The 57,671-nt window shown below is 43.2% G+C and carries 51 protein-coding genes and 1 pseudogene (1 of these 52 running past the window's edge); 23 read left to right on the top strand and 29 right to left on the bottom strand.

Annotated features, from left to right (window positions below):
- The 4 genes from ACKTT2_RS24705 to ACKTT2_RS24690 form a co-directional block, all read left to right on the top strand.
- Positions 1-685: the 3' portion of an RNA-guided endonuclease InsQ/TnpB family protein gene (locus ACKTT2_RS24705; RefSeq protein WP_407891480.1), read on the top strand. 167 nt of this gene lie to the left of the window's left edge; the window shows 685 of its 852 coding nt (coding positions 168-852); its start codon lies beyond the left edge, outside the window; the stop codon is at positions 683-685.
- Positions 642-851, top strand: a complete 210-nt coding sequence (locus ACKTT2_RS24700) for an IS200/IS605 family accessory protein TnpB-related protein (RefSeq protein WP_407891478.1) — start codon at positions 642-644, stop codon at positions 849-851. The genes ACKTT2_RS24705 and ACKTT2_RS24700 overlap by 44 nt, the downstream gene beginning before the upstream one ends.
- Positions 852-874: 23 nt before the next feature.
- Positions 875-1,147: a hypothetical protein gene (locus ACKTT2_RS24695; protein WP_407891476.1), complete on the top strand. Its 273-nt coding sequence runs from the start codon at positions 875-877 to the stop codon at positions 1,145-1,147.
- Positions 1,148-1,324: 177 nt separating this feature from the next.
- On the top strand, positions 1,325-3,481 hold the full coding sequence (locus ACKTT2_RS24690) for a TPM domain-containing protein (RefSeq protein ID WP_407891474.1): 2,157 nt from the start codon (positions 1,325-1,327) through the stop codon (positions 3,479-3,481).
- Between the two features lie 11 nt (positions 3,482-3,492).
- On the opposite strand, the gene ACKTT2_RS24685 is transcribed toward ACKTT2_RS24690, so the two are convergent.
- On the bottom strand, positions 3,493-3,864 hold the full coding sequence (locus tag ACKTT2_RS24685) for a hypothetical protein (protein WP_407891472.1): 372 nt from the start codon (positions 3,862-3,864) through the stop codon (positions 3,493-3,495).
- A gap of 336 nt (positions 3,865-4,200) precedes the next feature.
- Between ACKTT2_RS24685 and ACKTT2_RS24680 the strand changes: the two genes are divergently transcribed.
- Positions 4,201-4,446 carry a hypothetical protein gene (locus ACKTT2_RS24680; RefSeq protein ID WP_407891470.1) on the top strand — a complete coding sequence of 82 codons (246 nt, stop codon included), beginning with the start codon at positions 4,201-4,203 and terminating at the stop codon, positions 4,444-4,446.
- A gap of 11 nt (positions 4,447-4,457) precedes the next feature.
- Here the strand turns inward: ACKTT2_RS24680 and ACKTT2_RS24675 are convergent, their stop codons facing one another.
- The 3 genes from ACKTT2_RS24675 to ACKTT2_RS24665 form a co-directional block, all read right to left on the bottom strand.
- Complete coding sequence (locus ACKTT2_RS24675) at positions 4,458-5,207, bottom strand: pentapeptide repeat-containing protein (protein WP_407891468.1); 750 nt, start codon at positions 5,205-5,207, stop codon at positions 4,458-4,460.
- Between the two features lie 4 nt (positions 5,208-5,211).
- Positions 5,212-5,853 carry a beta-carboxysome protein CcmP gene (ccmP, locus tag ACKTT2_RS24670; RefSeq protein WP_407891466.1) on the bottom strand — a complete coding sequence of 214 codons (642 nt, stop codon included), beginning with the start codon at positions 5,851-5,853 and terminating at the stop codon, positions 5,212-5,214.
- 80 nt (positions 5,854-5,933) lie between these two features.
- Positions 5,934-6,497, bottom strand: coding sequence for a hypothetical protein (locus tag ACKTT2_RS24665; RefSeq protein ID WP_407891464.1), 564 nt, complete (start codon positions 6,495-6,497; stop codon positions 5,934-5,936).
- A gap of 57 nt (positions 6,498-6,554) precedes the next feature.
- Here ACKTT2_RS24665 and ACKTT2_RS24660 point away from each other — a divergent pair, with 57 nt between their 5' ends.
- Positions 6,555-6,758, top strand: coding sequence for a GDP-mannose 4,6-dehydratase (locus ACKTT2_RS24660; protein WP_500691399.1), 204 nt, complete (start codon positions 6,555-6,557; stop codon positions 6,756-6,758).
- A gap of 160 nt (positions 6,759-6,918) precedes the next feature.
- Here ACKTT2_RS24660 and galK read toward each other — a convergent pair whose 3' ends face one another.
- Positions 6,919-7,980, bottom strand: a complete 1,062-nt coding sequence (galK, locus tag ACKTT2_RS24655; RefSeq protein ID WP_407891460.1) for a galactokinase — start codon at positions 7,978-7,980, stop codon at positions 6,919-6,921.
- Between the two features lie 91 nt (positions 7,981-8,071).
- Positions 8,072-9,172 carry a M24 family metallopeptidase gene (locus ACKTT2_RS24650; protein ID WP_407891458.1) on the bottom strand — a complete coding sequence of 367 codons (1,101 nt, stop codon included), beginning with the start codon at positions 9,170-9,172 and terminating at the stop codon, positions 8,072-8,074.
- 302 nt (positions 9,173-9,474) lie between these two features.
- Between ACKTT2_RS24650 and ACKTT2_RS24645 the strand changes: the two genes are divergently transcribed.
- Positions 9,475-10,116, top strand: coding sequence for a Uma2 family endonuclease (locus tag ACKTT2_RS24645; protein WP_407891456.1), 642 nt, complete (start codon positions 9,475-9,477; stop codon positions 10,114-10,116).
- A 72-nt stretch (positions 10,117-10,188) separates the two neighbouring features.
- Here ACKTT2_RS24645 and galT read toward each other — a convergent pair whose 3' ends face one another.
- The 5 genes from galT to ACKTT2_RS24620 form a co-directional block, all read right to left on the bottom strand.
- The gene (gene galT, locus ACKTT2_RS24640; protein WP_407891454.1) at positions 10,189-11,289 is read right to left on the bottom strand and encodes a galactose-1-phosphate uridylyltransferase; all 1,101 of its coding nucleotides are present in this window, start codon (positions 11,287-11,289) and stop codon (positions 10,189-10,191) included.
- Positions 11,268-13,154: a glycoside hydrolase family 2 protein gene (locus ACKTT2_RS24635; RefSeq protein WP_407891452.1), complete on the bottom strand. Its 1,887-nt coding sequence runs from the start codon at positions 13,152-13,154 to the stop codon at positions 11,268-11,270. The genes galT and ACKTT2_RS24635 overlap by 22 nt, the downstream gene beginning before the upstream one ends.
- Positions 13,155-13,702: 548 nt before the next feature.
- Positions 13,703-16,303: a U32 family peptidase gene (locus ACKTT2_RS24630; RefSeq protein ID WP_407891450.1), complete on the bottom strand. Its 2,601-nt coding sequence runs from the start codon at positions 16,301-16,303 to the stop codon at positions 13,703-13,705.
- Positions 16,304-16,353: 50 nt separating this feature from the next.
- Positions 16,354-16,848 (bottom strand): hypothetical protein, encoded by a 495-nt coding sequence (locus tag ACKTT2_RS24625; RefSeq protein ID WP_407891448.1) that lies wholly within the window; start codon positions 16,846-16,848, stop codon positions 16,354-16,356.
- Entirely contained in the window at positions 16,849-17,235 is a 387-nt protein-coding gene (locus tag ACKTT2_RS24620) for a hypothetical protein (protein WP_407891446.1), read from the bottom strand.
- Positions 17,236-17,953: 718 nt separating this feature from the next.
- Between ACKTT2_RS24620 and glf the strand changes: the two genes are divergently transcribed.
- From glf to ACKTT2_RS24600, 4 genes and pseudogenes are all read left to right on the top strand, one after another.
- Positions 17,954-20,398 carry a UDP-galactopyranose mutase gene (glf, locus tag ACKTT2_RS24615; RefSeq protein WP_407891444.1) on the top strand — a complete coding sequence of 815 codons (2,445 nt, stop codon included), beginning with the start codon at positions 17,954-17,956 and terminating at the stop codon, positions 20,396-20,398.
- A 199-nt stretch (positions 20,399-20,597) separates the two neighbouring features.
- Positions 20,598-22,799 (top strand): family 1 glycosylhydrolase, encoded by a 2,202-nt coding sequence (locus tag ACKTT2_RS24610; protein WP_407891442.1) that lies wholly within the window; start codon positions 20,598-20,600, stop codon positions 22,797-22,799.
- Between the two features lie 13 nt (positions 22,800-22,812).
- A complete protein-coding gene (gene galE / locus ACKTT2_RS24605) occupies positions 22,813-23,808 on the top strand; it encodes a UDP-glucose 4-epimerase GalE (protein WP_407891440.1) in 996 nt (331 codons plus the stop codon).
- Between the two features lie 526 nt (positions 23,809-24,334).
- Positions 24,335-25,783, top strand: a pseudogene (locus ACKTT2_RS24600) (catalase); the annotation flags it as partial.
- Positions 25,784-25,974: 191 nt separating this feature from the next.
- Here ACKTT2_RS24600 and ACKTT2_RS24595 read toward each other — a convergent pair.
- Complete coding sequence (locus ACKTT2_RS24595) at positions 25,975-27,579, bottom strand: DHA2 family efflux MFS transporter permease subunit (protein WP_407891438.1); 1,605 nt, start codon at positions 27,577-27,579, stop codon at positions 25,975-25,977.
- A gap of 40 nt (positions 27,580-27,619) precedes the next feature.
- A complete protein-coding gene (locus ACKTT2_RS24590) occupies positions 27,620-29,044 on the bottom strand; it encodes an HlyD family secretion protein (protein WP_407891436.1) in 1,425 nt (474 codons plus the stop codon).
- 937 nt (positions 29,045-29,981) lie between these two features.
- On the opposite strand from ACKTT2_RS24590, the gene ACKTT2_RS24585 reads away from it, so the two are divergent.
- Positions 29,982-30,413, top strand: a complete 432-nt coding sequence (locus ACKTT2_RS24585; protein WP_407891434.1) for a nucleotidyltransferase family protein — start codon at positions 29,982-29,984, stop codon at positions 30,411-30,413.
- Positions 30,414-30,533: 120 nt separating this feature from the next.
- On the opposite strand, the gene ACKTT2_RS24580 is transcribed toward ACKTT2_RS24585, so the two are convergent.
- On the bottom strand, positions 30,534-31,529 hold the full coding sequence (locus ACKTT2_RS24580; RefSeq protein WP_407891432.1) for an NAD(P)H-quinone oxidoreductase: 996 nt from the start codon (positions 31,527-31,529) through the stop codon (positions 30,534-30,536).
- Positions 31,530-32,968: 1,439 nt separating this feature from the next.
- Here ACKTT2_RS24580 and ACKTT2_RS24575 point away from each other — a divergent pair.
- Positions 32,969-33,487 (top strand): beta propeller repeat protein, encoded by a 519-nt coding sequence (locus ACKTT2_RS24575; protein ID WP_407891430.1) that lies wholly within the window; start codon positions 32,969-32,971, stop codon positions 33,485-33,487.
- A gap of 179 nt (positions 33,488-33,666) precedes the next feature.
- Here ACKTT2_RS24575 and ACKTT2_RS24570 read toward each other — a convergent pair whose 3' ends face one another.
- Positions 33,667-35,430 (bottom strand): thiamine pyrophosphate-dependent enzyme, encoded by a 1,764-nt coding sequence (locus ACKTT2_RS24570; protein ID WP_407891428.1) that lies wholly within the window; start codon positions 35,428-35,430, stop codon positions 33,667-33,669.
- 85 nt (positions 35,431-35,515) lie between these two features.
- Positions 35,516-36,733, bottom strand: a complete 1,218-nt coding sequence (locus ACKTT2_RS24565; RefSeq protein WP_407891425.1) for a zinc-dependent alcohol dehydrogenase — start codon at positions 36,731-36,733, stop codon at positions 35,516-35,518.
- A 717-nt stretch (positions 36,734-37,450) separates the two neighbouring features.
- Here ACKTT2_RS24565 and ACKTT2_RS24560 point away from each other — a divergent pair.
- A complete protein-coding gene (locus tag ACKTT2_RS24560) occupies positions 37,451-38,212 on the top strand; it encodes a Crp/Fnr family transcriptional regulator (RefSeq protein WP_407891423.1) in 762 nt (253 codons plus the stop codon).
- Positions 38,213-38,460: 248 nt separating this feature from the next.
- Positions 38,461-39,117 carry a chemotaxis protein CheB gene (locus ACKTT2_RS24555; protein WP_407891421.1) on the top strand — a complete coding sequence of 219 codons (657 nt, stop codon included), beginning with the start codon at positions 38,461-38,463 and terminating at the stop codon, positions 39,115-39,117.
- 11 nt (positions 39,118-39,128) lie between these two features.
- Here ACKTT2_RS24555 and ACKTT2_RS24550 read toward each other — a convergent pair whose 3' ends face one another.
- The 3 genes from ACKTT2_RS24550 to ACKTT2_RS24540 form a co-directional block, all read right to left on the bottom strand.
- Positions 39,129-40,361, bottom strand: a complete 1,233-nt coding sequence (locus ACKTT2_RS24550) for an HhoA/HhoB/HtrA family serine endopeptidase (protein ID WP_407891419.1) — start codon at positions 40,359-40,361, stop codon at positions 39,129-39,131.
- An 83-nt stretch (positions 40,362-40,444) separates the two neighbouring features.
- Positions 40,445-41,089, bottom strand: coding sequence for a DUF2721 domain-containing protein (locus ACKTT2_RS24545; protein ID WP_407891417.1), 645 nt, complete (start codon positions 41,087-41,089; stop codon positions 40,445-40,447).
- Positions 41,061-42,179: a Gfo/Idh/MocA family protein gene (locus ACKTT2_RS24540; protein ID WP_407891415.1), complete on the bottom strand. Its 1,119-nt coding sequence runs from the start codon at positions 42,177-42,179 to the stop codon at positions 41,061-41,063. The genes ACKTT2_RS24545 and ACKTT2_RS24540 overlap by 29 nt, the downstream gene beginning before the upstream one ends.
- A 685-nt stretch (positions 42,180-42,864) precedes the next feature.
- Between ACKTT2_RS24540 and arfB the strand changes: the two genes are divergently transcribed.
- The 4 genes from arfB to ACKTT2_RS24520 all read left to right on the top strand — a co-directional run bounded on the left by arfB (position 42,865) and on the right by ACKTT2_RS24520 (position 46,815).
- Positions 42,865-43,281 carry an alternative ribosome rescue aminoacyl-tRNA hydrolase ArfB gene (gene arfB / locus ACKTT2_RS24535; protein WP_407891413.1) on the top strand — a complete coding sequence of 139 codons (417 nt, stop codon included), beginning with the start codon at positions 42,865-42,867 and terminating at the stop codon, positions 43,279-43,281.
- A gap of 289 nt (positions 43,282-43,570) precedes the next feature.
- On the top strand, positions 43,571-44,932 hold the full coding sequence (locus ACKTT2_RS24530) for a dihydrolipoyl dehydrogenase family protein (RefSeq protein WP_407891411.1): 1,362 nt from the start codon (positions 43,571-43,573) through the stop codon (positions 44,930-44,932).
- 423 nt (positions 44,933-45,355) lie between these two features.
- Entirely contained in the window at positions 45,356-45,868 is a 513-nt protein-coding gene (locus tag ACKTT2_RS24525) for a hypothetical protein (RefSeq protein ID WP_407891409.1), read from the top strand.
- Positions 45,862-46,815 (top strand): amidohydrolase family protein, encoded by a 954-nt coding sequence (locus tag ACKTT2_RS24520; protein WP_407891407.1) that lies wholly within the window; start codon positions 45,862-45,864, stop codon positions 46,813-46,815. The genes ACKTT2_RS24525 and ACKTT2_RS24520 overlap by 7 nt, the downstream gene beginning before the upstream one ends.
- A 151-nt stretch (positions 46,816-46,966) precedes the next feature.
- Here ACKTT2_RS24520 and ACKTT2_RS24515 read toward each other — a convergent pair whose 3' ends face one another.
- Positions 46,967-47,386 (bottom strand): cupin domain-containing protein, encoded by a 420-nt coding sequence (locus ACKTT2_RS24515; RefSeq protein ID WP_407891405.1) that lies wholly within the window; start codon positions 47,384-47,386, stop codon positions 46,967-46,969.
- A gap of 93 nt (positions 47,387-47,479) precedes the next feature.
- Between ACKTT2_RS24515 and ACKTT2_RS24510 the strand changes: the two genes are divergently transcribed.
- Both ACKTT2_RS24510 and ACKTT2_RS24505 read left to right on the top strand, forming a co-directional pair.
- On the top strand, positions 47,480-47,653 hold the full coding sequence (locus ACKTT2_RS24510; RefSeq protein ID WP_407891403.1) for a hypothetical protein: 174 nt from the start codon (positions 47,480-47,482) through the stop codon (positions 47,651-47,653).
- A 36-nt stretch (positions 47,654-47,689) separates the two neighbouring features.
- Entirely contained in the window at positions 47,690-48,061 is a 372-nt protein-coding gene (locus ACKTT2_RS24505; RefSeq protein WP_500691398.1) for an alpha-amylase family glycosyl hydrolase, read from the top strand.
- A gap of 20 nt (positions 48,062-48,081) precedes the next feature.
- On the opposite strand, the gene ACKTT2_RS24500 is transcribed toward ACKTT2_RS24505, so the two are convergent.
- From ACKTT2_RS24500 to ACKTT2_RS24470, 7 genes are all read right to left on the bottom strand, one after another.
- A complete protein-coding gene (locus ACKTT2_RS24500) occupies positions 48,082-48,399 on the bottom strand; it encodes a hypothetical protein (RefSeq protein WP_407891401.1) in 318 nt (105 codons plus the stop codon).
- A gap of 364 nt (positions 48,400-48,763) precedes the next feature.
- Positions 48,764-48,964 (bottom strand): chlorophyll a/b-binding protein, encoded by a 201-nt coding sequence (locus ACKTT2_RS24495; RefSeq protein WP_407891520.1) that lies wholly within the window; start codon positions 48,962-48,964, stop codon positions 48,764-48,766.
- A 1,067-nt stretch (positions 48,965-50,031) separates the two neighbouring features.
- A complete protein-coding gene (locus ACKTT2_RS24490; RefSeq protein WP_407891400.1) occupies positions 50,032-50,229 on the bottom strand; it encodes a hypothetical protein in 198 nt (65 codons plus the stop codon).
- Positions 50,230-50,507: 278 nt separating this feature from the next.
- Positions 50,508-50,654 carry a hypothetical protein gene (locus ACKTT2_RS24485; RefSeq protein WP_407891398.1) on the bottom strand — a complete coding sequence of 49 codons (147 nt, stop codon included), beginning with the start codon at positions 50,652-50,654 and terminating at the stop codon, positions 50,508-50,510.
- Positions 50,655-50,874: 220 nt separating this feature from the next.
- The gene (gene argC / locus ACKTT2_RS24480) at positions 50,875-51,846 is read right to left on the bottom strand and encodes an N-acetyl-gamma-glutamyl-phosphate reductase (RefSeq protein ID WP_407891396.1); all 972 of its coding nucleotides are present in this window, start codon (positions 51,844-51,846) and stop codon (positions 50,875-50,877) included.
- Entirely contained in the window at positions 51,836-52,486 is a 651-nt protein-coding gene (locus tag ACKTT2_RS24475) for a DUF3226 domain-containing protein (protein ID WP_407891394.1), read from the bottom strand. The genes argC and ACKTT2_RS24475 overlap by 11 nt, the downstream gene beginning before the upstream one ends.
- 2 nt (positions 52,487-52,488) lie before the next feature.
- A complete protein-coding gene (locus tag ACKTT2_RS24470; protein WP_407891392.1) occupies positions 52,489-53,589 on the bottom strand; it encodes an AAA family ATPase in 1,101 nt (366 codons plus the stop codon).
- A gap of 347 nt (positions 53,590-53,936) precedes the next feature.
- On the opposite strand from ACKTT2_RS24470, the gene ACKTT2_RS24465 reads away from it, so the two are divergent.
- A complete protein-coding gene (locus tag ACKTT2_RS24465; protein ID WP_407891390.1) occupies positions 53,937-54,998 on the top strand; it encodes a J domain-containing protein in 1,062 nt (353 codons plus the stop codon).
- Positions 54,999-55,016: 18 nt separating this feature from the next.
- Here ACKTT2_RS24465 and ACKTT2_RS24460 read toward each other — a convergent pair whose 3' ends face one another.
- The gene (locus tag ACKTT2_RS24460; protein ID WP_407891388.1) at positions 55,017-56,381 is read right to left on the bottom strand and encodes a deoxyguanosinetriphosphate triphosphohydrolase; all 1,365 of its coding nucleotides are present in this window, start codon (positions 56,379-56,381) and stop codon (positions 55,017-55,019) included.
- A gap of 388 nt (positions 56,382-56,769) precedes the next feature.
- Here ACKTT2_RS24460 and ACKTT2_RS24455 point away from each other — a divergent pair, with 388 nt between their 5' ends.
- Positions 56,770-57,021: a UPF0175 family protein gene (locus tag ACKTT2_RS24455; RefSeq protein ID WP_407891386.1), complete on the top strand. Its 252-nt coding sequence runs from the start codon at positions 56,770-56,772 to the stop codon at positions 57,019-57,021.
- A gap of 35 nt (positions 57,022-57,056) precedes the next feature.
- On the opposite strand, the gene ACKTT2_RS24450 is transcribed toward ACKTT2_RS24455, so the two are convergent.
- On the bottom strand, positions 57,057-57,419 hold the full coding sequence (locus ACKTT2_RS24450; protein ID WP_407891384.1) for a helix-turn-helix domain-containing transcriptional regulator: 363 nt from the start codon (positions 57,417-57,419) through the stop codon (positions 57,057-57,059).
- Positions 57,420-57,671: the final 252 nt, after the last annotated feature.

Below are 57,671 nucleotides of genomic sequence, written 5' to 3'. Positions count from 1 at the left end.
CATGCAGCCAAAAGAACAATATAAATCGTTGCCAGCCAAAGTTGCACAACAAGTACTTAAATTATTGGATAAATCGTGGAAATCCTATTTTGAGGCGTTAGCAGTATTTCGTCTGGAGCCATCGAAATTTACGGGAAAACCTCAAATCCCTGGTTATAAGAAAAAAGATGGTAGAGCTTTATTGGTATTTACAGAGCAATCTACCTCAAAAAAGGTTTTTAAAAAAACGGGACAAATTAAGCTGACAGACATCGATTACAATTTTGATCCGAAAATTCAAGAAATCAAACAATCGAAATACTGTCAATCGCGCATAGTCCCGAAACTAGATCATTATGTGCTGGAAATAGTATATTATGTGCCTGATGTTGAATTAAAGCAGTCAGAGAGAATAGCTGCGATTGATATGGGTATAGACAACTTAATGGCTGTAGCAACGAATGTGCCTGGGTTTCAACCAGTTCTCATTAATGGCAGACCATTAAAGAGTATAAACCAATTTTTCAACAAAAAACGTGCTCAACTTCGTTCCCGAAGTGGATTAAAAACATCAAAACGATTGAAAGCGTTTACCACAGAGCGCAATCTGAAAGTAAAGAATTACCTGCACCTTTGCAAGTGCTTGTGTTATCGATTTGTTGGTGGCTCACAAGATCACAAAATTAGTGATAGGTCAAAATCCTGATTGGAAGCGCAATTGCAATATTGGAAGGGCTAATAACCAAGCTTTTCTCCAAATTCCTCACGCTCAATTAATTGATATGCTCACCTACAAAGGAGCAAGAGTAGGGATTGAAGTAATTGTTCGTGAGGAATCGTACACCAGCCGCGCATCGTTGTACTTGGTTTGATTCTAGCTTTTATCCCATCAGCGATGGCACAAGCACCATGGAGTAGACAACGTTTTAACGATCTAATTAATGCTTTTCAAACAGAATTAAAGAACTATAGCAAACAAGTCATACTCATTCATGGAGATAGCCATTACTTCCGAATTGACAAACCTCTAAATAACTCGGAAGGTACAGTTATCACCAACTTTACGAGGATAGAGACATTTGGTTCCCCTAACGTTCATTGGTTGCGGTTAACAGTTAACCCACGCAATCCAAACTTGTTTGAAGTTAACCAAGAAATACTTCCATAGACCCTTCCCTAGCTCTCGTTCCCCTCGTTCCCAGGCTGAGCCTGGGAATGCATTACTAGAGGCTCCGCCTCGCTTTGTAGATTTCGCTCTTTATTTCTCAGTAATTTCAGTAAATCTTCGATTGAAACTTGTATTCTTTAGTAGCTACAGTAGTTACTAGAGATGAGTTAAAAAAAATTGTTAGTTAAATTATTTAAGCAAATTCTTTGGCTCGGCACATTGTGCTTGTTCCTGATTCTATACACCCCGTTCAGTTACGCATTACAAATCCAAGACATTCCCAATCCCCGACAGCAGTATGGAGGTTGGGTAACGGATATGGCAAATATCCTCAGCCCTGAAACCGAAGCACAACTGAACAAAATGATTGCCAACTTAGAGGCGAAAAATGGAACTGAAATAGCAGTAGTGACTGTTTTGGAAACTCAACCTGCTATCTCACCGAAAGCTTTTGCAACTGAGTTATTCAATACTTGGGGAATTGGCAAAAAATCCAAGAATAATGGTGTACTATTTTTAGTATCTACAGGCGATCGCCGTGTGGAAATTGAAAGAGGTTCTGGCTTGCGAACAAGCTTGAGCGATCGCAAAATTCGACAGATTATTGACAGTGATATTATTCCCCGTTTTCGACAAGGGTATTTAGAAGCTGGAATTTTAAAGGGAACGGAAAATGCGATCGCAATTCTAGAATCTCCTACGACTTTATCCGATTCACATCAAAACAACATAACCGATTTTCCAGGATACATTTGGATTATTGGGAATTTGAGTTGGCTTGGATTTATAGGATTTAGTGCTAGATTGTTGCTATTTTACTGTAAGCCTCAGATTTTAGGAGTTAAACAACCAGATGCGCGAGAACGTTTTAGTGCGCTTGAACTAGAACTATCTCAACCGCCATCAAAACTATCTAAAGAACAATCTTTTTATCAACGGTTAGTAGCAATTAGTTTTATTGGTTTAATCTTTACTCTCTTTTATGGCTTGGGATGGGAGATAGTAAAAGAGCATCAAGCCGAGAAGCTAAATTCGCCAATATTAATTGGAGAAGTTATATGGCTTTTGATGTTATACTTTTTACCATACATTACAGCCAGGATAACTAGTCTAATTATCGCGACTGTAACTGCTATTGTATTATTCCCCTTTCCATCAACTTGTGTAGCGATCGCATTGTCATCAATATTGAGTGCGATTTGTCTAAACATCCCTAATGGTAAAAAAGAAAGAATGAGCGAATCTCTTGGTTTTATACTAGGGATGACAGTGTTAGGGAGCGCAATATTTGTCTTTGTAGGAACAATTTATACTAGTAGGGAAAAGACTCTCACAGTATTAACTGTAACATCTTTACTGTTTGCCCTGCAAAATGCGCCTGCTGCCTGGGAAATAATACCAATTCTTCAAAAATTATGTAAAAAATTTAGTTCTCGCCCTACCTATCAGTGCAGTCACTGTCACCAAATCATGCAATCGATTCCACAGAACAACTTGTCAGCTTATCTCAGTCCTGCGGAACAAATGGCAACAAAATTGGGTAGTGTCAGTTTTGAAGGTTGGTTGTGCGCGAAATGTCAGCAGGATTTATCACCACCTGGAATTTACTTGAGGTCTTATCTTCAAGACCTATATTCCTCTGTTGCCTTTAGAAATTCTTTTAGTAACTGTCCCACTTGTCAAGAGTTAACAGTTGTTCGGGGTTCTTCAAAGGTATTACAAGAGCCGACTTGGAAGCAAGCAGGTATACGTGGAGTCAGACAAGAGTGCCATTGTTGCGGATATACTAATGATATTCAGGAAACTATTCCTTCACTAGAACTTCCTAAGAATGCACTCCTTATTTTACCTCAAGGGCGATCGCACGGTGTAGCAGAAGAAAAGCATTATCCCGTTCACTGTGCTAACTGTCGCAATCCGATGACAGCAATTAGGGGTGAAAAACTAAGACCTTTTCTAATATTAAACGATCTAGTGCGTTCGCGAAGCGGCGGCAAAGCAGCATCGCAAGACAAAATAGAACGAATTGGCTGGTACTGTGCTACCTGTTATCCCGAACTAAATGAAAAAACAATACATATCCGTACATACACGAGCAGAGTAGTTTCTAAAAGACGATCGTCTCATTCAAAAGTAGAACCTGATAATTCTACTACTTATTCCGAAACAAGTTGGAGTGCCGAATCTAGTAGCAGTTGGAGTAGCGATTCTGGTGGAAATTATGGTAGTGAGTCTAGTAGCAGTTGGAGTAGTGACTCTGGTGGAAGTTACAGTAGCGGTAGCGATTTTGGGGGTGGAATGAGTGATGGTGGAGGCGCAGGTGGTAGTTGGTAAAGGACTTAACCTTAATGAAACACTAGCCGCTCTGTATTCTTATATCTTTGCTGCTCGGCAAGGCGATTGATATTTTGCTGTGTAGATTTTGTTATGTTAGCATTTTCACCGCTTTCCAAACATTCGGGTGTGGTTGAATTTCCTTTACCTGAAGTTTTTTCATTTTCCAACTTAGAGCGATCGCTACTCAAGCTGCTGCGATTCTTATCTTCTATATAATATGCTTCTTGTGGCGGTACAGATATAACTTCCACCTCTGACTCTGATTCAGCATTGGCTCGATTATAAGCTCCAAAAGAAAGTAATATTGCGAGTGTTAACAAGCTTAACTTGAGGAAGTTAAAAGTGTTTAATTTCAATTGGATTTGCAAAAATTTATTCATAATGTTTTTTGTGAATTGTTAAAAGTAAATTAATCTAAATTGAATTGATATTAATCTGACTCAGTACATACATAAGGTGTAATTTACTGAGACTTTAGTTACAACCTAGTAATCTGTCTAGTACTAGAGTGCAACATAGAAATACGATTGGTAGTGCTACTAGCACAACTATTTAGCGATCCTCGTCACTGAATAGTTGTGACCGCGATCGCAATCCTTGTCACTGAATAGTTGTGACCGCGATCGCGGTCTTCGTAGTAAAACTCTAGAGGTATGTAGATCGAGTCTAAACTTGCGAAAATAGACCTGTTAAAGCAAAACAAAAAGAGGTACGTAATGGCGCGAGAGGTTACAGATGCGGATGGAATCACTTGGAGTTGCCTTCAAGCATATGCAGGTCTTTCCGATAGCGAAGAGAACCAAGCTGCTGCTCGAGTAAACGAAGCACGTAACACATTGTGGATTGTTTGCACTCCAAGTGGAGGTGCTAAATCAGTACGGCTCGAACTCCCAAGCGAATGGGAAACCTCTTATTCAGATGAAGCTTTGCTTGGTGAAATTACGGTACATCAACACAAGTAGTACTGAAATGTTTACAACTCAGGCATAATTGCTTCCTGAAAATTGGCTCCACTCAAGTTAGCACCTCTGAGATTAGCGCTTTTGAGATTAGCTCTAGTCAGATTTGCTCCTTTGAGGTTAGCCCATCTCAAATCAGCTCGGTCTAAGTCAGCCTCGCTCAAATTAGCTCTGACTAAATATGCACCACTTAAGTGAGCGTTGCTGAGGTTACTTTTGTAAAAGTCAGTTTTATAAAGGTAAGCCCCCATGACTTCCGCTTCGTACAAGCTGGCATTGCTGAGGTCTGCACCAGTTAAGTTGGCGGCGACTAAGTTGGCAAAACTGAGGTTGGTTCGGATGAGTTTTGCACTACCCAAATCCGCACCTCTCAAGTTAGCACCTCTCAAGTCAGTACCAATGAGGTTAGCATCTGCGATCGCTGCATCTTTGAGATTTGCCTCACTTAGATCGGAGCCAATCAGATTGGCATCACTGAGATCTGCTTGTATTAATTGAGCACATCTCAAATTAGCAATACTGAATTTAGACTCTCTTAACGTAGCTTCCCTGAGATTTGCTCGATAAAAAATAGCACCACTCAGGTCAGAACCACTCAAGTTTACTTGTACGAGAGAAGCATGACTAAAATTGACTCTACTTAAGTCCATTCCTTGGAGGTCAGCACCACTCAGATCTGGTTCTACTTGAGGGTATTTCTCTCGCCATTCCATCCATATCTGTGCACCTGCTTTCAGGAAATTCAGATGCCTGTCATTTGCCATTTTTCTACTCCTGACGCCCACCTTTAGGATTTGTCCGACCTGATACATTTTCTATTGCCGTCAACGCCCCCGCCGCACCAGCCAGAATATCCCGTTCTTGTCCGCCCAAGTACAACCGTCCAAAGCTTCCCACTGCTTGAACCTCTAGGATGTTAATCGACGCGGCTTTCTCTGCTTCATTTGCAGCTAAAGCCGCATAAGCAGCAGGCTCAACTTCTAATACATACAACGTGTGTCCTGCAAGTAAAAGCTGTCCTTTTCGGGTGCGATTAATCAGTTGTGTTTGATAAGCATCAATATTGCGAATAATTTGGCTAGAAACAACACGTGGTTTGAGACATTCATCTTTTCGGACTCCTAACGCTGCCAAAATCGCCTGACCTGCAGCTCGCGTTTCGCCTTGAGAGCCAGAATGAATTTCTAGCAGACCGTACAATCGCTCGACCACCTGTACTCCAGGACGGACAGAAGCAGCTTTGAGTGCTACATCCGTAATCCGATTAATTTCAATCCCCGGAGATATTTCAATCCACAGGGATGTATCTCCCGGTAATGGCAAGAAACCTTGAGCGACTGCTCCCATATACGCCGCATGTTGAGGCTGCAGGCTGTCGAGAAATACGAAACTCCGTAGTTCTATTCCCAAGGTTGTTCTCTCCAGTCATAAAGGTTAAAGTTAGATGTTGCAAAATATGAAGTTAACTTTAAACTACCACAAGAGGGGATCTATGGCTCATACCGCACAGTAGCTTCTTGTGACAAGAAAAAGTTGGCACAATTGGCATCACCTGTCAACCTCTGACATATATCTCGCACTTCAGAACTACCAATGATGATACGAATACGTAAACCGTAATCAGTTGGGTAAGCTTCATAGACAAACGGTTTCCTAGTTGCGGCAGTTATTGCAGCAGCCAAAGCCGGAGATACACAAATAATGGCATCTTTATTTGGAGGTACATAATAATCTATAAAAAAATCACTATCTCGCTTGTCTCTAGTCCAACCACTGAGTACTTTCTCTGTAGTCCAAGTTAAACATTTCAAATCAAATCCTTTCTCATATTCATGACCTCTTTGAATGACAACTTGAGGTACAAAATTTGGCTCGTACAATTTTTGTGCTCTTTGAGCTTCAAAAGCTTTAATTAAACTATTACTATCTATAATTCTGGCTCTAATAATACTGGTAATAAAAATAATATATAATGATAATAAACTTATTCCTAGAGCTATTATTATGGCTAATAAATATCCTGGTCTCTTACGTTGTGGATTTCGTTTTCTCATAAATAGATTTTTATAAAAAATTACATATTCGTTAATACTAAATGACCCATACTTTAAATAGTATTAAGTTTTTGTAAATTTTTAAAATATTTGCGCGATCGCGCACTTTTAGATAACATATTTACAACCCACAATATAGCTGCTATCATGCATTTTGCTGCCTATATTGCCGTTAGTGAATCTATCATTGACCCAGCCAAATATTACCAGAATAATGTTACGGGTACATACATTAAAGAAATTATTACCTACGCATGGTAGTGGCATCAAAAACGCCACGCGAGCGCAACTTAGTAATGTACTATTTCCAGGATATAAACTATTCATCTTGTGGTGCGGGCTTCTAGCCCGCAACTAATACAGGACGGGCGAGGACGCCCGTACCACAAGAGATTTTGAAAGATTTTTTATTTGTAAGTCTCTAAGCAGGAACCAAAATTCGTCCCTTGTTACCTGTTTGGTTGTATTGTTCGAGAACCTGATTTGCAATATCTTTTGCCTTCTCCGTAACAACTAAAGCAACACAAGCTCCTCCAAAACCAGCACCTGTCAGCCTTGCACCAAAGACTGCTTCCGTTTTCTGCAATATCTCCACTAAAGCATCCAACGCGGGTACAGATACTTCATAATCGTCTCGCAAACTAGCATGAGATGCGTTCATCAATTCACCAAAGCGATGGGATGAAACTCCTTGCAAAGCTTCCAAAACCCGATTATTTTCTGTAATTACATGACGGGCGCGGCGTTGCAACACTTCAGGTAAATCTTTGGTTAGATCGGGGTCAGTAATATCTCTCAGAGCCTTCACTCCTAACAACCTCGCTGCTTCCTCGCACTCAGCACGTCTCTGGTTATACCCGCTACTTGCTAGAGTTCGAGGAACTCCGCTATCAATCGCGACTATCTCTGCTCCACTTGGAAAAGAAATGACGCGGCGTTCTAGAGTACGGGTATCTAAGAACAGCATATGCTCGGTGTCAGCGAGACTCGAAGCCATTTGATCCATAATCCCGCATTGAACGCCAGCATACTTAATTTCGGCTTGTTGTGCGATTTGGGCAATTTCAACATCATTGATAGGGAGGTTAAGGAGTTGGCGTATTGCTCTTAGAGTGCTGACTTCTAAAGCGGCGCTGCTAGATAAACCCGAACCGATAGGAACTGTCGATTTGAGGTACACATTGAGCTTCGGAATCTCGTATCCCTCTTTTGCCAAAAGTTGAATACAGCCATAGATATAACTTGCAAATCCAGATGGTGTACGATCGATTTCTAAAATGTTAACTTGTTCGTCTAAATCTTCTGAATAAAAGTGGTGTTCTTCGTCAGTACTAAAACTTAGTTGTACCTTTGTACATTGAGGAATTGCAGTTGGGAGAACAAAGCCATCATTATAATCAGTATGTTCGCCAAGTAAGTTAACTCTTCCCGGTGCAGTGGCTTCTGTTTTAGGTGTTTGACCAAATATTTTTTGAAAGTTCATAATGCTGTTGCGATCGCTTGACTTGAAGACGCAAAAGTGCTAGTAAAAGCATAAAACTTTTACGTAATTTTCGTTCATTGTGTAAATTTTTTTATCCTATCTCCAACGGTACGGGACGCAATCTTCCCTCTATCTCAACATTGGGAAAATTTGCATCAAAAGTCAGATTTTCTAACTTGCCATCCTGGAGGAGCGCAAAAGTATCTTCAACTTTTGCTCCTCGTAAACTTGGATTCCACGCAACAGCTATACCTTCTGCTAAAGTGTCAGTAGTAGTCGGATTTGCTACAATTTCTCTCGCTAAATATCCCGTAGTTCCACCTTGATGATGTTCCTGGATTGCGCGATCGTATCCGTGCTGTTGATAGGCTTTAGCTAAAGTGTCATAAATAGAATTTAATGGAGTTCCAGGTAGACACAGATTCAAGGCTTGGGCTTCTATTTCGCAGACTTGATAATGTAGTTTAGTTTGTTCATCCGTAAGCGTACCAAAACAGACAAATCGCGTTAGATTCGCATACAATCCATATCCCCTGGCACAGAATACCAGCATTGCTTGCCGTCCAATTTGTTCCCCAGTTGGTGTAGCATGGCGGTATAGGGGTAAACGCCTTTCACCAGCTACCAATGTGAGTGCTGGATGCAGCCCCCTTGCCCACAGTGCCTCTGCACCTGCACCTGCTAACTGATATTCTGTCCAAGTCGGCTTGGCAGCTTTTAATACCTCTGTTATTGCCTCACTGGCTTTACGCCCCACTTGACGATATCGCTCTAGTTCGCTTGACATCATGATTCTTTTCCGACGTTGTAAAGAGGCGGGTAATTCCTTCTCTAGATCGATGGTAGAGCGATCGCTCAAAACTTTCCCACCTCCAGTAACATCTCGGACAAAAGTTTCACGGACAGCAGCATCAGCCCAAGGATTGGCGTAAACTTGAAAATTTGCTGGTAGTTCTTCATCTTGTAAGCGCTGTGCTTCAATTTCATCTGTCAAAATCCAAGCATCTTGTGTTGTTATCAGCACTTCCGCAACTCCAGTTTCAGCAGCAAGTAGCACCGTGTTAGAAGCACCAGCCGTCGCCCAAGCAAACCAGTCTGTTCCGCGTAGGCGTAAACCCTGTGACTCGGTTTCTGTTAGAGTTTGACGTATGAATTCCACTTTGGTGGAGACTTCTTGATTTAAATCATTCATAGAGCACCTGTGTTGAAATGTCTTAACGCGATCGCCCGGTATATGTTGGGATTCTCCTATACGTAATTATGAGGTTTACCTTATATAAAATTTCTAGATTTCGCTCGTAGTTGTGCTAAGCACACTAAAGCAGAACTACCAACGATTGACAATTATTTACACTAATTTTTTGATGACGTTTCAACCAAAGTTGGAATATAATTTACTCTACCTTACTTCAACTCTAACTCAAACGTACAAGATAAGCTTTAACAACACTATTTAGGTGTTTATCATGAAAGTACACTAGTCCCATTAAAACTATGTACGCCGTAATTTCAAGCGAAAAAATTCAGCTACCCTCCGGAACATTAGTGAGAATGCCCGGTTCCTGGCAACTCTATCTTACCCTTTGCGATAGCCGAGGTGATTCCTCCATTCCAAGAATTAAGTACCGATCTGGAGAAATTTTACTCATGTCACCACTGCCCAAACATGGACGTGAAGCTAATATTTTGGCAGATGTTGTGAAAGTTTTACTTGATGCCCAAAACCGTAACTACGAAGCATTTACCCCTATCACAATGGAATTGCCTTCTGAAAGCGGCATTGAACCAGATTATTGCTTTTATATCGATAATTGGCAAGCAGTGGTCGGACGAGACCGATTGGATTGGGACACTGACCCATCACCGGATTTGGCAATTGAAATTGATGTCACTTCATACACTGATGTTAATGATTATACCCCCTACCGGATCGCAGAAGTTTGGATATTCAAACGCGATCGATTGGCAATTTATGGTCTACAGGAAAATAAATATCAACTGCAACCAACCAGCCGCTACTTCCCTAATATGGATTTAGGAACTCTTATCGTTCAATGCTTGAAAGTTGCAAGCGATCGCGGTACAGGTGTAGCTATTCGCGAATTACGCAGTTCTTTGGCATTAGATAAAGAATAAAGGGCGGGCAAGATGCCCGCACCACAAGAAATTTTGGGATATTTTTATTAGGAAATCCCTAAACCGGTATTGTCACAACAGTACTGGGGTTTCGATATTTACTACCACAGCCTGTAACTCGCGAGCCTTTTCCTCTGGCAAAGCATCATTGGCAAACATCCCTGCAGCTAGTTCTGTTCCAGCTAAATACTTTAGCCTCTCGCTTGTCCGATAGGGTGGGTAAAACTGTGCGTGTAAATGGGCTTCGGGATGAGCCTCACCGTCAGTTGGAGCGCTAAACCAAGCCATCAGGTAAGGAAACGGGCGATTCCACAAACCGTCGTACTTAAGAGTGACGGTTTTTAATGCCTTGGCAAGTCCCTGACGTTGTTTTGCACTCAAGTCGTAAAAGTGACCCACGGGCTTAATAGGAGCAATCCAAACTTCATATGGGTATCGGGCGCATACTGGAACGAATGCGATCGCTTCTTCATCCCGATAAATAATTCGTTTGTTGTCAGCAATCTCCTTTTGAATCAAATCCTCCAGTAAAGAACGCCCTTGTTGTTTGTAAAACTGCCTCTGTTGTTCCAACATTCTTGCGGGAACAGGCGGTACAAAAGGATATGCGTAGATTTGCCCGTGGGGATGATGTAAAGTAACACCAACCTCTACGCCCTTATTTTCAAAGGGTAATACATACTGAATTTGTGGATTGGCTCCAAGTACGCGGGTGCGATCGCCCCACACTTGTAACAGCAAATCCAGGTGCTCTAGTGGCAGAGAACTGAGGGATGCGTGAGGGTCTTGAGTAAAAACCACAACCTCACACGCACCATTGGCGGGCATAGTATCTACGATACTGACAGGTGGGTTTTGTGCAGTCACAGCCATTGATGGAAAGCGGTTATCAAACACTGCCACGTCATACTCTCCTTGCGGGAGTTCTGTAGGAAACTGTGGGTCTTTGGTAGGTGCAAGCGGGTTATATTCTGGTGGTGGCATAAAAGTCCGCCCTTGACGGTGACTCGCATAAGCCACCCACTCGCCCCGTAAGGGATGCCAGCGTAAATGGGGATTGGCTTGCACTGGCTCGTTGCTAGGACTTGTGGGTTGTAGATTGCTTGCAATAGGAGATCGACTGTATAAGGTCAGTTGGCGACCATCCGGCTTTAACAGTGTGTGGGAGTACATAATGCTTGTCCTGAGAGGGTTGCAGCACGGATCGCCTCCAAAGGAATTTTAGGCGTGCGATCGATGTATAACAACCCATTAGCTTCTTGGAAGGTATCCGTTAACTGCGTATAACAAAATCCAGTGAATATCTCAATATTATTGATAGTTTCTAGTAGCGCGGCATATTTCATTTGTAGTTCTGAGATATTCCAGCAGCGCTCGTACCCCCAAGCTTTGTGAGCTTCAGGTTTATCGTCAGGAGCATAGGCGATACCGCCAAACTCAGTTAGCATGATAGGCTGCCCTTGGTGAGGGTAGTTATCGAGGGTGAGGATACGTCCTCCAGGACGCTTGTGTTCAAATAAATCTGATAGCTTGACATCAGGACCATAACGATGAGCCAAGTGCAACGGATTGGTATCGTAATCATGGATGGCAAGAATATCTGTATCTGTACTTTCCCAGCCATCGTTGCCAATCACTGGGCGAGTTGGGTCGAGGGTCTTGGTCAAGTGATACATTGCTAAAACGTAGTTCCGGTGAGCCTGTGTTTCAACCAGATTTGGAACTCCCCAAGATTCATTAAATGGTACCCACGCCACGATACAAGGGTGATTGACATCGCGCTTAATAACTTCAGTCCACTCGTGCGCCATGCGTTCTACCGCTTTATTTGTGAATCGGTAAGCGCTGGGCATCTCCTCCCATACTAACAACCCTAACACGTCTGCCCAATATAAAAATCGGGGGTCTTCAATTTTTTGGTGCTTGCGTACTCCGTTGAAACCCATTGCTTTGGTGAGTTCCACATCCCGCCGCAACGCTGCATCATCAGGTGGTGTCATCAAGCTATCTTGCCAGTAGCCTTGGTCTAAGACGAGCCGTAAATAGTAGGGACGACCATTAAGCATAAAGCGATTGCGCTGTATGCTGACAGTTCGCATTGCAGTATAAGTTTTGACTTTATCTAGAAGTTTACCTTGATACCATAGTTCAATATCAGCATTAATAAGCGTTGGTTTTTCTGGACTCCACAATAATTCATTACGGTAGTCATCGATACCAGGATCGGCAAGAGTGAGGCGGCGGCTAATTTCCCCATTGAACACTTCATAAATGTCGTTCACGAGAATGCGATCGCCAACATTAAGTTTCATCTTTATCTGTATGCCTGAAGCAGGTACATCACCCGCGAGTGCAGCAAAGCAACCAATTTCCCACCGCTCAAAATCAGGAGTCCACCGGATATGGTCTATGTAAGTCGTACCCACACGCTCAACCCAAACCGTTTGCCAAATACCAGTTGTGCGAGGATACCAAATACTGTGTGGTTCGAGCTGCCAATCCTGTTTCCCGCGAGGTTTGGCAAGATCTTGAGGATCGTCTTGCGCCCAGACAGTGACTTTTGTAATTCCACTGTCATTTAAAACATGGGTAATATCTAGAGTGAAAGGAGTATGCCCGCCTTCGTGCTCGGCTATATAGCGATCGTTCACCCAGACACGAGCGCGATAATCAACAGCCCCAAAGTGCAGCAGTAACCTACCCGAACCGGGAGGTGTTTCAAATTCCTTCTCGTACCAGCAGTTTGGATGAAACCCTGTGTCACCAATACCACTTTTGATAGATTCGGGAGCAAACGGAACTTCTATATTATGAGTCCACTGAGTCAAATCGCTAGGTTGAACGCATTTGCCTTCGTTATCAAATGCAAATTTCCAAAGACCATTGAGACTGTGCCAATAGGACAGAGCAGTTTCTCCAGAGGTAATACGTTGGAATTGTGGGCGGGGGTATGCTAATTTTTCAATACCAAAACCCGTTTCGTTCACGGTACGAGAAGTTACTTCAACTTCACTGTTATCTAACTCTAATGCCTTCATAGCAATTTCTTCCTACTTGTTTACAATATGTTCTTTTAACTTCAACTTGTTCCAAAAGTTTTTAGACAAGCACTTCTAAGATGACCTAAAGTTTATTATCTGTTTCAAATATCGTTATTTATAAAAGCAACCTCCTAAAAATAGGGTTTGGCATTAAGCAAAAGGCTTTCAGTCCCCTCAGCTATGAAGGGACTAATTAGGTATTGACTTCCGACTCGTGACATTATGGCACACTTAAAACAAATATGAACCCGAAGCAGAAAAAAAAATTTAATAAAATTTTTTATACTTACATATCAAAAACCGCTCCTATATCTACTATTTTAGAAGCGGATTTTCTAAATTTTTTAATTAAAATTTGTCATAAAAGCACGTAATAGCTGTCTTTCACGAGTAATGACAGCAACAAGAGCCAAAAAATATTTTTTAAGCGTTAAAATGGCAAAATTTAAAAATTTGCTTTTAGAGAATATTCTTTTCCATAACTTCAACCGCTTAGTGGGCATTGCCCACAAAATTACGATCGCGAAGCGCAAGCTGTACCCAGCTTATCGCATTGCATTTGCAGCCATAGGTCCGCGAGTAACGCCAAGCTGACTTTGCAACTTCAACTCTCGCCAAAGTTGAGAACCTGTAATCTCTCCTTGCAATAGTTGACGGTATAGACATATTGTTTGCGTTACCAACTCTTGTGTCTCGTTCGCAAATTCAATGCGGAAGTGACGCAATCCTAGCTCTAAAAGCCGATGTACGTATTCTGCTCCGGTTTGTGCTGTACCATTAAACACGGTGTTGCGACAACCTGCATCAGCTTGGAGGATATGTTCTGTTCCTACGCGATCGCGCAATTTGACTTCATGCTTTTCGCAGGGGCGTCCGCAGTTTGTGTAGTCTGTTCCTTTAGATAAGAAAGCGCAAAATACACAATGTTCCATATGGAACATAGGCATATGCTGATGAATTGTTACCTCAAACCAATCAGGCGGACAACTTTGGAGGAGACTCTCCAATTGAGTTACGTTTAAATCATAAGATGCTGTCACTCTCTCTAAACCAAATTTGTTTTTAAAATAATCTGCTGTAAGGAAATTGGCAACGTTGAGAGAAAAATCTCCCACACAACGATCTTGGGCAAAGTATTGAAGATGATCGTAATTTCTAATGAGATAACCATCCGCATTAGAAGAACGCACTTGTTGTAGAATCCAATTTTCTCCTGGCTTGGTAATTCTGGGTGGTGCAACCCAAATGGTAGTGAGTGGAGAGGAATGAACTATTTTTACTGCTTCTTTGTAAGCACGGGGATCTTCAAATTCACAATAAAGTGTTTCAATTCCTGCTTCGAGTGCTGCTTGCAGTTGCTTGAGGTTTCTTACTAGGACAATCAGGGAGGGGACAAGAGGAGGGGGGGATGGGGAGAGGGGAAGAGGGGGGGATGGGAGTAAATCTTTCAGGGAAACTTCAGAACTGAGTTGCCATTGTTTTGGTTGGGAACGTAACTCTTCTAATTGTGTTACGATGTCTCGGCGGAGTCGGTTCAATTCGCTAACGGGAATCATCACTGCACCGCTTAAATGATTTGTCAAAGTCCCCAAACAAAAGGGAGTATTGCCAAGACGACCAAATTGTTCTTGTAACTTTTTGGTGGTTAAAGGTTTGGTGCGTGCTTCTTCTAAAACGATCGCAGATTCTACTTGCACGATATGACCTTTTTGGTCGCGTGCGATCGCTCTTAGCGCAAGCTGTACCCAGCTTATCGCCTCTGGCGCAAGCGAAGCTATCGCAATCAGTGGTCGATCGACTTCTCCATAAATTTCGATATCGATTGGTCGCTGAAATTGTGGGTTTTCGCCTGCAAAACTTTGCCGCAGTTGTTTATCAAGTTCGGGGTCGCTAGTTTTCCAAACCTTATCTCCTACGTGTATCCGTCGCCAGTTCAAATCCCGCCGTCCAAATGTCAGGAAAGTATCTTGTCCTTTATGTTCTACTGCATAAATCCGACCGCCTTCTTCTTGTGCTTCGGGATGACCGCAATCAAAAACAACTCCATCTCCTGGTTTAACTGGGGCTTGCGATCGTATGACTACCTTCTCATTGCTAATACGGATGACTTCACCTAAGTAAACTCCACGCTTTTTACCAAAGTTCGCATGAACCAGTTCCTGATTGTTAATTCCGCGAAACCATCCCGTGTAAAGCCCGCGAGAAAATGCCATTTCTAAGTTGTAATGTTCTCGATCTGTTGCATCTAGAGACAAAGAGTCACCTGTCTCGACTTCTGCTATAAGTTTATCCAGTGCTTGACGATAAACGTTGGTAACATTGGCAACATATTCTGGGGTTTTCAACCGACCTTCTATTTTTAAACAAGCAACTCCTGCTTTGACTAAATCTGGCAAAACTTCTAAACCAGCCAAATCTTGAGGGCTGAGCAAATATTTGCGATTTCCCAAATTGACAACTTTACCATCAGAAATCAGATCGTAAGGCATTCGGCAAGCTTGAGCGCATTCACCACGGTTAGCAGAACGCCCTCCTAATGATTCGCTTGTCAAACACTGACCTGAATATGCTACGCACAACGCTCCATGAACAAAGACTTCTAATGGTAGGTGTGTTTGTGATGATTCTGCGTGCAGGTGGTGCTGAATTTTCTCAATTTCTTTGAGAGAGCATTCACGAGCAAGAACCACTAACTGACAACCAAGGGATTTTGCAAATTCGACCCCAGCCGCACTAGTAATAGTCATCTGCGTAGATGCGTGGATGGGAAAATCAGGAGAAAGGTGACGGATGAGACGGCAAATACCTACATCTTGGACAATAACTGCATCTACGCCCGCAGCGATAATTAAGCGGAGATATTGTTCTGCTTCTTCAAGTTCTTGTGGAAATATAAGTGTATTCAGGGTGACATAGCCCTTCACACCTCGAAGGTGAAGAAATTCCATTAATTTGGGCAAGTCGGCTTCTGTAAAGTTTTGCGCCCTCATTCGCGCATTAAATCGATCCAACCCAAAATATATAGCATCTGCCCCATTTTCAACAGCAGCTTTGGCACAATCCCAATTACCTACAGGAGCGAGTAGTTCGGGAAGTTGAAATTGGGGTGAAGTGTGTTTGGAGGTTGGTTTGCGATCGGCTTTCATTGGGTTTGAAATGGAAAAGAGAGCACCATTGTGATTCTATCGTTTGTACTTCAATCTTGTGATTGAATCAAAACTTTTTGTTGTTGGGTTGGGAACAAGACTCGCCAAAGCTGCACCAAGGGCACAGAGCGCTGTTCTCGAACAAAAACTAAAGGTAACAGCGCAAAAAGTCGCAGGATGCCTGAGAGAACAAACAGCAATAATAAACCACTAGCACTCCATCTCGTGGCAATTAAGCTACCTGTAGTGATTCCCATTGCTCCAGTCACACCTGCAATTGCTCCCGCGATCGCAAAATATTTAGACTGAGAAGCAAGTGGTGGCACGCCAATAAGATTCATCAAGCTGAGAATACTATTGCGAAAGCCAAAATACCTTCCCCGCAACCGTTGTGGTACTAGCACAGATGTCCAACCAAGCCAAGGGGCGCGACCTAGCGATTCGATGATATTGGCTAGTGTAATAATTGCCAATGTCAAGTACACCACTTGATACTCAGCAATGCGAGACGAATTGAGCAACCAAATCGCTGGTAGCAGAATCACCTATAAGAGCCGTGACGGAGTAAAAACGTATATGGCGTACCAACGGAAGCTAGTACTTCGGTCAATTAAATATGCACCTAATGGTTGAAGCAGATTCACTATTTGAGGAATAGAAGCAAGTAAACCTATTTCTACTGCACCTGCTCCTAGCTGTAGCAAGAAATTACTCAGCAATGCGCCGCTAATGATATTGTAGAAAATCGTAGCGAAAACACTTTCCAGAGTTAATGCTTTGAGGCTTTTCCGAATTTCTGGTTTAGAAATTTTAAAAAGCGGCTTTAGATTTAAAGGAAGTACTGTTTCTGTTATTGCCCTATCTTCTGGGATTTCTTGAATAGGGATAGGACTGGTTTCCATTAAAAAATGATCTTCTTGATGCCCTGACATATTGTGTAATCTATATTTAAATTCTCTACTTAGAAGTACGGAAATTAACCAGTCACTTGTTATTAGTTACTGTTAACAAATAACTGTTCCTATTACCTTCAACTTCTTCCACAGGGATGAATCCGCTATAGCAATCCGATTTGATTAGTCCTATAGTTGTGCTCTCGCATACTACTCCCTTCGGTGCTCTTATGATTACCATTACATGTAGGGTGGGCAGTGCCCACCGTTCGCTATTGTGCGGCATAGCCCTACCTACAAAATTCGGTAATTTTAGAGCCTAAAGGGAGTAAGTCCACATAGGTGGACTTTGTTTGTATAGCCTCATAATTCGCTTCTTGCAGGCTTTGCCAAAACGGGATGCTCCCATTTTCTCCTGTTCTATTTATTACATTAAATTTTTATCTTTGTATTTACGAATACTAAGAATTTTAATATAAAAAAGACTTTGAGAGAGATACAAATATATCGGTTGATAGAATGTTATATAAACAGTTAAGAGTATATATTTAATTAATAGGAGAAATTAATATTAAGGCAAATCACCTTAAGAGTTTCTCAATTTAAAAAAAAGCGCTATAAGCTTTTTTATTAAAAGAATAATAATTGTCCTTTTACTCAAACAATTTTTTTTAAAGTGTTTGGGCCATTTCTACTAGATTTAATAAAAAAGCATGAATCTACTCTATTTTCTAGAAGTACAAAATTGAGAAAAGCTATGTCCAGTGAAAAAGGTTACGCAAAACATAATGCGCTTAATAATGGTAACTCCAGAAAGACAGTTGAAGCTAAGCAATCCGTACTCAATGAATCACAATCATCAGGTGCATTCTTAGATAAGATATCCATACAAAATAAAAGTTTTCCTGAAGTTTCGACAGATACGCCCGACCTAATTTGTTTGTCTCATTTGCGTTGGAATTTTGTCTATCAAAGACCGCAACATCTTATGGCACGTTGCGCTATTGGACGGCGGGTTTTCTTTGTTGAGGAACCGATTTTTGATGAGGAACCTTTGGGGCGGTTGGATATCAGTCAAGACAAGCATGGGATAGTGGTTGTTGTTCCCCATTTACCACAGGGTCTAAGCGAGGAGGCGGTCAGCGCAAATCTTAAAGTATTGATTGATGCTTTGTTTGCAGAGCATCACATCCGCAAGTACATATTTTGGTACTATACGCCAATGGCGATCGCATTTACCGACCACTTGCAACCAGAAGCCGTTATCTACGATTGCATGGATGAGTTATCTGCCTTTAAAGGAGCCTCACCAACTTTAAAGAATTATGAAGCCGAGCTTTTCCGCCGTGCAGATTTAGTATTTACAGGTGGACAAAGCCTTTACGAAAGTAAAGTGAACCAGCACCCCAACATATATGCATTTCCCAGTAGTGTAGATGTGCAGCACTTCGCACAAGCAAGAACTCTTACAGAAGAACCAGCAGATCGAGCAAATATTCCCCATCCGCGTCTTGGGTTCTGTGGTGTGATTGACGAACGGATGGATATTGAACTGCTAACTGGGATTGCTGATGCACGTCCTGACTGGCATTTGGTGATGGTTGGTCCCGTGGTGAAAATCGATCCAGCAATTCTGCCTCAACGGGAAAATATTCATTATCTTGGTGGGAAAGATTATAAAGATTTACCCGCATATTTGGCTGGATGGGACTTGGCAATGCTTCCGTTTGCGCGTAACGAATCGACTCGCTTTATCAGCCCAACAAAAACTCCAGAATATCTTGCAGCAGGGAAACCTGTAGTGTCTACTTCCATTCGAGATGTTGTGCGTCCTTACGGAGATATGAAACTGGTGCGGATTGCAGACAATGTTGCAGACTTTGTTGCGTCTGTCGAAAAAGCTATGCAAGAGGACACAAAAACATCGGGATGGTTGAGTCGAGTCGATGCCTTTTTAGAACAAATTTCTTGGGATAGGACTTGGGTATCAATGATGAAATTGATTGACTCTGCTATTTCTACTAAAAAAGATGACAACAAAGTTAACTCAGATGGGGCTATTTTTGGCAAACAAGCACTTAGCATTATTAACACAGCTAAAGAGCCTGTTTTTGATTACTTAATCGTTGGTGCGGGGTTCTCAGGAAGTGTCATCGCCGAACGCTTGGCAAGCCAGTCTGGTAAGAAAGTGCTGATTGTAGATAAGCGATCGCACATAGGGGGTAATGCTTACGACCATTACGATGATAACGGCATCCTCGTACACAAGTACGGTCCTCACATCTTTCACACCAACTCTCGTGAAGTCTTTGAATACCTCTCACAGTTCACCCAGTGGCGGGCTTACGAACATCGCGTTCTTGCTAGCGTAGATGGACAACTCGTTCCAATTCCGATTAACCTCGATACAATCAACAAAATCTATGGAATGAATCTGACTTCATTTCAGGTAGAAGAATTCTTCAAGTCCATTGCTGAACCAAAAGAATACATCCGCACCTCAGAGGATGTCGTGGTGAGCAAAGTTGGTCGGGAATTATATGAAAAGTTCTTCCGCAACTACACTCGCAAACAGTGGGGACTCGATCCATCGGAACTTGATAAATCAGTCATCGCCCGTATTCCCACCCGTACCAACCGCGACAATCGCTATTTCACTGATACTTACCAAGCAATGCCTCTACACGGCTTCACTCGGATGTTTGAGACGATGTTAGCACACCCTAACATCAAGGTAATGCTGAACACAGATTACCGGGAAATTGAGAAGGCAATACCGTGCCGGGAGATAGTTTACACTGGACCTGTTGACGAGTTCTTTGATTATCGGTACGGTAAACTACCTTATCGTTCCCTTGATTTCAAGCATGAGACCCATAACACCTCAGTATTTCAGCAAGCGCCAGTCATTAACTATCCAAACGAACACCTTTATACCCGTGTCACTGAGTTTAAGTACTTAACAGGTCAGGAACATCATAAAACGAGTATTGTTTATGAGTATCCTAAGGCTGAGGGAGATCCTTATTACCCCGTACCGCGTCCTGAAAATCAGGAAATTTACAAGCAATATAAGGAATTAGCTGATGCTACTCCTGGAGTCTATTTTGTAGGACGGTTAGCAACCTACAAGTATTACAACATGGATCAATGTGTTGCTCAGGCTCTTTCTGTTTACAAACAAATTGCGGTTAAGGCTTGAGATGATAATTGACTGTAGGGTAGGCGTCCTCGCCTGCCCTGTTAAATGTACGGGCGGGGACGCTCCGCAGTCGCCTCAACGGGGGGAACCCCCGCACGGCGCTGCTCTCCGTACCACAAGAGCACAGTGTAGTTCATTTAGTTTAGTAGGTGGGGCTATGCCCTACAACATTAAATTGTGGACAATGGTAATGTAAATTATGTCTTCGTTCAACTCAACACTCAACACTCATAATTTAGAACTTCCTCCTTTGGAAGTCTGGGCTGGTGTGGAGTGTACGGTTAATCGCGTGGGTGATAAGTATTTTGACCAGTTGGAACGCAACGGTCATGCAATGCGGGTGGATGACTTGGATTTATTTGCTGGGTTGGGGATACGTGCTATCCGCTATCCGGTAATCTGGGAGCGAACTGCACCCAACGGTTTGGAAAATGCCAATTGGTCGTGGGCGAATGAGCGGCTCTCACGGTTGCGCGAACTGGGTGTCTGTCCGATTGTGGGATTAGTGCATCATGGTAGTGGACCCCGTCATACCAGTTTAGTAGATCCAGAATTTCCAGAGAAACTAGCGTTGTATGCCCGTGCGCTTGCGGAACGTTATCCTTGGGTGACACATTACACACCTGTTAACGAGCCACTGACCACGGCTCGCTTCAGTGGAATGTACGGTCACTGGTATCCTCATGGAAGAGATGATTTCACTTTCGCTCGTGCTTTGTTAGGGGAGTGCCGTGGGGTTGTGCTTTCAATGAAGGCGATTCGGGAAGTGAATCCCAATGCCCAACTCGTGCAAACTGATGATTTGGGTAAGATTTACAGTACGCCAAAACTGGCTTATCAAGCAGAATTGGAGAATGAGCGTCGGTGGTTGACCTTTGATTTATTGTGCGGTCGAATAACATCGTCTCATCCAATATGGAACTATTTGATTGAGTGTGGTGTTACTGAAGTTGAGCTGGAATGGTTTCTGGAAAACCGTTGTCCGCCGGACATCGTGGGGATTAACCACTACTTGACGAGCGATCGCTTTTTGGATGAGCGCCTAGAATGCTATCCACTTTCCTCTCATGGCGGTAACGGGCGGGATAAGTATGCCGATGTAGAGGCTGTACGGGTTTGTGCTGAGGGTACAGGAGGCGCGTACAATTTACTTAAAGAAGCATGGGAACGCTATGGGTTGCCCCTTGCTGTTACTGAAGCTCACCTGAGTTGTACTCGTGAGGAACAACTGCGCTGGTTTTATGAGATTTGGCGTGGGGCGTTACAATTGCGAGATGAAGGTGTAGATGTCCGTGCTGTCACTGCTTGGGCGCTTTTGGGTAGTTACGATTGGAATAGCTTAGTAACGCGCTCTGCTGGTTATTACGAGTCAGGCGTGTTTGACTTGCGCTCGCCAAGTCCGCGACCTACAGCAATTGCTAAGCTGGTGCAGGATCTAGCTGCTGGGCGGAAACCAGATTGCCCGCTACTCGAAGCACCCGGATGGTGGGATCGTCAAGAGCGTTTGCTGTACCCGCCTGTCAGTTGCCTTCCTCACGCCTCCACTCCCTCGCACTCCCATTCCTCCTCTCCCTTAGCCATTGTAGGTGGAACGGGAACCTTGGGAAAAGCTTTTGCGCGTTTGTGTGAATTGCGGGGTATTTCGTATCGCTTACTGACACGCAAAGAAATAGATATTACTGAAGTTGACTCTGTTAATACAGTTCTAGCCCAGTTGAAGCCTTGGGCAGTTGTAAACGCTGCAGGATACGTGCGGGTGGACGATGCGGAACGCGAACCCCATGTTTGCCTACAGGTGAATGCCAATGGACCAGCGATTTTAGCGACTGCTTGTGCCAAGCATAATGTAGCGCTCTTAACTTTCTCGTCAGATTTGGTATTTGATGGTTCTGTCTTCAACCCTTATGTAGAAAGCGATACCGTTGCCCCCCTGAATGTGTATGGGTGCAGCAAAGCTTTAGCAGAAAAGTTGGTATTAAAGGTGCATCCCGCATCGCTGGTCATTCGTACCAGTGCATTTTTTGGTCCTTGGGATGACTACAATTTTGTCACTATTGCACTACAGCAACTAAGCGCTGGCAATACCTTTGTTGCTGCAGAGGATGGAACTGTTTCACCTACTTACGTACCAGATCTTGTTCATACCAGTCTCGATTTGTTAATTGACGGCGAGAACGGCTTGTGGCATTTGGCTAATAAAGGTGCGATCGCATGGGCTGATTTAGCACGGTTAGCAGCGAAAAAAGCTGGTATAAGTGTCAGCAATTTGGTTGCTCGTCCTACAAAGGAACTGGGTTTAATCGCTAAGCGTCCGAACTACAGCGTTCTTGGTAGCAGTCGAGGTGAATTGATGCCATGCCTTGACAGTGCAATCGATCGGTATTTTCATGAGCGTCACTAACCACTAACAACTTATGTCAACCATTTTAGTTACAGGCGGAGCCGGATATATTGGCTCCCATGCTGTATTAGCCCTAAAAAATGCAGGTTATGAGGTTATTGTTCTTGATAATTTGTCAAATGGACATCGAGAACTTGTAGAAGAGGTTTTGCAGGTAAAGCTGATTGTAGGTGATACTAGCGATCGCGCACTTTTAGATAACATATTTACAACCCACAATATAGCTGCTGTCATGCATTTTGCTGCCTATATTGCCGTTAGTGAATCTGTCACTGACCCAGCTAAATATTACCAGAATAACGTTACGGGTACTCTCACACTTTTAGAAGCAATGGTTGCTGCTTCCATTAACAAGTTCATCTTTTCTTCTACTTGCGCTCTTTACGGCGTACCTAAGTTTATTCCACTGACTGAAGACCATCCACAAGACCCTATTAGCCCCTATGCAACTAGCAAATGGATGGTAGAGCGAATTTTGTCTGATTTCGATACAGCTTACAATCTCAAATCTGTCCGTTTCCGCTACTTTAACGCTGCAGGAGCCGATCCAGGAGGGTTATTGGGTGAAGACCACGAACCGGAAACCCACCTCATACCACTGGTACTTATGGCTGCTTTAGGTAAGCGGGAATCTATTTTGATATTTGGTACTGATTACCCTACGAGTGATGGCACTTGTATTCGAGATTATATTCATGTAACTGACTTAGCACAAGCACATATTTTGGGTTTGGAGTACCTAGTTAAAGGAGGAAACAGTGAAGTTTTTAATTTAGGCAATAGCAGTGGATTTTCAGTGAGAGAAGTCATTGAAACGGCAAAAGAAGTCACAGGAAAAGACATCAAAGTAGAGGAGCGCGATAGGAGAGTCGGCGATCCTCCTATTTTAGTTGGAAGTAGCGACAAAGCAATTAAAGTTTTGGGTTGGCATCCCCAATACCCATACATTAAAGAAATTATTGCCCATGCATGGCAGTGGCATCAAAAACGCCATGCGATCGCAACTTAGTCATGTACCATTTCCAGGATATAAACTATTCATCTTGTGGTGCGGGCTTCTAGCCCGCAACTAATACAGGACGCCCGTACCACAGGAAATTTTGAAAGATAATTTACTCTACCTAACTTCAACTCTAACTGAAACGTACAAGATAAGCTTTAACAACCCTATTCTGGATTAACAAACTTTATTTTATTTTGTGATTTTGAATACTTTCCCATTTAACGTTAACTTTGATTTTAGAAAGAAACTATGAAAAAACAGAAACAGATAAAGTTTTGGAAACTTTTTAGCACTAAGGTATCCTTTAGCCTCTTTTTTATAATTTTTATAAAGTATTATATTAATAAGTAAAACTAAAAATTTCATCTATCTATCGGTGGTGAAAACTTATAGAAATTTTTACTAAAACTGGAAAGTTAGAACAATATCCCCATTACCTTGCTATCTAACTACCTTACTAGCAAGAGGCTTTTTTCTTTGAGGCAGAATCCACATGACAGACACGTAAAAAAAAGATGAGAGTGGTAACCAAGAAGAAATTTTGACAAACCGCCAGGGTCATCCCATCACAGATAATCAGAATACAAAGACTGTAGGTGACAGAGGTCCTACAGTACTGGAAAATTACAACTTTTTGGAAAAAATTACCCACTTCGATCGCGAACGCATTCCAGAACGAGTCGTTCATGCGCGAGGAGCAGGTGCTCATGGATTTTTTGAAGCCTATGGTCAAGTGGGCAATGAACCTGTTAGCAAATACACTCGTGCCAAGCTGTTCCAAGAAAAAGGCAAAATCACGCCAATGTTTGTTCGTTTTTCTACCGTTACTCACGGTGGGCATTCACCTGAAACACTCCGCGATCCGCGTGGATTTGCAACAAAGTTTTATACAGAAGATGGTAATTGGGATTTAGTAGGAAATAACTTAAAAATCTTCTTTATTAGAGATCCAATCAAATTCCCCGATCTTATTCATGCCTTCAAGCCCGATCCAGTCACTAACCGTCAAGACCCCAACCGGATATTTGATTTTATCAGCCATACACCGGAAGCAATGCACATGATTACATGGCTGTTCAGTCCTTGGGGAATTCCTGCAAGCTACCGATTTATGGAAGGCTCGGGTGTAAACACTTACAAATGGGTAAATTCTGACGGTATAGGGTATTTGGTGAAGTACTTTTGGAGACCCAAGCAGGGAGTAAAATGCCTGACTCAAGCTCAAGCTGAAGAAATTCAGGCCAAGAATTTTAACCATGCGACAGAGGATCTGTACGACGCGATTGAAAGAGGCGATTATCCGGAATGGGAGTTTTGCGTCCAAATCATGTCTGACGGCGAACACCCGGAACTCGATTTCGATCCATTAGATCCCACAAAAATTTGGCCGCCAGATCAATTCCCATTGCTACCCGGCGGACGAATGGTGCTTGATAAAAATCCGGTCAACTATTTTGCAGAAGTTGATCGAGTCGCCTTTGGTACAGGTGTGTTAGTTGACGGGTTAGACTTCTCAGACGACAAATTGCTTCAGGGTAGAACTTTCTCCTACTCAGATACTCAACGTTACCGGGTGGGACCAAACTACCTACAGTTACCTATCAATCAACCAAAAACACCTGTTGCTACAAATCAGCGTGATGGTCAGATGACTTACCGTGTTGATGGAGTTGAAGCAGGAGAGAACCCCCATGTGAATTATGAGCCAAGTAGTCTTGGCGGACTCAAAGAAGCGCCGAAATCAGGCAAAGACCATACTCCTTACGTTCAAGGTTCCGTTATCGGTCAAAAAATCAGCCGAACTAACGATTACAAACAGGCAGGCGAGCGGTATCGTACCTTTGAGGACTGGGAGCGCGATGACCTGATTTTAAACCTTGTTACACAGATCAAACAATGCAGTACCCATATTCAACAGCGCATGGTGGAACACTTCACGCAATGCGATCCAGAATACGGTAGACGTGTGAGAGAAGGGCTGCTTCATTAGACTGAATGTTAACCCAGCACCAGCACAGTCCTAACTAAACGGCTTGGAAGGTGCCCTTTGCTCCCGTATTTGCATACTTTTCACCACTCACTTAGCGAGAAGTTGGAGCCTCGGCTTCGGGCGCTCCAAACTTCGGTAACTCAGGACTAGTAGACTTTCCACTCTTTGACTTTAGTCTTGACTCAATGCGCGGCGGCTGCATTATTTGCCTTAACTTTTTTGCAGAATAAGAGAGCCAGCCCTGTGAGCAGCAGCGCAAAACCAATGAAGTAAAAGCAGTCGTTGTATGCTATAATGTAGGCTTCCCGACGTACTGTGTTCGCAATTTGCTCTATTGCCTGCTCGCGAGCAACACTGCTGGCTGAACCGCGACTGGTAAAGAACTCAGTTAATTGTTCGATGCGCTGCTGAGTTTGTGGATTGTAGAGTGAGACGGCTTCGCCAATGCGATTAGAGTGAAATTGTTCTCGTCGGGTCAGGAGGGTGGACAGTGCTGCAATTCCCATCGAGCCACCCAGATTTCGCATCATGTTAAACAATCCAGAAGCAGAACCCGCCTGTTCTTTTTCAATATTGGCAGTTGTCAGCGAAGTCAGCGGCAGAATCATCAGAGGTTGTCCAATTGCGCGAACCAACTGAGACCAGCGCAACTCGTTGATGCCAGTATATTGCGTCATGTGGGAATTCATAAAACAACTTACGGCAAACAGGCTGAATCCGACCGCAGCCATAAAGCGTACATCGAAGTACTTCATCAGTCTGGGCACAAATGGAATTAGGAACAGTTGCGGTAAGCCAGACCACATAATCACCTCACCAATTTGCATGGCGGTGTAGTTTTGAATCTGGGAAAGATACAAGGGCAGGATATAAACAGAGCCATACAGCCCTAATCCCAATGCTAAACCTGCCACACTACCAATGCCAAAGTTACGGCGAGCTAATAAACGCAGATTGATAAACGGTTTCTTGCGAGTGAATTCAATCCAGAGGAAAAGGGCGATGAAAATTACGGCAACGATCGCCAGACGGACAATCACCGGCGAACCAAACCAATCTTTGCGGTTTCCTTCTTCTAACACCACTTCCAGCGACCCTAAACCAATCGCCATTGAGACAATCCCCAGCCAGTCGCCTCCTTTGAGTCGATTCAGTTGCAGCGGTTGAGGAGCGATCGCATACCAGACCATAGCTACCAGTAATATTCCCGGAATGATATTTAGATAAAAGTTGTACTGCCAGCTAAAGTTGTCGGTTAGCCAACCTCCAATGGTGGGTCCAATCGAAGGTGCAAACGTGGCTGTAATAGAGAATAAGGCTAGACCGATTGGCTGTTTTACAGGAGGTAGACTTGTCAGCACGATAGTGAACGCCATGGGGATGAGTACACCTCCCGTTAGTCCTTGCCCCGCCCGAAACACAATCATCGAAGACAGGTTCCAGGCAAAGGCACAGCAGACGGAAAAGAAAATAAACAAGATAGCGTTCCCCACCAGATACCACCGCACCGAAAACACCTGCGATAACCACCCCGTCAGCGGAATTACAACAATCTCAGCGACTAAATAAGCCGTTGAAATCCAAGAACCTTCTTCTAATGTTGCTCCCAAAGCCCCCTCAATTTCACTGAGAGAGGAGCTGACAATCTGAATATCTAGCACTGCCATAAACGCGCCCAGCATTGCTCCAACCAGACCAATCCAGGTCTTGACAGTGACGCGATCGGAGGCAAGAGGCGGGCTGGATGGAGGTTGCGTTTGCCATTGTTTTAGAGGGTTTTTAGTCACAGTGCTACTCCCGTTTACGCATTGCACAGTCAGTCAAAGCTTACTTCACATCTACGCTGACCACGGCTGATATACCAGGAGTAATGCGTGACTCGTAGCCTCGAATACTTTGAGGGTCAAACACAACTCTGACCGGAATGCGCTGTACAACTTTAGTGAAGTTGCCAGTGGCATTGTCAGGTGGCAGTAAAGCAAATTGAGAACCAGATGCTGGTGAAAGACTTTCGACATGCCCTCTGAAAGGATGGTGGGGAAAGGCATCTAGTCTGATTTCCGCAGAGTCTCCTGGATGCATATCTTCGAGTTGGGTTTCTTTGAAGTTAGCAACAACCCAATTCTTACCATCTACCACTGCCATCAAAGGCGTTCCCGGCTGCACCCGTTGTCCAACTTCAACATTCTTGTTGCCCGCTGTCCCTGTAATAGGAGCTGTTATGGTGGTGTAGGACAATTGTAGTTGGGCATTATTCAAATTAGCTTGCGCTTGCGTAACTGCTGCTAAAGTAGCCTGATACTGATTGCGGTTCACCTGGGTCTGCACTTGACCCGCTTGTGCCTGCTGCAAGCCTCCTTGAGAAGCGGTTAACTGCGCCTGTGTTCTGGCAACATCCTGTTGTGCCTGTACCACTCTCGCTTGTGCCTGCCTAACTTGGTCTTGAGCAGAATTTTCTTGAGCTAATGCGACCTGATAAGCGTTTCTAGCAGATTCAAACTGTTGTGCTGAAATCGCTCCCTGCTGATAAAGCCTATTGTAACGGTTGAAATCTGCCTGTGCCCTTTGCAGGTTTGCTTGTGCCTGAGCTACTTGGGCTTGAGCAGCAGGCACTCCAGCTTGTGCCTCCTGAACACCTGCTTGTGCATTGGTGATTGCTGCCGACGCACTGGAGACGTTTCCTTGTGCCTGAGTGGTCGTTCCTCTAGTTGTCTGGGTTGACAGTGTAATTTGACTTTTAGCTGTATTTGCCTTCTGCAGAGCTTGATTTAGGGCTGCTTGTGCCTGCTGGACTTGATTCTGGTAGTCGCGAGGATCGAGCTTGACCAATACCTGTCCCTGTTGCACTTGTTGGTTTTCTTCAACTAGTACTGTAGCAACGGTGCCATTCACTCGACTGCTGACCGGGTGAATGTGACCGCTTACAGCAGCATCGTCGGTTTGTTCATGGCTAGAGGCATATTGCCACCAGCGGAAGCCAAATATACCAGCAACAATCGCCCCCACTCCAAGAGCTACCAAGATTAGCCGCTTGCGTCGCTCTGGCATTTTTCCCCGTGGTGAGGGAGGTTTTTGTCCGTTGGTATCTGTTCTCTCGGGTTCAGTTGTTTGGGGTAATTGGATGGTTGTAGGTTGCTTGCCTGCTCCATTCGATTGATAGCCCGAATCAGAATCTGTAAAGGATTCATTGTTTAGGGTAGCAGGGCCGCGTCCGTTTTGATATTCGTTTAATGGTGTTTGCGATCGCGTCATCGTAAGTGCCTTGGAAAGAAGCTATATACTGCTTTGTTACTTAAAGTAAGCAATCCTTTAGGATTGCTGCTTTCAAGTGTCTCTACATTCAGGTTAATGAAGAATTGATAGAAAACTGATTCATTTTGATTGGTTTAAAAAGAATAACTATTGATTAATTTCACACCTTGGTTATTAGTGTAGATGTGAATAGGAGGCAAAGGTCTTCAATCTTTAGGGTGACTTTTTTAATTTCAACAACCTCTTTGCTGTCAAGAAATACATTTGAAAACTCTTATTTACAAAGAAAGACAGCGCAAGCAGGAGCAGAGGGCAGCTATGCTGAAAGTATGAAGAAAAACTTCAGTTGTGGGTATAATAAAGCCCACTTTAAAAAAAGAATTATACCGAGACGCACAGTGCGTTAGCGAAGCGGCACGAAGTGCGGTATAAAGCGTCCACAGCCTAAGTACCACGTTTTTAAGCGTGGATTCCCTTCTGCCTTGCCTTCTACCTTGTCCTTATGGACACGCGCAAGGGACGTACTTTTGCCTTCATGAACAAAGGTTACAATAAATCATTTAAGTGTGAGATATTCCGCATTGGCGTTGGTTTTCGGCATAAAAACTAATCATTTACCCTAACACTTTGAAATCTCAATTCTTTGTATTTATAAACACAACTTGCCTTAATATTCTAATCTTTCTTTAGAGAGAGAAATTTTTACTAAAACTGGAAAGTTAGAACAATATCCCCATTGCTATGCTATCTAACTAACCTGCTAGCAAGAGGCTTTTTTCCTTTTAGGTAGAATGCATATGACAGATACGCAAAAAAAAGATGAAAGCGGCAATCAAGAAGAAATTCTGACAAACAGCCAAAGTTATTAACAGTTGACGGTTGACAACCTTTTCATCAATATTTATATGAAAACAAGAAATCAACAAGTAGAAACGGAATGAGTAGTTCGATTCGGGTTGGTATGAAAGCGCTTTTTAACGCCACCCAGAATTTAGAAGCTGTAGTTCTCACGCTTTGCGACCAATCCTTTATCTTTACTGGACTAATAAATCAATTAATAAATACGTACTTTTTGACACGTAAAAAAATTATTGCTACGGAATATGCTGAGACTTTAGGTGTACCAGCTTTATTTAGCAGTACTGTTTTACCAGAACTAATGAGCTTGCCAGGAACCGTTGGGGCAAAACATATAATTCGTAAATACCCACACATTTCTGTACCTTTTCCAGCAGGAGCTATTGATATTGATACACCATTTAACTACGAGAAACTGTCTATCACGCTACAGGCAAACGGATTCGCGATCTGCCCATCACGATCGATAAACTCTTGTAAGGGAACTACAGGATATTATTTCCAGCCCTAACCTAAAGGTACAGGGTTTTCGGCCTGCTTCCTTAGCTGTCCGGTAGGTATCATCAATGTCTTGCTCATTCGCCGCCGGAATTTCCAGCTGCGGAATGCGCCTACCAGCTTCGCTCATACATTACTCCTTTGAGGCGATTGTGAGGACAATCTTGCCAACGTTACTGTTGTCTTCCATGTAGCGATGAGCCTCAGCCACATCCTTGAGCTGAAAGCTGCGGTCGATTAATGGTTTTATCTTGCCATCAACAAACAATGGTAATATTTGCTTGGCGAATGTTTGCGTGAGTGTCATTTTCTGCTCGAAGGGACGACTCCGTAAGGTAGTTCCTTGCAACCGCAGTCGCTTACTCAAAACCTTTTGCAGATTAATTTGGGTACTCGAACCACTGAGGGTGGCAATTTGCACGATTCGACCTCCCAGGGCGGCTGCATTCAAGTTTTTCTCCAGGTACTCTGCCCCAACAAAGTCGAGAATAATATCGACCCCCCGCGATGCCGTTGCGTCGAGTACAACCCGATCGAATTCCGCTTCAGCCGTGTTAATCGTGTAAGTTGCACCCAGGGCTCGACATTTCTCCAGTTTCCAGTTGGTGCGGCTGGTTGTCAAAATCAAGCTAGCACCCATGACTCGTGCGAGCTGGATAGCTGCTATTCCGACACCGCTGGCACCTGCATGAATCAGTACCGTGTCACCCGCTTGAAAGTTTGCTTTGTCGGTCAAGGCATCGTAGGCGGTGAAGAACACTTCTGGAATCGCCGCAGCTTGTTCAAAGGTGAGATTCGGAGGAATGGGCATTAGCATCCGTTCGTGGGTCAGAACTTGCTCAGCATATCCACCCGCACTGAGCAATCCAAACACGCGATCGCCTATGCGCCAATTGCTAACTTCTGCTCCTAGCTTGTCTACGACTCCGGCAAATTCCAAACCAGGAATTTCATGTTCAGATGGAGTGGGTGGCGGATAGTTGCCTTTACGCTGTTCAATGTCCGCTCGATTCAAGGCGGATGCATGGACTTGTACCCGAACCTCTCCCCGCTCCGGTTCTAGATTAGGAATCTCCTTCAGTTGTAAAACTTCAGAATTACCGTATTCTTCAAGAATAACTGCCCACATAAGCTTTGATTATCAGTAGCCGCAATGTATCTGTGAAATTGCGGAATAGACGGTGTAATGTAAATCATTAAAGTGAAAAACTTAGCGACTGCCAGAAGTAGAGCGCGATCGCTAATTAATATAGATAACGATCGACTTAAGTCACAACTTAACAAATAAAGCTATCAGTTCAGCCTCTTCAAATTTAGGATTCAGTCCCGCTTTGGTTACCAGAATCATCGCCTCCCCTAACGCCTCGATCTGGGTAGCATTGAAACTCCCAGGTATTGCTTGGATATCTTTGGCTAGTAGAAGAGTAATAATTTCAAGTTTGCGATTACCTCTGTCTTAGGTGTAGCCCTTCTAGAAAGCTAGCTTGTAGTTGTCAATACCTAGCAATGAAGAAGCACATTCTTCATTGCGACTATTAGTTTTCAATTAATGTCTATAACCCAAAAGGTTGTGGAGATAAGTTGGTTGATAAATATGTGTTTTTGTATACAAAAAAAAGTAATATAACGAGCTTTTGGTAAGAGATTCTTGCTCAAACTATCCATAACCATAGATAGATATGTCTGAAATTTTTTTGTTGATAATATTGTAACTAAACTTATTTTTCACATAAAAAAGACAATAATATCTAACTTTATTTGAAAAAAACAAGGGAATATAGCTTTTTAGTTATATGAATAGGCAGTTGCTACTGCACGGCGGTAAGCTGTTCCAGATTTAATTAGCATACTCTCAGCACCCGAGTTGCTAACCACCATTAGCATTTATATTTTTGAATGCGTGAATTTTAAATTGCTTAGTATTTGGTGCGTCCAACGCGATGACGCTTGGGTTTTATTCTCGGCTTAATGCAAACCTTATTTGTAAACAATATATTGACAGAGGATTGACAGAACTCTTAATGCTTCACACCTTTTGATGTTCTCAACTTATCCTAAAAAAGAAAAAGTAAAAACTCTCGCTCCTCTAACCAACTGAGGTATTTCATGACTGAATTATTTGTAACGACAGGCGATAGCTTGGCGCAGATCGTACCGCAAGGCAACGATTGGACGGTGACGATAATGCTCGAAGGTAGCAATATGCGGTGTCTAACCCTCGACCCGCAGTCCGCCGACACTATCTATGCAGGTTCGTATGGCAAAGGGGTTTGGAAGAGTCGCGATCGCGGTATGCAATGGGAGAACCTGCAGTTGCCAGAGTCAAATGTATTCTCGCTGGCTGTGAGTCCAGCCGACGGTGCAGTATATGCGGGCACTGAGCCAAGCCGCCTCTTTGTTAGCCGAGATAGCGGTCAGACTTGGCAAGAGTTAGAGGCGCTACGCCAGATCCCCTCGGCACCAACCTGGAGCTTTCCGCCGCGCCCTTGGACCAGCCATGTACGTTGGATTGCGCCGAGTCCACACGACGCCAAGCTGTTGTTGGTGGGGATTGAATTGGGAGGCTTGATGCGGAGCGAAGATGGCGGACAAACCTGGAGCGATCATCGGAGGAATGCACAGCGTGATGTTCATGCGTTAGCTTGGCATCCAAAAGTGCCAGGTCGAGCTTATGAAGCCGGAGGTGGAGGGGCAGCATGGAGCCACGATGGTGGCAAAACATGGCAGCCTGCCGATACCGGACGAAACCGAGACTACACCTGGGGCTTAGTTACAGACCCCGAAGACCCCGATTGCTGGTACATCTCAGCCAGCATGGGACCTAGGGAAGCTCACAGCGATGATGTCAGCGCGGAGGCTTATATTTATCGCTGGCGCGGGCAAGGTCCGTGGGAGGCTCTTGACTCTGGGCTACCCCAGCCTTTAGATAGCCACCCTTACGCGCTTGCCAGCATTTCAGGTTCTCTCTACGCGGGTCTTGGTGACGGGCGAATTTACCGGAGCTCTGACACCGGGGACACGTGGCAGCAGTTGAACCTTCGAGGCGATCGTCTCTCAAGTGTGTGTGCTTTGGTGGGTACTGCCTGATAACGAAACCAACGATGTTCGACCGCAGTTTAGTACTGCATTTCATAAATCCGTAACGTAAAGTCATGCTGGGTGTAACGTTAGTGAAGCGAAGCATCTGCGATTCTTCACTCCGCTTCTTTGCGTTCAAAAAGACATACTTTTGGGCAGCAACAATGTACTTAACGATGATTTTGGCGTTAAATCAATTCTCGTACCCGCTCTATGTTTGAGACGCTGATGATATTAGCAGCAAGTTCCTCACGGTTGGGTTCGCCTCGTTTAAGCGCTTGAGATAGCTTAGCAACTTCTTCTGATTTAACGAGTGGTGGAACTTGTGGTTCTAGCGGATCGACGACTGCTTCAACAACAACTGGACCTGGTGTAGCAAGTGCAGAGTCGAGGATTGTACCACAATTGGCTGGGTCATCGATTGTAAAACCAGTTCCACCACAGGCTCTCGCAAAAGCAGCAAAGTCAATCGACTGGAGTTCGCAACCAAATTCGGGATTGCCCAGGTGCATCATCTGCTCCCACTTGATTTGCCCTAAAGTACCATTTTTAACAATCACCACCTTGACGGGAAGTTGATATTTGACGCAAGTCACGAACTCTGCCATTAGCATTGAGAAACCACCATCACCAACAAAAGCTATAGACTGACGATCGGGATAAGCAATAGCAGCAGCGATCGCATAAGGTAATCCACACGCCATCGAAGCGAGAGTCCCTGATACAGAATGCATCTGTCCCCGCTTGACTGGAATTTGACGTGCCCACCAAGTTGTATTAGTCCCTGAATCAGCAGAAACAATCGCGCTATCAGACAACCGCTGACCCAACTCATACGCCACCACCTGTGGCTTCATGGGTTTGTCCTGCTTAGTGCCGCGTTCCTCCATCGTTTGCCGCCATTCCTTCATGCCAGACTGCGCCTGCTCTAGAAAGCTCCGGTTTTCATTGCGTTTCAGCAGTGGTAACAGTTTTTGCAAAGCAACATAGCTATCTCCTACCAAACCAGCTTCCACAGGGTAGCGTAAGCCAATCCGAAATGGATCGATGTCAATCTGCACGCCTCGTGCTTGTCCGGGTTTGGGGTAGTATTCAAGGTAAGGAAAGGTACTACCGACAATCAACAGAGTATCGCAGGTCTCGAACGCTTCTTGAGATGGCTTTGTGCCAAGTACGCCAATCGTCCCTGTCGTGTAGGGACTATCGTCGGGAACTGCTGCCTTACCGAGAAGAGCTTTGATGATTGGCGCTCCCAGGAGATCTGCCACTTGCTCCAGTTCATCCGTAGCTCCCAAAGCCCCACGTCCTGCCAGAATTGCTATCTTCTGACCTGCATTCAGAACCTCTGCTGCTCGTTGCAAATCTTCATCACTAGGTAATAAAACACTGTGGACGCTTACATTCGATACGTGGTGAGGTAAGTTACGCATCGAACCTTTCTTCTCAACACTTTGAGATTGGAAATCCAACGGGAAGTTGATGTGAGCCACACCTCGGTAACTCAGGGCAGCACGGCAAGCCAGATTAGCAACATTTTCGACGTGCGTCGGACCCATAATACGGGCATTATATACGGCAACATCCATGAAGACCTTATCTAAGTCCACATCTTGTTGGGAGTGAGTGTTAATCAGGTCGTGATAGTGATGTCCCGTGATTGCCAAAACGGGTTGACCATCTAGCTTCGCGTCATATAAACCATTTAAAAGATGGATACCACCAGGACCAGAAGTTGCTAGGCAAACACCCAGCTTACCTGTATACTTGGCATAGGCACAAGCCATGAATGCTGCGGCTTCCTCATGGCGTACCTGAATAAAGCGAATCTGCTCCTGACGATTGCGTAGCGCTTCCATAATGCCGTTGATGCCATCACCAGGTAAACCAAAAATGACTTTAACGCCCCAGTCGTGAAGTATATCAATGAGAACATCGGCTGCGGTGGTTGTCATACTTACCTCATTTGCTAGATTGTTCAACTAACCTTTTTAGACGCATATATGCCTGTTCTGGAGTCAGTGGCTCAGAATTATTCATTTACTCCACTCCTGGTACCAACTCCACTTTGACCCAGCCTGCTTGCCGCCGGTCGAAGGCTTTATAGGCATCAATTACAGAAGTTAGAGGTTGCACCTGCGTCAGGATTTGAGCCGGATCGATCGCCCCACTCCGCACCATGTCCACCAGTGAAGGAATATACTTGCGGTGGTTGCAGTTACCCATTTTGATAGTAAGGTTTCTGTTCATCGCCATACCAATGGGGAAAAATTTGTGTGTCAAGGGATACACACCAATAATCGAAAGCGTTCCTGCCTTTGCTAATGCTTGCACTGCCCATTCCAAAGCTTGTGAGGGTGCATTACCTGGATGCCAGTTACCATTTTGTGGGTTGGTTTGCGGGGCAATTTGTTGGACTTCTTGCTGGAATTGCTGTGATTGTTGCTGTGCTTTTTCTGCCGCCGGACCACTGTTAGGAGCTACAGCATCCACACCGACTGCATCAATCGCCCGGTCTACGCCAATTCCACCTGTCAAACTCTGGATAACCTCAATCGGGTCTTCTTTATTGAAGTCAATCGCCTCGGCTCCCTGTGCCTGCGCCATTTCCAGACGGGAGGGAATTGTATCCACGGCAAAGATTCGCCCAGCACCTAATAACTGAGCACTAGCAATCGCAAACTGACCCACGGGACCACAACCAAAGATAGCAACTGTATCCCCTGGTTCAATTTCCGCTAGTTCTGCTCCAAAATAAGCGGTCGGAAAGATATCTGATATCAAAATTGCCTGGTCGTCATCCACTTCTTTGGGCAACTTCACCAACCCCGCATTGGCATAAGGAATGCGAGCGTACTCTGCTTGCAACCCGTTAAAAGGACCAGTGGCTTGGGGACCACCAAAGAAAGCAGTTCCAGCTTGCGGTCCATTAGGATTGGCATTGTCGCATTGGGAGTGATAGCCAGATCGACAGTAAGAGCAGTAACCACAGGCAATGGTGGAGGGAACAACAACGCGATCGCCTACCTTTAAATTCCGCACGTTAGAACCAATTTCTTGCACCACACCCACGGCTTCGTGTCCCAGAATTGTTCCTGGTTTCATTCCTGGAAACGTTCCCCGGATCATGTGCAAGTCAGTACCACAAATTGCGCTGGCAGTTACTTGGATAATCGCGTCGGTTGGTTCTTGAATTTTGGGTTCGGGTACGTCGTCTAGACGAATATCGCCTACACCATGAAAAACCACTGCTTTCATAATTGTGCTCCGTATGAATGTGGCAGCTATTACCAAGCTAAAAAATTCTGCCGTTGTTACTAGCTGCTTTATTGCAATAAACTTGCTCGTTTATCCTAAAAATCTCAAGTTATTTTTCCCTCTAACTAATGGAGCGTGACAATCATTAAGTTGGTCTTTCCATTGAAAGAATTTGTGTAAAGTTGAGATGTGAAATCAAATACAAAGTAACTTAAACATTTTCCAACGCAGTTAGCCCTATGTGCTACCTTTTAGAGGATATAATAGCACATTTACTAAAGTGCTCAGTTCTTCTTCAGTTTAATAAATTTTGAGGCGACAAGAATACAAGTCTCCTAACCACCTCACGCTAAGTTTTTTGTATTCGTTATTACAGGCAACTTTAACATAAGCTTGTTCCAAAAGCAGAGGAACCAGAGCAAGTGACTATGTAAGATCGATTACATAAGGATGAGGTTCTAAACTATAGATTCCATAACCTGCGTAATGGAAAACTCTTTACTATAGCGCCAAGCCCTTAGCAGGCAGTAATTCCAGGTTTTTTAAAGTTATCAAGCAATTTCCTTAAGCCAAAGAGCTATCTGGCGGACTGCTCTATTGCGATCGCTATCAGCTCGGGAAATTCACGTTTGCGGGTCTTGGGGCAGGAGAAGTGTTTTCAGATGGTGGTTATTTTTCTACACAAGAAATGAGGTCAATCAAAAGGTTGCTGCTGTTATGGGTGAAAATGTTTATATCGAAGGAGTTGAAAATCGGATTCTGGCTGCTCTGCCTCAGCAGGAGTACGAACGTCTGTTGCCCAAAATGGAAAAAGTCATCCTGGAGTACCACCAGTCCCTCTTTGAACCAGACCAACGCATCGAGCACGTTTATTTTCCTAGTGGTGGCGTAGTTTCTTTGCTCAACGTTATGGAGAACGGTGATGCAGCTGAAGTGGGAGTCGTGGGCTATGAAGGAATGGTAGGTCTCCCCGTCTTTTTAGATACCGATAGCGTATCCAGTCTAGCAATTGTGCAGATCGAAGGCGAAGCCATGAAAATGAAGACGGAAGACTTTAGAGCGGAGGCGAATCGCCAAGGTCCGCTGCACCGTCTGCTCCAGCGCTACACGCAAGCACTACTGATGCAGGTTTCGCAATCGGCTGCCTGTAACCGCTTCCACTCAGTGGAAGAGCGCTTCTGCCGTTGGATTCTCATGTCTCACGATCGGGTACGGTCAGACAAGTTTCCAATGACTCAGGAGTTTGTCTCTAAAATGCTAGGCGTGCGCCGCCCCACAATCTCTGTGGTTGCTGCTATGTTACAGAAAGCAGAACTGATTTCCTACAATCGTGGCAAGATGACAATCCTCGATCGAAAAGGGCTGGAAGCTGGTACCTGTGAGTGTTATAGAATCGTCCAAAAGGATTTCGATCGCTTGCTCAGGGGCAATATTGAGGCAAAGGCAAAACAAGATCGGACAGGGCAAGGAGGCTTATAGTCGAGCGCTTTAAAAACACAAAAAGCCCTTACGAAGAACTTAAGGGGCTTGTATTTTGGGAACTTTTTCAGTTTTTTATTAGTAGTTTACAGAAAAAACCTAGCAATTATGTAAGCTAACGTACATAATAAGAAAAGATGTATATGTAAGGTAGCTTACATAATATAAATCTTTATTCCTAAATACACGCTAGTATGCTACGGTTCGCCCTAGCGAGCTAGGGCGAACCGTAAAACATGAAAGCAAACATGACTAACAAACAGGAACACAGCGCTCTATTTCGCTTGTCCAAAACAACCTACGATATAGTGGCATTGGCAGCATCTTTGGGTGGGCTGAAGATCATAAGCCAGATTCTGTCTGCCTTACCATCGGACTTTCCGGCAGCCATTACCGTAGTGCAGCATCTGCACCCCTGGTCTCCCAGCGTAATGACCGAAATCTTAAGTCGTCGCACGTCCTTGGCAGTTAAGCAGGCTTCATCGAGAGACCAGTTGCGATCGGGGACAGTCTACATTGCTCCCCCCAACCAGCACTTGCTAGTCAAACCAGACGGTATCCTCTCACTCTCCATGGCGGAACGGGTAAACTTTGTGCGTCCCTCAGCCGATTTACTTTTCTCTTCAGTAGCGGTCAGTTTCAAAGAGCGAGCAATTGCCGTAGTCCTCACCGGTAAGGGCTGTGATGGTGCTAGAGGGGTGCAGGCAATTAGAAAAATGGGCGGTGTAGTAATCGCTCAGAATGAGTCTACTTGCGAGTGCTCCAGTATGCCCAGTTTCGCCATCGACACTGGGTGCGTAGATCTTGTCCTCCCGCCGAACAAGATCGCCTTCGCTTTAGAAACTTTAGTTATGACACCAGAAACTGATGCCAGCTACGATCGCAAAACTCCTTTGGTGGCGTAGGTGAACTGCGGTTACCGAGTTTGAATGTTGGGAAGTTGCTCTGGTTGGACTGTTAATGCCACGATTTGCCCGTTTCGCCGAACGTCCATTTGCAAATTGCCGCCGACACCAACTTTATCTAGGAGCCGCTGAACGATGTTTGCTTTTGTCACTGGCTGGTTATTGATTGCTGAAATCACATCGCCCGGTCGCAGTCCTGCTTTTGCTGCAGGGGAGCCTCTTCCAACTTCGACAACCAGAATTCCTTGGTCATCTTCAACCTGAATCTTGCTGTTGGGAGCGTTGTTAATTTGCTGCTTGACTTGCGGGTTGAGAGTGACCATTTGGATGCCAATATAAGGATGTTCGACTTTCCCCGTGGTAATAAGTTGCTGGGCAATCGCTGCGGCGGCGTTTATGGGAATAGCAAAGCCGAGTCCCTGTGCTCCCCTAAGGATGGCGGTATTGATACCAATGACTTCACCTTTAGCATTTAAAAGTGGTCCACCTGAATTGCCTGGATTGATTGCGGCATCAGTTTGAATAAAGCCAATGCGCTTATCCGGTATACCAATGTCTATGCTGGAGCGCTCGGTGCCACTAATTACGCCAACCGTTACGGTTTCCTGTAAACCCAATGGGTTACCAATAGCGATTGCCCATTGCCCCTGTCGGACTTTATCAGAATCACTCATAACAACCGTTGGTAACTTATTTTCTGCTTGTACCTCAATGACAGCCACATCAGTTACCGGGTCTTTCCCTAAAACTTTACCCGTCAAGATACGACCATCTTGAAAGGAGACGGTCACCGTATCTGCTTCATCCACAACGTGAGCATTGGTCAGAATCAGACCTGCAGGGTCAATCACAAAACCGGAGCCAATTCCCCGTAAAATTTGTGCAGAAGGCGGAACTGCCCTCGCACCACCTAGAAACGGTTTGAGGACATCTGGTACATCTCCTCCTAAAGTACGGGAGACATTCACCTGAACGACAGCAGACTCTACTTTTTCTACAGCTTCTGTCACAAAATTAGATTCTGGGTCAATCTGGGCAATAAGAGTACTGCCAATACTAGCCAAACCCCGATAAGCATAAGCAGGGCTGAACCAGCCACTGAACAATACGAGACTAACGCTCAATAACAGAATGAGTATATAAGTCAGTAAATTCTGCAACAAGCGCTGAAGATCTGTCAGTTGAATCTCCTTTGTTTTCTGACTGGAGTAGGGGCTAACTGATGTTTCAACAAATCTAGACATATTTATGCCTTCCTAGATATTCTTGTAAATTTACTTAATTAGTAATTGACTTTAATCACGAGATGCGCGTTAAATTACATAAATCAGGAAGGAGGCGTTTTTTTCCATAACTGGGTCAGATATAAACTGCGAAATAGCTTACCTCTTGCTTTTTGACGCTTCAATAGCTCCACAGGAGCCTGACATTGCTCTAGACGTAAAACGAAATCCATTTCTTCATTCACCGCCGCAATGGCAACGCGGGACTCGATAATTAGCAGTAGGCTTGTGTAGAAAAGCAATCCTACCCCCATGATGCCAAGTAGAATTGGAATCCAGGTATACTCTAGACCAAAAACCGCAACGATGCCAATGGTGACACTTGTTGCCACAAAGATACTGAGCGTAATGTACAGGCAAGACAAGGCTCGTTGTAGCAACCGCGATCGCCTCGCCGCTATGCCAATCTGGTTAAACAAGACAGCCCGTCTTTCCTCCAGCAGCGCCCCATCTGATTTAGCCTGCACCAGTTGCTCGAACTGAGCGGAGACTTTCCGTGTTCTATCGATCGTGCGAGCTACCCGTTGGGAGGTGGTGAGAATTAACGTTCCACACGCTGAAATTAGCACCGCCGGGGCAATCATTGCAGATAGAATCGCCAAGGCTTTGGTAAGGTCGTTCATCGGCAATTTCGCTTTCCGCGTGACACAAGTTTGTACTTTACGACCTACCCGAAGGGTCTGCTGCATGAATCAATTCTGCTTGTTGAGTCTCACGACGCTGAATAACTTGCTGAACTGATGGTCTATGCTGGCGCTTAAAGTCACCAAGCTGTACGGGCTGACCAGTTTGTGCTGAAGTGTAAATAGCACGGATAATGCGAATATCTGCTAATCCCTCCTCACCTGATGGTTCTGGATTTTTCCCATTGAGCACGCAGTCTGAGAAGTAGACGATTTCTGCTGCAAATTGGCTTCCCGCAGGATAGGATTGTTCCTGTGTTTCATTGTTGATAGTAATTTGTTGCTTCAGTTCCCCCTGATAGGAGTATGCCGAGTCCATCCGTAAATCGCCTTTTGTACCCACAACTTGAAAAGTGGAAACTGATGCAGCACCAAAGCTAGAAGTAAAGGTTGCTAGTCTGTCTCCAGGAAAACGCAGAATAGCACTGGTCATTTCATCAGCTTCGTCAAAGCGCTTTTCGCCTTTGCTTGCACTTAAGGCTAAGACTTCATTCGGTTCATCTTGAAACAGATACCGGGCAGCATTAATACAGTACACACCCATATCGTAAACTGAACCACCGCCATTGGAGATTGGCTCTAACCGCACGTTGCCTTCAACAACCTGTTGAGTAAATACGGAGTTAAAGATACGGGGAGCGCCAATTTTTCCAGAATTAACAATCTCTACTGCCTGCATATTTGCTTTGTCAAAGTGCAGGCGGTAAGCAATCATCAGCTTGATGTTGTTATCAATAGCCGCACGAATCATTTGTTCGCACTCTTGCTCTGTGAGTGCCATTGGCTTCTCGCAAAGCACGTGAACTCCAGTATTTGCCGCCCGCACAGTGTAATCGCAATGCAGGTGGTTGGGCAGTGCAATGTAAACTACATCAATTTCGCCGCTTCTTAAGCAGTTGTCATACTCTTCGTAGGAGTAAGTTTTAACTCCATACTGCTTGCCTAGTTCTTCACGCTTAAGTGGGTCTTCAGAAAACAAGGCAACCAGTTGTGAATTTTCGGCTTGGGCAAAAGCAGGTAGGACAGTTTCTTGTGCAATCCAACCCAATCCCACAACGGCATAACGGACTTTGTGCTTACCGTTTGTAGCTGTCATTTGTTAGCCTCCTGATAAACGTTTGTTTTCAACAAATCGCCTTAGCTTTCTAGAGTGTATCTTTTGCGGGAAAAATATGAACCCAAGGGCTTGCTTAATTACCATTACAGAATGCTATCAAATTTTGAAATTAGGCGCTTCCTGATTTAGTATGGTAAAACAGACTGTCCTTGATGACCTCAACTTGAATTTTCTAGATTCATCTTCAAGGCATAATTGCCTTTTACCTTAGTGAGTTGAAGGTGCAATTTCTTCTTGCTAATGAAAGAATATGTTTTTAGTATAGGCAGATACAAAGATCCTACGAGACAAAGTAGTTATGAATCGTTTCTTTTTAAGATACTAATATAAAGAGTAGAGGGAGCATTCTCTATGGTATCATGGCTAGGTATAGTACCGCTTCGCGTTCGTCAAAAGTCAAAAGTCCCGCATTCAAAATGCTTATATCATAAGCTTTTCACCAATGCGCAAATCGTAGCTTTATTTCGCTACCCTGTACTGGGGTAAAACTGAGCTGTTGTTCACCGATGACACCAACGGTGTCATTTACCGAGTGTCATACACAGGTAATACAGGTGAGAAAAATGGCAATCCTTAAGATCGGCGATCGCAATGTCCGCTTGGCATAAAAGTGCCATAAAATGGGTGTGAGTACGCTCGTTCGGTTTAAAATAAACTGTGAGTAATGCTGCAAATATCTAATAATGTCATCATTCCAGAGAATGAGATTGAAATTAGTGCCGTTCGTTCTCAAGGAGCGGGCGGTCAAAATGTTAATAAGGTTGCTACCGCTATTCATTTGCGCTTTGACATTAAGGCTTCGTCATTACCCAATTTTTATAAAGAACGGCTTCTAAAACTTAAAGATAAACGTATAACTCAAGATGGAATTATCGTTATTAAATCTCAAGAACATAGAAGCCAGCTACAGAATAAAGAAGAAGCATTACAAAGACTTCAAGAACTTATAAAAAGTGCAGTAGCAATCCAGAAAAAGCGCAAAATCACTATTCCAACTCGCAGTTCTCAGCTAAAAAGACTTGAAAGCAAAAGTAAGCGTTCCCAAATTAAGGCAAATAGAAGGCAAGTTAGCGATGATTAATAAAATTATTATTCTTTTAATTGAGAATCTTGATTCATTTAGCAGCTGACATCCTGAACTCAGATAAACTCTACTACAGACAGAGGTAGAGTTTACCCTTCTGAAGAAAAATTAAAAGGGTTGAAACACAATAGCTCAAGCGATCGTGCTCCGGCTCTACCACGAACCTTGAGACGGCGTTTATACGATTAGTGATGAGTCATTGGAGCGATGGACACCTTGCTCTTAATAGATCTCCTGGCTAGGAAGAGCGTCAACGCTTGTTCCTCGCACAAGATACAGGTAACAAATGCTGAACATGACAAGAAAATTCGATCTAATCGTCATTGGCACTGGCGTAGCTGGCTCTACCGTCGCCAAGCAGTGCCGAGCAGCAGGTTGGGACGTTGCGATTATCGATTCCCTGCCCTTTGGCGGTACCTGTGCTTTGCGAGGATGCACCCCAAAGAAGGTGCTTGTTGATGCCGCAGCGCTCATGGATTGGAATCACCGAATGCTCCAGAAAGGTATCGACTACCAAAACATCAGGATAGACTGGCAAGCTTTAATGCGGTTCAAACGAACATTCACCTCACCAGTTCCGCAAAAAAGGGAACAGGAGTATGCTGAAGCTGGAATTGCCATGTTCCACGGACGCGCCCGTTTTGTCGATGAGACGACAGTTCAGGTCAATGATGATACTCTTCAGGGTCGGTATGTTCTAATTGCAACTGGCTCAAAGCCTTTAAAGTTGGGTATCCCTGGTGAAGAGTACGTCAGTACCAGCGACCAGTTTTTAGAACTCGAACAGTTACCACAACGGATTATTTTTGTTGGCGGTGGCTATATTTCTTTTGAGTCGGCTCATGTGAGTGTGCGTGCGGGTGCTAACGTTCAGATTCTCCACGAAGGTGAGCAACCCCTCGAACACTTCGATCCCGACTTAGTCAATCAATTGGTGCAAGCGACACAAGATATTGGCATCGATGTGCGGGTGAATACAAAAGTTAAAGCGATTGAAAAGGATTCCGACTATTTAATTGTCCGTGCTTCCACACCAGACGGCGAACAAACCTTTGAGACGGAGCTGGTGATACACGGTGCAAGCCGTATGCCAGATTTGGATGATTTGGATCTGGAGAAGGCGGGAGTCAAGCGCGAAAAGAAAGGAGTTTCAGTGAATGAATATCTCCAGAGTGTATCGAATCCTGCAGTCTATGCGGCGGGTGATGTTGCCGCGACAGGCGCACCCCAACTTACACCCGTTGCCAACATGGAAGCTGAGGTAGTGGCGAATAATTTGTTAAAGGGCGATCGCCAAAAGCCCGACTATACAGAAGTGCCGAGCGTTGTTTTCACTACTCCGACTTTGGCTATGGTGGGACATACTGAAGAAACCGCAAGGGAAAAAGGCTTGAAGTTTAGAACTAATCACCAGGACACCTCTTCTTGGCATTCTTCTAGTCAGAAGAACATGAAATACTCCAGTTTCAAGGTGCTGATTAAAGAGGATAGCAACCAGATTCTTGGAGCGCATCTGTTAGGTCCTGATGCTCAAGAGGTTATCAATGTTTTTGCGATGGCGATTCGAGCTGGGTTTAGTACGGATGAACTTAAAAAGATGATTTTCGCCTATCCGACTGGTGCTTCTGATATTAACAAGATGGTGTAGGTTTCGGCACCAACCTGGAGCTTTCCGCCCCGCCCCTGGACTAGCTATTTGGAATTAATTAATTTTAAGTGTAATAACCAATACAGTTATTTGATTCTGACTTCTGAAGGAATTCCAAATGAAGATGTATAGATAAGCTAGTCATAAATTCATTTATACCACGGTATCTAGAACACCTCTCTCTAAATCTCTCCTATAAGGAGAGAGGCGCTTGAATTTTGGGTTTGAAAGTTTGATTTTTTGCGGACTAGTCCACATGAGGTGTATATAAACACGATCGCTCTTTATAGAAAATTATTATTGCAATGGTTAGAAGAAGCTGAGAATTCGTAAAATTTTATACTGTGTATTTGAGAAATGCATTCAACATACTACTTACCAATATTTATAGTCTCATTGTAATGTCATCAGAGGTGTCATTTTATGAACTTTCTTGTTGATGCAAAACAGGTAGAAGCAAATGTATTAGCTTTAGAAGTTTACACTCTTATCAAGAGTGAAAGATTTAAAGATTTTTTTGATTGCCTAAAGTTTTTTAGAAACGGCATTCAAAAAATTTCAGAAGATATCATACAAGATAGCAAAGAGAGCAGCAGAGAATATTTGGACAATCCTCTATCTCTTGGATTAGAAGACCAAACAAGAAACTTGTTTACTAATTGCTTCTACCTTTTGCAAGATTACCCTGAGAGTGCTACATGGTTCATAAACGGCAAAGAAGATGAAGAAAACGGAAAGACTTTAGAGCGATTGCAGTCCCTTTTATTTAAGCTTGTGGAAACAGATAATTCCCAAATCAATAAACTCATTTTGGATGGAATAACAAAAGCTTGTGGTTTGCGGTTAGAGCAGTTAAACATCAGTTCAAGCTATTTGTTCAGGACTCTCCAGTCCTCTTGCACCACAAGCGCTGAATTTGGAGAATACTCGTGCTAAGTACTCAACGGATCGACGTACATCATCACATCCTGCCATCCCTATATACTAATGCTCTCGATCGCATTGGTCAGAGCCGCTCTGGTGGGGCCGATCTTCCTCCTTGGAGTCAAAAAGCCGCACTAGCACTCATGGATCGTCAAGGTATTGCTACAGCCATCGCGTCGATTTCTTCACCAGGTGTTTACTTTGGGGATGCTGCTTTTGCCCGTGAGTTGGCTCGACAGTGCAACGAGTTTTCGGCTGAATTAGTGCGCGAATATCCTCAACGCTTTGGTGCCTTGGCAATTCTACCATTGCCAGATGTCGATGCAACTCTACAAGAACTTGAGTACGCGCTCGATACTCTAAAGCTGGATGGAGTCATTTTGCTAGCTAGTTATGGCGATCGGTATCTTGGCGATCCGGCATTCGATCCAGTCTTTGCTGAACTAAATCGCCGTCACTGTGTTATACTATTGCATCCCACAACGCCACCGGGTAGCAATGTGCCCAAGCTAGACCTACCTTCGTTTCTAGTGGAATTTGTCATTGATACAACCCGTGCGCTCGCCAATCTAATTTACACAGGCACCTTGGAACGATATAGCAATCTTTCTATCATTGTGTCCCATGCAGGGGGAACTGTTCCTTATATTGCAGGACGATTGGCAGTTGCAGCAGAATTAATGCCGCATTTACAAGAGAAAGCACCCCAAGGAGCCATCACTTACCTGAAGCGATTGTACTACGATACAGCGATTTCAACTACTCCATATGCGATGCGATCGCTGACAACACTGGTTGAGCCATCCCAAATCCTGTTTGGTACAGATTATCCCTATCTACCTGAAAACTTAATTGCCAACGAAGTGAATGATTTAGTAACCAATTGTGATTTGAGTGCTGAAGCGCTTGAGGCGATCGAGCATCAAAATGCACGGCGTCTATTTCCTCAATTCTTCTAAATCAACTGTAACTTTCTTGCCAATCGCTCAATTGTAAGCCACTATGGTATATAGTTTTAGTTTCATCATTGCTAATTCTACCTTAAGAAAATTTTGTGTTTCTACATTTGCTCTAAAAAAGCAGGAGAACTACTCCATACTTGGGGTCTCTTCAAATTGCACCATCATCAGCACAGGTGGCGCATCGCCTACTCGTTCCAGAAAGATGACCTTTATGACCTTGTGAGTCCTCTTTTGTCCCGCGATCTCCTCCAAATGAAATCTCGCCAGGACCCATCTCTACTCGCTGACCGTCCATAGTTTCCACAAACCAGCGTCCTGACAACGGGATAATCCACTGGGGTTTCGGGTTCTCATGCCAGCTTCCAACCCATCCAACAGGTAGCACAGTAAAAGTGACTGTGGCACCAGACTGCTTCAACTTAGAAATCCACTGAGGAGAGATACCTGGTGCTATACCTTTTTGGACGAAGTCCTGAATTTGATGACGGGACTGGTGGCTTACACCGTTCTGGTCAGTCCAGACATACCAGTAGTTAATTGTCGGTTTGTGTGATTGGTTATTCTGCATACTATAATGGGTGATATGACTAGAGGACTAGCAGCACAAGTCGGTAACGATTGAGAGATTCAACCATTCTCCGTAAAACCTGGATACAAAGTCATGCCCTTCTACAACATTGGCGAACACATTCCAGAGAAACCCGACATCGTAAGTCCCAACGAACCAATGGATGGGTGTTGGCACGACAATTTCACCCATACCATGCAGCCCCATCTTTGTGGCGAAACCTTCGATCTAGAGCAACTCAAGCAGGCGCTAGATCCCAAGCTGTAGGGTTATCCGGAGGGTATCACCAAAGCGATCGCTTACTTGTGCAATCACGATCAAAAACGCCTCTCGATCAACTTGGGCGAGCGAGGTATTTTGGACGATGCTGCCTTCAAACGGGCGAAGTTGGGTGCGGTTCTCTTGATGACGGCATCAGGAGTTCCCATGCTTTGGATGGGTGAAGAGTTTGGTGACTGCACGGACATCAATGCTAACGAGAAGAACCTGGCACAAGCAAGTAACGCGCACTTATCCGCTCCAAGCTTTGTAAAGATTGCTCGCCTTGAACGCAGCGGACAAATCAGTGTCATGCCTGCTGCACGCGAACCTCACGTGATTGATGTCAAAGTGGAAAAAGGAGTGCAGACGGTACAAATCAAGCTAGATTACTCGGCCCAAGGAGAAAAGTACTAAAGTGGTCACTCAGGTTTGTCCTAACCGAGTTCTCGATAAACTGAGGATGGCAATTTTCCGACAGGTCTATTCTTGAGACAAAAACCAGAGCAATTGATTGCTTCTTCAGTAAGGGCACAAGTGGGGTGTACAGTACACTTGAGACGAAAGTCGTTTGTAAAGAATCGACAGTCTGCACAAGGGATTTGATGCAAACGCTTCACATTAGTAATTCCAATGCATGCAGCCTTCCACATAGACCACAACATCATAAAGAATAATCCCCAAATAGTGACAAAACAAACAAGACGGAAAACAGGTTGTAAAGCCTGAATTTGGGGAGACAATAGTTGAAACATAACGAAGTCAATGCGTTATAAGAAAGTAGGTTGAAAACTTTGTGGGTTTAGCGCTCGAGAGTGTCTAAAGTGCCAGTCATTGATGCCAAAGATGCCTATTTGAGTAGGAATTGGCTTCAAATACAGCCAACTCTGGCACCCGAGTTGGCTGTATACAATTGGATAATGTCAAGGCATAACTAAGGTGCGTTCCTTGCTCTACGCAGACATCAGGTCTAAATCAATTCCCTAGTTATGCTTTAATAAAGATTTCTGTATATTTTCTTACAAATAATTTGGAAAAAGTTAACTGGTGAGAGCGCGGATTTGTGGGTGTAGGGGTAAAATCTTCCAACCTTTACACCCTCGATCTCACCAAAGGAGTCTAGCGAACCAGGTGGAGCACGTCACGAACCACACTATAGCCGCCTAGATCCCAAAGCAGGTAAGCAAGGAAGCCAATCATAGCCAAGCGTCCGTTCCAAAGCTCAGCCTGGGGATTCCAACCAAAGATAAAGTCATTACGATCTGCGCCGTTGTAAGCTTTAGCAACAGGCAGATTTTCAATAGTAGCATTAGTTTGCATTGTCAATACTCCTAAACAAATTTCAACATTCATGTGATACTTAGATAGTAGTTACCCTCAACACTGCAATACCCTGTCTATGGGTTTAAACTGCACGCAACCTTAAGGACGATTCCCCTGTTAAATGTTATGTATAGCAAAACACAATAAAACCTGGAATAAGACGGATAGCTGCAGATTTGCCAGACAGCGCTTTCATAGCCGATTCTTTGACCAATCAAGCAGCTAATCCAATTTAATAGTTATATTAATATACACACTTGTGTGTCACTAAGTTTTCAACTTTAGAGGGATGTTCACAAACCCTTGAAATCCCATCAAAACTTTTTAGCTGTGGGCACTACCCCAGTATTTTTGAATCAGCTGATTATACAATGTGATAAGTCGCATATACGCGTTTGTAGCAGCTAGCTGCGCCTCTGTAGCCTGTGTATACAAGGTCAGGGCTTGAATATTCTGCCCTTTTAAAGTTAAAATTGCTACATTAATGAGTGAGGCTTGCATAGAGTACTTTAGAAATTTATGTTACTCATCAATAAACTCGTTATACTCAGGGGAAACGTGCGAAATATCTTGACAGCTAATACACATAGGTAATTTAGGGGACAAAGGTAGTTACAAAGTAACTACCTTTGTCCCCTAAAACATCTTTTTATAGTGTCAGTAAATATGAAAATTAAGTGTAAATATGGCTACAATTTACTTCATCACAGAGATTGGGGTCACCGCACCAAAAAAGGTTTTTGTACGTAAAGGAATTAGATGAATTGCTAAAAGTATTATTAGGCAAGGCTTTCAGATTAATGCTCTATTTGATGTTTTTGACTACTTTTAGACACTAAACACCAAAAAAATACCTTTTTTTCAATTGCCAGAAACGCTTGTCTTGTCTGAATTTTAGCTTTTTTAATATTTTCGAGCGCGTACAAAAAATTTCTTTTGGCACAGTCCCACCATTTTGAGCATGAACTATATCTTTAACTTTTACTTAATGAAAGTAAAAGTTGTACAACCTGTAGTAAGAGATAGTTGTTAAATTATTTTGTAAGTCTGATTGCATTAGCTTTCTAAATATTTCTGTTTAATTCAAAGAACATATTTCTAGCTTCAGTAAGCATAGCTTGATTTTGAACACGTATAACATCTAAATAGTCTATTGGTTCTTCAATAGGAAGGTCATTATTTATAACCTCTAAATAAATTTCCATTCTTTGAATTTCCATTTCAATTAGTTCTAGTCGTCTGTTTTTTAAGTCAAAGCTCATAACTCAAAATGTATAGCTAAAACGAAAATTTTATTTACCTTAATTACATTATATTAGTCTCATTACAAGAGTCTTTTCATTTTCTTTGTTAAAATCATAAATAAAAATCATTGCTTTAAAATACAATATATGATGATACGTTCTATGAAATAAATAAACCACCCTCCGGGTATCTTCTTACGGAGACGCTAAGCGCAAAGCCCACGCTCCGCGAACGCGAACACCGAGCTAGATATAAAGTCAAAGAACTTTACCGTTCGGAATCTTTGAAACAACAACTAGAGCTTTCCCTCTCTCACAAGCCAGAAATAACACAGATGCGCTACTGCCTCGGCGCTGGCTCTTCTAGGATCGTAGGCGATCTGCATATACTCCTTGACAAGCTCAATGTTTTTTTGCTCTTGCGGTGTGTAGTTGTTTCTCATCTCCCCCATGCTAGCACCCTCCTGATATTTCTAAAATTTAGAAAAGCAAATGTATGAATATAAAATGCTCTTTTGGAACTAGTCAATGAATAAAAGTATAATGATGTCGAAGCAGCAACCCATAGATTTGCATTCCTAGGCACAGCCTAGGAACGAGTCGGTACATAGTTTGGTTTTAACAGGCGTGCCATTATACCAGAGTTCTGACTCTGCTCTTTATTTACAATCCTAAATCTTCTGGAAAGCCCAGCATAATATTCAGATTCTGTACGGCAGCCCCCGATGCACCTTTCCCCAGGTTATCAAGACGAGCAACTAATAGTGCTTCTTTAGTAGAATCGTTGGCAAAGACAAACACTTGAACAATGTTGGTACCATTCATTGCCATTGCATCTAAGAACTTTCCGTCTCGCAGAAGGGTAGGTTCTTGATATAGAGCAACTTGCACAAACTTTTCACCTTGATAGTAGTCAGCGATCGCCTCATATATAACTTTACCTGATGGTGGATTATCTAAAATCCACAGTGGCAAAGGTATCTGTACTAGCATTCCTTGCTCAAAATCCCCTACGGCTGGTACAAACAATGGTGGCGATGACAAGCCTGAATGCTGGCACATTTCCTTAACGTGTTTGTGTCCAAACTCCAAACCGTAAATGCCAAAAGGATAAAGCGATTTTCCTTCAGCTTGTTTCTCATGGAAAGTTTCGTACTGTTGAATGAGATTCTTTCCGCCGCCAGAGTAGCCCGATACGGCATTAACAGTGACTGGAAAGTTGCTCCTCAGGAGTCCCTTAGCTATTAACGGACGGATACAAACTAAAAATCCCGTGGGATAACAGCCCGGATTGCTGACAAACTGGGCGCTAGCAATTTTCTCTCGCTGTCCTGGGTTCAGTTCGGGAAAACCATATACCCAACCCTCTGCCGTTCGATAAGCAGTACTCGCATCAAGGATTTTCACCTTATCATTATTGACATAGCTAACAGCTTCACGGGCGGCATCATCAGGCAAGCAGAGAATAGCAACGTCAACAGCATTAATCAATTTTGCTCGCTCAGTTAAGTCCTTGCGTTTAGATGCCTCAATACTAACTAACTCCAGGTCATCCCGTTGATTGAGACGCGAGTAAATCTGTAAGCCTGTGGTTCCCGATTCCCCATCAATAAAAATCTTAGGTTTAGAGGTCATATAAATTTTTAAACCAGTTGACAAAAGTTTGTGCGTTTGGATGCTGTGGATTCACAATACGTTCCATGATAGCGTTATGCAACTGTCTTCCAGGAGGATTTTGCCATGCCAGCCAAGTATGGATATTTGCTTTGTCAACGTGAGGAGATATAAAGCCTGCTCCTCTGTTTCTTGCCTCTGTTACTACTTCTAGCGCGTATAACCAAAGTGGTTCGCTCTGTTGTGGAATCATATACGCTAAGAAAGTTTCCAACATACCTCGCATTTGATTATCTGGCATAAGCCAAACACCAAACTTAATTCCATTTGCCATGCTATGGACTAATCCTGAATTTGGCAGTTGTTCGGGAATATCAGGGATAGTTTTTAAACAAGCATTCCTGATACTCTCCCACCTTCCTGATGGATTATCATCTGCATCTACCGTCAATCCAAGTGCATTCAATCCTGATGCTTTTAATTCTGTAGAAATGACATCTGCATCAATAAACTGGTCGCTCCCGTAGGCTTCAATATAAACGACTGCTTTTTCCTTTGTATTTCCCCAAGGAATTCCGTTAGCTTCAATTAAATAGGGTATGACTCGTTTATCTTGTTCACCTTCTACTATCAATTTTTTAGCTATATACTTGCTTGTCATTACTAACGTACCTCAATTCCCCGTTGGGCAGCAATGACAATTTCACGTTCAGTAAAAGCTATACCCGTTTGCTTCTCACGTTCAATACGTTGAATTGTAATTCCATCTTCTGTTGCTTTTTCCTGACTGGCTATATCAGCTAGGCTTGTCCAACAATCGTTACTATGTGTCGTAGCAAAAACCTGTACATTTAGTCTTGTTGCTGTTTTCCAAACAAGCTTCCACATATCAGACATAGCAGTGAAGTGCAATCCTGTATCAATTTCATCCACAAATAGAAAACCATTTTTAGCGCAGACCGTAGAAAGTGCAAGCCCTAAGATACGCCATATACCATCTCCCATACTACCTATAGGTACTCGTCGGTCGCTATCGCGAAGGCGGATAACAAATCCACTACGAGAATCAAATATTGGCCTTTGCTGAGGGCTGATGGAAGCAATGCGCTCAATTTTTGGTTCAATCGTCTGAAGAGCTTCTAGTACAAGATTTTCCTCTGGTGTTAATACCACCTGGTTAAACAGTTCAACCATCTTCTCGGTTGTTAAAGAAGACGATGTAACAAATTGCGTTTTTGCTAAAGGAATGCTCGTATTTTTGTGATACATCGGTTGCAAAAAATCAGTAGCAACACCTCCATCAGGTGTTATGGGAAGTGACAAGTTTTCTGTTTCATGCCCATAAGTCCATTCGACAATCAATCGGATTTCATTAAAATCTTCATCTAAATCGGGACGAGCGTCAAACTTTTGACGCCTTGATTCCCGCATTGCAATTGATGCAACAACACGATCTTTGATATTGTCATTTATACCCCCTATTGAAAATGTACTCCCAAGTTGAATTTGGTGTCCATAAAAAAGGTGACGTATATCAAGCTGACGTCTTCCCCTCTCATCATTTCCAAAGAAATATTCACCTCGGTTTATCATCACCTCAGTTAACAGCGTCAGATTATTTCGGGCGCACAGAAGCTGAATAGCTTCGAGTATAGATGTTTTGCCACTGTTATTTTGACCAACCAGTAGGTTAACCCGACCTAGTTGTTGAAGCTCGAATGACTGAAAACCACGGAAATTTTCTACTTTTACTGTTTTCAACATAATTCACCACATAGGAAGCAAAACGCAAGCAATATCTGATAGTCTAGATATTTATTCTGATATCTCTCAATTTAGCAAAAGAGCAGTCTCCATGATTCCATACGATCGCTCGCTATAAAGCTTGCACCCAGATTAATGTAGTTTGTCAACTAAAAACTATAAATCCTTAACCATTACTTAGAGTTTAAAGTGTGAAAAAAGTAGTAATGTAGTAAGGCTTAGTTGTATAACATGATATGTAAATTCCAAGCCCTACCAGGATGAAAGTTTTCCTGTGGGTCTTCTCTCCAAAGATAGAGCCGTTCAACCTGATACCTGTTAACCAAAGAGCGAACTAACATTTTTCCATGCCTAAAAAAGCACGATCTACATTTCCAGCCACTACAACAACAACACTGGCTCTTTCTTCTATTCATATCCGTTTAGAAGCCATAGAGAAAGAGCATCAATGGCTGCTGAAACAAATTAAAAGAAAACAAACAGAACTGAACAACTTTGTTGAGCAGATGCGTACCTTAGCTACGGATATATTTCATAGAGGTAGTCCTAGCTTCAAAAAACTGGCAGAACTCGATAAAGAAATTCATACTCTATTTGATGAAATCTTTAATACAAGAAAATTTGCCAAGAAGACAAAGAAAGATATTGAAGGAATTTACCGTCAGCTTCAAATGGCAGGAATCATTAGTCCCAAACTCAGTAACAACGAGGACGATACAGAACTAGACCAACTGTTTGAAGTAGATGAAAACGAGAATTTTAATTCCCAATCACCTCAAGAAGAAAACTACCAACATCAAGAAACACAACAAGAGATAGGGTTTTCCTCTGGGGCAAAAACTGATGGCTCAAGAAATGCTCGTCAGGCATTTTTACGGTTAGCTGAAATTTTTCACCCCGATAAGGTGACAGATAGCGAAACACAAATGCGCCATACAGAAATTATGAAGGAAATCAACAAAGCTTACCAAGAAGGCGATTTAGCGCGACTGTTAGAGATAGAACGGCAACATCTAGCAGGTGAATCTGTTGAAAGCAACAGTGAGGATGATTTAACCAGAAAATGTACTCGTTTAGAGCAGGAAAATGAATTTCTCAAAACACAATATGAAAACCTGAAACGAGAACTGCGCCAGGTAAAACATAGCTCTGAAGGAGTCATGGTTTCCGATTGTCGAAAAGCGAATCGAGAAGGAATCGATCCTGTAGGTCAAATGATAGAACAAGTGGAATCTGAACTTGAGATTATTAGTGACATTCGCAATTTTGTCAAAGATTTTCAAGAAGAAAAAATCAGCGTTAGAGAATTTCTCTGCGGTCCACCCTTTTTACGTCAGAGGAACCAAGAAATTATGGAAGACCTCCTAGACCAAATGTTTGAAGATTTGGAAAGAATAGTCGTATTTTAACTGGTCACTGGTCACTGGTCACTGTAAAGAAATGCTACTCAATTGTTGAAATAAACTGGTGGCATAAGAGTCTGTCATGCCAGAAATATAATCTGTAACTCGCAGAATTTTGTGATAAGTATCTTCTTCAGAAGTAGGGCGATCTTCTTTGGGAAGTAGATGATACACAAATTTTCCCTTTTGAGTTTTTTCCAAAACTGCATCAACAAATTCAGAAAATAATTTACCTAAAACTTCATATCCAGCTATTCTGATACTAATAACATTAGGGTGGTGGAAAACATTATTGCTGGTTGTCTCTGCAATAACGTCAAGATGCTTGGCATAAGTACTTAAAGATAACAGATGTTGGTCAAACTTACCTGAGAGTATATCTTGTTCGTTTTCCAGGAAAATAATAGCTGCCTCTTGAACTAATTTATTAATAGCAGTAGCACGCATATACTTAACTTTTTCTGCATCGCTTTCTGCATTGTCTTGAAAGTCAATTTGTGCAATTTCATTCAGCAATTCCTTGGCTAGAGCAAAAGAGATATAACCCATACGATGACTATCTTCTACATCAACAATTGAGTAGCAAATGTCATCTGCTGCTTCCATTAAAAAAGTCAGGGGATGTCGAGACCACCAAGCTACATTATCATGACGGCGAATAAGTCCAACTGTTTCTGCAACCTCAGCAAATAAATCTTTTTCCGCCTGGAAAAAACCATACTTTTTAATACTGCTACCAGAGCAATCGTTAAGGATATGCTGTGGGATATGAGACTCTCTAGGGTATTTTGTGAAAGTCGCTAAAGTAGGACAAGTCAGTTGCATTCCTCCTACTCTGTGTGACATTTCTAGTTTTGTCAAAATACGAAAGCCTTGGGCGTTTCCTTCAAATAAATCAAAGTCCGTTTTTTGTTTTGTACTGAGAACTTCATTTGTAGTAGCGATAAGCTGGGTACAGCTTGCGCTAAGAGCGATCGCATTTGTGCTATACCAAGAATCAAACCCTGCTCGGATTGCATCTTCTCCAGCATGACCAAAAGGTGGATTGCCAATATCGTGCGCTAAACAAGCAGCAGCAATAATATCACCAAAATCTGAAGCACTCAGCCCTGAATCATCTAAGTTATGTCTTTTAATAATCGTAGAGCCAGCAATTCTACCAAGAGAACGTCCTACACAGGAAACTTCCAGACTGTGAATGAGGCGAGTCCGAATGTAATCGTTTCTGGGTAAAGTGAAAACTTGGGTTTTATCTTTGAGACGACGAAAAGGAGAGGAAAAAACCAAGCGATCGTAGTCTCGTTGAAAATAAGTACGATCTAGCTGAAGATTTTCCGGTTCTCGTTTACCAAGCCGCTTAGGTGTTAGGAGTTTTTTCCAATCCATCATGAGAATGTTTCCAAAAATTGGATTATAATGCAGGTTTCGTTCCGAATGGCACGCTTGTTAATGTGAAACCCTTTTTAGTTTACAAACTTCCCCACCTACCGAACGATAGTTCTCTAAATTACTAAAACTGAGTCTATCCAGTCTTTTACCAATTATACTTTTGGCTTTTATAGCAGTCCTATTTGATAGATAAAAATTATTAACCGCATTTTTGGAGCCAGTGCGTTGCTCATGTGTCCAAATTTGTTCGCGCAGCGTCTCCGCAGGAGATAGCACTTAGCGACGCAAAGAGCACGAAGAAAAGAGAGAAAAGAGAATTTTACAAATGATTTAGAATTGCTATAAAATTAATGTATAGGTTTTGAGATTTTTTCAGGTTTGATTATAAATGAGTCAATTTATTCAGCCAGTCAAATTGCAAATATCACCTGATTCTTTAAATCAAGGTGAACAGGCTATCCTTAAGGAATTAGCCTTACAACTATACGTTCAGAATATTTTTACCCTTAGTCAAGCACGTCACTTAGCTAACTTATCTGTATGGGAGTTTCAGAAACTTTTAGGGCAAAATAAAATTGAACGTCATTATAATACAGTAGATTTATTCCAGGATATTGAGACAATTGAAGCTGGTTTTTAAAAATTATTCTTGGTAAGGCTTTCAGCAATCTTGATTTATAAAACACTTATTTCAGAACTACTTGTAATATTTTTCAAGCTATTATCTACTTTAGGAGCAACACTAACAGTAAGTTTTAAACCTAGTGCATTTAACCAATTACCTAAGTTATAAATTGCCTCAGATCCAGTTTGTGAAAGCAGTTCATCTAATTTTTCTAGGTGTAATTTTGCTTGTTCTGGTGTCATGTGTTGTTCCCCAAGAGCTTCAGCTACATGACTAAGTGCTAATCGTAGTAATCTAGGGTCTAATTCTTCTTCTTCTTCCAATTCCATGTGTGTTTCAAGATATAATGCAGCGTAATTTGGGTCTTTGAGATTTGAAATCAGGAAATCGTGGTATGGCAAGCTTTTAGACATAAATTACGAAACACTTATTTCAGAACTACTAGAGCATCGGTTCAATAATCCCACGCAAACCAGTTTCTTTGAATTGATCCTACGAGATATCAAGCTTGACATTAGAGAGAAACCAGTTTTTTTACCCCCATCTTGACTACTGTACCGAGGCTCTTGCAACATTTGTCAAACTTTCATCTACTTTAGGAGCAACACTAACAGTAAGTTTTAAACCTAGTGCATTTAACCAATTACCTAAGTTATAAATTGCCT

This window comes from Scytonema hankhaensis NUACC26, assembly GCF_045865695.1.
Taxonomy (GTDB): Bacteria; Cyanobacteriota; Cyanobacteriia; order Cyanobacteriales; family Nostocaceae; genus Scytonema.
This window is presented reverse-complemented; position numbering and strand designations above follow the sequence as displayed.

Coding starts and splice junctions, on each gene's coding strand:
- ACKTT2_RS24695 (WP_407891476.1), top strand. CDS start 875: ATGGCACAAGCACCATGGAGTAGACAACGTTTTAACGATCTAATTAAT.
- ACKTT2_RS24685 (WP_407891472.1), bottom strand. CDS start 3,864: ATGAATAAATTTTTGCAAATCCAATTGAAATTAAACACTTTTAACTTC.
- ACKTT2_RS24680 (WP_407891470.1), top strand. CDS start 4,201: ATGGCGCGAGAGGTTACAGATGCGGATGGAATCACTTGGAGTTGCCTT.
- ACKTT2_RS24675 (WP_407891468.1), bottom strand. CDS start 5,207: ATGGCAAATGACAGGCATCTGAATTTCCTGAAAGCAGGTGCACAGATA.
- ACKTT2_RS24665 (WP_407891464.1), bottom strand. CDS start 6,497: ATGAGAAAACGAAATCCACAACGTAAGAGACCAGGATATTTATTAGCC.
- galK (WP_407891460.1), bottom strand. CDS start 7,980: ATGAACTTTCAAAAAATATTTGGTCAAACACCTAAAACAGAAGCCACT.
- ACKTT2_RS24650 (WP_407891458.1), bottom strand. CDS start 9,172: ATGAATGATTTAAATCAAGAAGTCTCCACCAAAGTGGAATTCATACGT.
- ACKTT2_RS24645 (WP_407891456.1), top strand. CDS start 9,475: ATGTACGCCGTAATTTCAAGCGAAAAAATTCAGCTACCCTCCGGAACA.
- galT (WP_407891454.1), bottom strand. CDS start 11,289: ATGTACTCCCACACACTGTTAAAGCCGGATGGTCGCCAACTGACCTTA.
- ACKTT2_RS24635 (WP_407891452.1), bottom strand. CDS start 13,154: ATGAAGGCATTAGAGTTAGATAACAGTGAAGTTGAAGTAACTTCTCGT.
- ACKTT2_RS24630 (WP_407891450.1), bottom strand. CDS start 16,303: ATGAAAGCCGATCGCAAACCAACCTCCAAACACACTTCACCCCAATTT.
- ACKTT2_RS24620 (WP_407891446.1), bottom strand. CDS start 17,235: ATGTCAGGGCATCAAGAAGATCATTTTTTAATGGAAACCAGTCCTATC.
- glf (WP_407891444.1), top strand. CDS start 17,954: ATGTCCAGTGAAAAAGGTTACGCAAAACATAATGCGCTTAATAATGGT.
- ACKTT2_RS24610 (WP_407891442.1), top strand. CDS start 20,598: ATGTCTTCGTTCAACTCAACACTCAACACTCATAATTTAGAACTTCCT.
- galE (WP_407891440.1), top strand. CDS start 22,813: ATGTCAACCATTTTAGTTACAGGCGGAGCCGGATATATTGGCTCCCAT.
- ACKTT2_RS24590 (WP_407891436.1), bottom strand. CDS start 29,044: ATGACGCGATCGCAAACACCATTAAACGAATATCAAAACGGACGCGGC.
- ACKTT2_RS24585 (WP_407891434.1), top strand. CDS start 29,982: ATGAGTAGTTCGATTCGGGTTGGTATGAAAGCGCTTTTTAACGCCACC.
- ACKTT2_RS24580 (WP_407891432.1), bottom strand. CDS start 31,529: ATGTGGGCAGTTATTCTTGAAGAATACGGTAATTCTGAAGTTTTACAA.
- ACKTT2_RS24575 (WP_407891430.1), top strand. CDS start 32,969: ATGCGGAGCGAAGATGGCGGACAAACCTGGAGCGATCATCGGAGGAAT.
- ACKTT2_RS24570 (WP_407891428.1), bottom strand. CDS start 35,430: ATGACAACCACCGCAGCCGATGTTCTCATTGATATACTTCACGACTGG.
- ACKTT2_RS24565 (WP_407891425.1), bottom strand. CDS start 36,733: ATGAAAGCAGTGGTTTTTCATGGTGTAGGCGATATTCGTCTAGACGAC.
- ACKTT2_RS24560 (WP_407891423.1), top strand. CDS start 37,451: ATGGGTGAAAATGTTTATATCGAAGGAGTTGAAAATCGGATTCTGGCT.
- ACKTT2_RS24555 (WP_407891421.1), top strand. CDS start 38,461: ATGACTAACAAACAGGAACACAGCGCTCTATTTCGCTTGTCCAAAACA.
- ACKTT2_RS24550 (WP_407891419.1), bottom strand. CDS start 40,361: ATGTCTAGATTTGTTGAAACATCAGTTAGCCCCTACTCCAGTCAGAAA.
- ACKTT2_RS24545 (WP_407891417.1), bottom strand. CDS start 41,089: ATGCAGCAGACCCTTCGGGTAGGTCGTAAAGTACAAACTTGTGTCACG.
- ACKTT2_RS24540 (WP_407891415.1), bottom strand. CDS start 42,179: ATGACAGCTACAAACGGTAAGCACAAAGTCCGTTATGCCGTTGTGGGA.
- arfB (WP_407891413.1), top strand. CDS start 42,865: ATGCTGCAAATATCTAATAATGTCATCATTCCAGAGAATGAGATTGAA.
- ACKTT2_RS24530 (WP_407891411.1), top strand. CDS start 43,571: ATGCTGAACATGACAAGAAAATTCGATCTAATCGTCATTGGCACTGGC.
- ACKTT2_RS24525 (WP_407891409.1), top strand. CDS start 45,356: ATGAACTTTCTTGTTGATGCAAAACAGGTAGAAGCAAATGTATTAGCT.
- ACKTT2_RS24515 (WP_407891405.1), bottom strand. CDS start 47,386: ATGCAGAATAACCAATCACACAAACCGACAATTAACTACTGGTATGTC.
- ACKTT2_RS24510 (WP_407891403.1), top strand. CDS start 47,480: ATGCCCTTCTACAACATTGGCGAACACATTCCAGAGAAACCCGACATC.
- ACKTT2_RS24500 (WP_407891401.1), bottom strand. CDS start 48,399: ATGTTTCAACTATTGTCTCCCCAAATTCAGGCTTTACAACCTGTTTTC.
- ACKTT2_RS24495 (WP_407891520.1), bottom strand. CDS start 48,964: ATGCAAACTAATGCTACTATTGAAAATCTGCCTGTTGCTAAAGCTTAC.
- ACKTT2_RS24490 (WP_407891400.1), bottom strand. CDS start 50,229: ATGAGCTTTGACTTAAAAAACAGACGACTAGAACTAATTGAAATGGAA.
- ACKTT2_RS24485 (WP_407891398.1), bottom strand. CDS start 50,654: ATGAGAAACAACTACACACCGCAAGAGCAAAAAAACATTGAGCTTGTC.
- argC (WP_407891396.1), bottom strand. CDS start 51,846: ATGACCTCTAAACCTAAGATTTTTATTGATGGGGAATCGGGAACCACA.
- ACKTT2_RS24475 (WP_407891394.1), bottom strand. CDS start 52,486: ATGACAAGCAAGTATATAGCTAAAAAATTGATAGTAGAAGGTGAACAA.
- ACKTT2_RS24470 (WP_407891392.1), bottom strand. CDS start 53,589: ATGTTGAAAACAGTAAAAGTAGAAAATTTCCGTGGTTTTCAGTCATTC.
- ACKTT2_RS24465 (WP_407891390.1), top strand. CDS start 53,937: ATGCCTAAAAAAGCACGATCTACATTTCCAGCCACTACAACAACAACA.
- ACKTT2_RS24460 (WP_407891388.1), bottom strand. CDS start 56,381: ATGATGGATTGGAAAAAACTCCTAACACCTAAGCGGCTTGGTAAACGA.
- ACKTT2_RS24455 (WP_407891386.1), top strand. CDS start 56,770: ATGAGTCAATTTATTCAGCCAGTCAAATTGCAAATATCACCTGATTCT.
- ACKTT2_RS24450 (WP_407891384.1), bottom strand. CDS start 57,419: ATGTCTAAAAGCTTGCCATACCACGATTTCCTGATTTCAAATCTCAAA.